52 protein-coding genes, 1 tRNA gene and 1 pseudogene (2 of these 54 cut by a window edge) are annotated in these 57,671 nt (G+C 52.2%); 48 read left to right on the forward strand and 6 right to left on the reverse strand.

What is annotated here, in order from left to right:
* Positions 1–430 carry the beginning of a histidinol-phosphate transaminase gene (locus tag KF749_01460; protein ID MBX2989815.1) on the reverse strand. 668 nt of this gene lie to the left of the window's left edge, so 430 of the gene's 1,098 nt are visible here — the first part of the coding sequence; the start codon lies at positions 428–430; its stop codon lies beyond the left edge, outside the window.
* 80 nt (positions 431–510) lie between these two features.
* Between KF749_01460 and KF749_01465 the strand changes: the two genes are divergently transcribed.
* From KF749_01465 to KF749_01515, 11 genes are all read left to right on the forward strand, one after another.
* Positions 511–687: a hypothetical protein gene (locus KF749_01465; protein MBX2989816.1), complete on the forward strand. Its 177-nt coding sequence runs from the start codon at positions 511–513 to the stop codon at positions 685–687.
* Complete coding sequence (locus tag KF749_01470) at positions 684–878, forward strand: hypothetical protein (GenBank protein MBX2989817.1); 195 nt, start codon at positions 684–686, stop codon at positions 876–878. The genes KF749_01465 and KF749_01470 overlap by 4 nt, the downstream gene beginning before the upstream one ends.
* 54 nt (positions 879–932) lie before the next feature.
* Positions 933–1,484, forward strand: a complete 552-nt coding sequence (locus KF749_01475) for a hypothetical protein (protein MBX2989818.1) — start codon at positions 933–935, stop codon at positions 1,482–1,484.
* A gap of 133 nt (positions 1,485–1,617) precedes the next feature.
* Positions 1,618–4,506: a S8 family serine peptidase gene (locus KF749_01480; GenBank protein ID MBX2989819.1), complete on the forward strand. Its 2,889-nt coding sequence runs from the start codon at positions 1,618–1,620 to the stop codon at positions 4,504–4,506.
* Between the two features lie 6 nt (positions 4,507–4,512).
* The gene (locus KF749_01485; protein MBX2989820.1) at positions 4,513–5,487 is read left to right on the forward strand and encodes a hypothetical protein; all 975 of its coding nucleotides are present in this window, start codon (positions 4,513–4,515) and stop codon (positions 5,485–5,487) included.
* Positions 5,488–5,493: 6 nt separating this feature from the next.
* Positions 5,494–5,688, forward strand: coding sequence for a PspC domain-containing protein (locus tag KF749_01490; GenBank protein MBX2989821.1), 195 nt, complete (start codon positions 5,494–5,496; stop codon positions 5,686–5,688).
* 52 nt (positions 5,689–5,740) lie between these two features.
* The gene (locus KF749_01495; protein ID MBX2989822.1) at positions 5,741–6,598 is read left to right on the forward strand and encodes a DUF2911 domain-containing protein; all 858 of its coding nucleotides are present in this window, start codon (positions 5,741–5,743) and stop codon (positions 6,596–6,598) included.
* A gap of 179 nt (positions 6,599–6,777) precedes the next feature.
* Complete coding sequence (locus tag KF749_01500) at positions 6,778–7,089, forward strand: hypothetical protein (GenBank protein ID MBX2989823.1); 312 nt, start codon at positions 6,778–6,780, stop codon at positions 7,087–7,089.
* Positions 7,090–8,157: 1,068 nt separating this feature from the next.
* Positions 8,158–8,412: a hypothetical protein gene (locus KF749_01505; protein ID MBX2989824.1), complete on the forward strand. Its 255-nt coding sequence runs from the start codon at positions 8,158–8,160 to the stop codon at positions 8,410–8,412.
* A 185-nt stretch (positions 8,413–8,597) separates the two neighbouring features.
* Positions 8,598–9,149 (forward strand): hypothetical protein, encoded by a 552-nt coding sequence (locus KF749_01510; protein MBX2989825.1) that lies wholly within the window; start codon positions 8,598–8,600, stop codon positions 9,147–9,149.
* Between the two features lie 57 nt (positions 9,150–9,206).
* Entirely contained in the window at positions 9,207–9,722 is a 516-nt protein-coding gene (locus KF749_01515; protein MBX2989826.1) for a hypothetical protein, read from the forward strand.
* Between the two features lie 136 nt (positions 9,723–9,858).
* On the opposite strand, the gene KF749_01520 is transcribed toward KF749_01515, so the two are convergent.
* On the reverse strand, positions 9,859–10,083 hold the full coding sequence (locus KF749_01520; protein ID MBX2989827.1) for a hypothetical protein: 225 nt from the start codon (positions 10,081–10,083) through the stop codon (positions 9,859–9,861).
* Between the two features lie 2 nt (positions 10,084–10,085).
* Here KF749_01520 and KF749_01525 point away from each other — a divergent pair, with 2 nt between their 5' ends.
* From KF749_01525 to KF749_01535, 3 genes are all read left to right on the forward strand, one after another.
* Positions 10,086–11,306 carry a T9SS type A sorting domain-containing protein gene (locus KF749_01525; protein MBX2989828.1) on the forward strand — a complete coding sequence of 407 codons (1,221 nt, stop codon included), beginning with the start codon at positions 10,086–10,088 and terminating at the stop codon, positions 11,304–11,306.
* A 217-nt stretch (positions 11,307–11,523) separates the two neighbouring features.
* Positions 11,524–12,225: a hypothetical protein gene (locus tag KF749_01530; protein MBX2989829.1), complete on the forward strand. Its 702-nt coding sequence runs from the start codon at positions 11,524–11,526 to the stop codon at positions 12,223–12,225.
* 99 nt (positions 12,226–12,324) lie between these two features.
* Positions 12,325–13,680, forward strand: coding sequence for a T9SS type A sorting domain-containing protein (locus KF749_01535; GenBank protein MBX2989830.1), 1,356 nt, complete (start codon positions 12,325–12,327; stop codon positions 13,678–13,680).
* On the opposite strand, the gene KF749_01540 is transcribed toward KF749_01535, so the two are convergent.
* On the reverse strand, positions 13,597–14,085 hold the full coding sequence (locus KF749_01540) for a DUF1670 domain-containing protein (GenBank protein ID MBX2989831.1): 489 nt from the start codon (positions 14,083–14,085) through the stop codon (positions 13,597–13,599). The genes KF749_01535 and KF749_01540 overlap by 84 nt on opposite strands.
* A 266-nt stretch (positions 14,086–14,351) precedes the next feature.
* Here KF749_01540 and KF749_01545 point away from each other — a divergent pair, with 266 nt between their 5' ends.
* The 18 genes and pseudogenes from KF749_01545 to KF749_01630 all read left to right on the forward strand — a co-directional run bounded on the left by KF749_01545 (position 14,352) and on the right by KF749_01630 (position 32,356).
* Positions 14,352–14,957, forward strand: coding sequence for a hypothetical protein (locus KF749_01545; protein ID MBX2989832.1), 606 nt, complete (start codon positions 14,352–14,354; stop codon positions 14,955–14,957).
* A gap of 1,420 nt (positions 14,958–16,377) precedes the next feature.
* Positions 16,378–16,695 carry a helix-turn-helix transcriptional regulator gene (locus KF749_01550; protein MBX2989833.1) on the forward strand — a complete coding sequence of 106 codons (318 nt, stop codon included), beginning with the start codon at positions 16,378–16,380 and terminating at the stop codon, positions 16,693–16,695.
* A 96-nt stretch (positions 16,696–16,791) separates the two neighbouring features.
* Positions 16,792–17,049 carry a TM0996/MTH895 family glutaredoxin-like protein gene (locus KF749_01555; protein MBX2989834.1) on the forward strand — a complete coding sequence of 86 codons (258 nt, stop codon included), beginning with the start codon at positions 16,792–16,794 and terminating at the stop codon, positions 17,047–17,049.
* Positions 17,046–18,164 (forward strand): permease, encoded by a 1,119-nt coding sequence (locus KF749_01560; GenBank protein ID MBX2989835.1) that lies wholly within the window; start codon positions 17,046–17,048, stop codon positions 18,162–18,164. The genes KF749_01555 and KF749_01560 overlap by 4 nt, the downstream gene beginning before the upstream one ends.
* Before the next feature lie 605 nt (positions 18,165–18,769).
* A complete protein-coding gene (locus KF749_01565) occupies positions 18,770–19,186 on the forward strand; it encodes a thioredoxin family protein (protein ID MBX2989836.1) in 417 nt (138 codons plus the stop codon).
* Between the two features lie 2 nt (positions 19,187–19,188).
* Positions 19,189–19,890: a cytochrome C biogenesis protein gene (locus tag KF749_01570; protein MBX2989837.1), complete on the forward strand. Its 702-nt coding sequence runs from the start codon at positions 19,189–19,191 to the stop codon at positions 19,888–19,890.
* A 185-nt stretch (positions 19,891–20,075) separates the two neighbouring features.
* Complete coding sequence (locus KF749_01575) at positions 20,076–20,480, forward strand: winged helix-turn-helix transcriptional regulator (GenBank protein MBX2989838.1); 405 nt, start codon at positions 20,076–20,078, stop codon at positions 20,478–20,480.
* 12 nt (positions 20,481–20,492) lie between these two features.
* Positions 20,493–21,611 (forward strand): C-GCAxxG-C-C family protein, encoded by a 1,119-nt coding sequence (locus tag KF749_01580; protein MBX2989839.1) that lies wholly within the window; start codon positions 20,493–20,495, stop codon positions 21,609–21,611.
* Between the two features lie 243 nt (positions 21,612–21,854).
* On the forward strand, positions 21,855–22,298 hold the full coding sequence (locus tag KF749_01585; GenBank protein ID MBX2989840.1) for a phage tail protein: 444 nt from the start codon (positions 21,855–21,857) through the stop codon (positions 22,296–22,298).
* A 78-nt stretch (positions 22,299–22,376) separates the two neighbouring features.
* Complete coding sequence (locus tag KF749_01590) at positions 22,377–22,529, forward strand: hypothetical protein (protein MBX2989841.1); 153 nt, start codon at positions 22,377–22,379, stop codon at positions 22,527–22,529.
* 820 nt (positions 22,530–23,349) lie between these two features.
* Positions 23,350–27,252 carry a response regulator gene (locus tag KF749_01595; GenBank protein ID MBX2989842.1) on the forward strand — a complete coding sequence of 1,301 codons (3,903 nt, stop codon included), beginning with the start codon at positions 23,350–23,352 and terminating at the stop codon, positions 27,250–27,252.
* Between the two features lie 251 nt (positions 27,253–27,503).
* Entirely contained in the window at positions 27,504–28,031 is a 528-nt protein-coding gene (locus KF749_01600; GenBank protein MBX2989843.1) for a hypothetical protein, read from the forward strand.
* A 57-nt stretch (positions 28,032–28,088) separates the two neighbouring features.
* Entirely contained in the window at positions 28,089–28,601 is a 513-nt protein-coding gene (locus KF749_01605; protein MBX2989844.1) for a hypothetical protein, read from the forward strand.
* 146 nt (positions 28,602–28,747) lie between these two features.
* On the forward strand, positions 28,748–29,227 hold the full coding sequence (locus tag KF749_01610) for a hypothetical protein (GenBank protein MBX2989845.1): 480 nt from the start codon (positions 28,748–28,750) through the stop codon (positions 29,225–29,227).
* 20 nt (positions 29,228–29,247) lie between these two features.
* Positions 29,248–29,622, forward strand: a complete 375-nt coding sequence (locus KF749_01615) for a hypothetical protein (protein MBX2989846.1) — start codon at positions 29,248–29,250, stop codon at positions 29,620–29,622.
* 214 nt (positions 29,623–29,836) lie between these two features.
* Positions 29,837–29,935, forward strand: a pseudogene (locus KF749_01620) (T9SS type A sorting domain-containing protein).
* Positions 29,936–30,125: 190 nt separating this feature from the next.
* A complete protein-coding gene (locus KF749_01625) occupies positions 30,126–31,661 on the forward strand; it encodes a T9SS type A sorting domain-containing protein (GenBank protein MBX2989847.1) in 1,536 nt (511 codons plus the stop codon).
* Between the two features lie 401 nt (positions 31,662–32,062).
* Positions 32,063–32,356 (forward strand): hypothetical protein, encoded by a 294-nt coding sequence (locus KF749_01630; protein MBX2989848.1) that lies wholly within the window; start codon positions 32,063–32,065, stop codon positions 32,354–32,356.
* A gap of 104 nt (positions 32,357–32,460) precedes the next feature.
* Here KF749_01630 and KF749_01635 read toward each other — a convergent pair whose 3' ends face one another.
* Positions 32,461–33,138: a hypothetical protein gene (locus KF749_01635; protein MBX2989849.1), complete on the reverse strand. Its 678-nt coding sequence runs from the start codon at positions 33,136–33,138 to the stop codon at positions 32,461–32,463.
* A gap of 284 nt (positions 33,139–33,422) precedes the next feature.
* Between KF749_01635 and KF749_01640 the strand changes: the two genes are divergently transcribed.
* The 4 genes from KF749_01640 to KF749_01655 all read left to right on the forward strand — a co-directional run bounded on the left by KF749_01640 (position 33,423) and on the right by KF749_01655 (position 38,102).
* Positions 33,423–34,760 carry a T9SS type A sorting domain-containing protein gene (locus tag KF749_01640; protein ID MBX2989850.1) on the forward strand — a complete coding sequence of 446 codons (1,338 nt, stop codon included), beginning with the start codon at positions 33,423–33,425 and terminating at the stop codon, positions 34,758–34,760.
* 107 nt (positions 34,761–34,867) lie between these two features.
* Positions 34,868–36,349, forward strand: a complete 1,482-nt coding sequence (locus tag KF749_01645) for a hypothetical protein (protein MBX2989851.1) — start codon at positions 34,868–34,870, stop codon at positions 36,347–36,349.
* A 1-nt stretch (position 36,350) separates the two neighbouring features.
* Positions 36,351–37,325, forward strand: a complete 975-nt coding sequence (locus tag KF749_01650; GenBank protein MBX2989852.1) for a hypothetical protein — start codon at positions 36,351–36,353, stop codon at positions 37,323–37,325.
* 24 nt (positions 37,326–37,349) lie between these two features.
* Positions 37,350–38,102, forward strand: a complete 753-nt coding sequence (locus KF749_01655; protein ID MBX2989853.1) for a DUF4412 domain-containing protein — start codon at positions 37,350–37,352, stop codon at positions 38,100–38,102.
* A gap of 110 nt (positions 38,103–38,212) precedes the next feature.
* Here KF749_01655 and KF749_01660 read toward each other — a convergent pair whose 3' ends face one another.
* On the reverse strand, positions 38,213–38,479 hold the full coding sequence (locus tag KF749_01660) for a GIY-YIG nuclease family protein (GenBank protein MBX2989854.1): 267 nt from the start codon (positions 38,477–38,479) through the stop codon (positions 38,213–38,215).
* Between the two features lie 79 nt (positions 38,480–38,558).
* Positions 38,559–38,644 (reverse strand) — tRNA-Leu (locus KF749_01665).
* A gap of 90 nt (positions 38,645–38,734) precedes the next feature.
* Between KF749_01665 and KF749_01670 the strand changes: the two genes are divergently transcribed.
* From KF749_01670 to KF749_01725, 12 genes are all read left to right on the forward strand, one after another.
* On the forward strand, positions 38,735–42,238 hold the full coding sequence (locus KF749_01670) for a hypothetical protein (GenBank protein MBX2989855.1): 3,504 nt from the start codon (positions 38,735–38,737) through the stop codon (positions 42,236–42,238).
* A 135-nt stretch (positions 42,239–42,373) separates the two neighbouring features.
* Entirely contained in the window at positions 42,374–42,877 is a 504-nt protein-coding gene (locus tag KF749_01675; protein ID MBX2989856.1) for a methylated-DNA--[protein]-cysteine S-methyltransferase, read from the forward strand.
* Positions 42,878–43,112: 235 nt separating this feature from the next.
* Positions 43,113–45,344 carry a UvrD-helicase domain-containing protein gene (locus KF749_01680; GenBank protein ID MBX2989857.1) on the forward strand — a complete coding sequence of 744 codons (2,232 nt, stop codon included), beginning with the start codon at positions 43,113–43,115 and terminating at the stop codon, positions 45,342–45,344.
* 31 nt (positions 45,345–45,375) lie between these two features.
* The gene (locus KF749_01685) at positions 45,376–46,308 is read left to right on the forward strand and encodes a YihY/virulence factor BrkB family protein (protein MBX2989858.1); all 933 of its coding nucleotides are present in this window, start codon (positions 45,376–45,378) and stop codon (positions 46,306–46,308) included.
* Between the two features lie 135 nt (positions 46,309–46,443).
* On the forward strand, positions 46,444–46,950 hold the full coding sequence (locus KF749_01690) for a TlpA family protein disulfide reductase (protein MBX2989859.1): 507 nt from the start codon (positions 46,444–46,446) through the stop codon (positions 46,948–46,950).
* A gap of 13 nt (positions 46,951–46,963) precedes the next feature.
* Positions 46,964–48,604, forward strand: a complete 1,641-nt coding sequence (locus tag KF749_01695) for a hypothetical protein (protein ID MBX2989860.1) — start codon at positions 46,964–46,966, stop codon at positions 48,602–48,604.
* Between the two features lie 36 nt (positions 48,605–48,640).
* Positions 48,641–49,720: an Omp28-related outer membrane protein gene (locus KF749_01700; GenBank protein MBX2989861.1), complete on the forward strand. Its 1,080-nt coding sequence runs from the start codon at positions 48,641–48,643 to the stop codon at positions 49,718–49,720.
* A gap of 173 nt (positions 49,721–49,893) precedes the next feature.
* A complete protein-coding gene (locus tag KF749_01705; protein MBX2989862.1) occupies positions 49,894–52,722 on the forward strand; it encodes a T9SS type A sorting domain-containing protein in 2,829 nt (942 codons plus the stop codon).
* Positions 52,723–52,936: 214 nt separating this feature from the next.
* Complete coding sequence (locus tag KF749_01710; protein ID MBX2989863.1) at positions 52,937–53,353, forward strand: hypothetical protein; 417 nt, start codon at positions 52,937–52,939, stop codon at positions 53,351–53,353.
* Positions 53,354–53,524: 171 nt separating this feature from the next.
* Positions 53,525–55,072 carry an acyl-CoA carboxylase subunit beta gene (locus tag KF749_01715; protein MBX2989864.1) on the forward strand — a complete coding sequence of 516 codons (1,548 nt, stop codon included), beginning with the start codon at positions 53,525–53,527 and terminating at the stop codon, positions 55,070–55,072.
* A gap of 146 nt (positions 55,073–55,218) precedes the next feature.
* Positions 55,219–57,429 carry a LysM peptidoglycan-binding domain-containing protein gene (locus KF749_01720; protein ID MBX2989865.1) on the forward strand — a complete coding sequence of 737 codons (2,211 nt, stop codon included), beginning with the start codon at positions 55,219–55,221 and terminating at the stop codon, positions 57,427–57,429.
* Between the two features lie 174 nt (positions 57,430–57,603).
* On the forward strand, positions 57,604–57,671 hold the start of the coding sequence (locus KF749_01725; GenBank protein ID MBX2989866.1) for a hypothetical protein. It continues 2,077 nt past the right edge of the window; 68 of the gene's 2,145 nt are visible here — the first part of the coding sequence; the start codon lies at positions 57,604–57,606; its stop codon lies beyond the right edge, outside the window.

A 57,671-nucleotide genomic window follows, 5' to 3' on the forward strand; every position in this document is an offset into this window, starting at 1 on the left:
TCGCCGGCAGGTTGAAATGATACTCCTTCAAGGGAACGGTAACAAGCTTCACGCCGCGTGACTTGACAAGAACATACAGCCCCACGAACGTTCCCTCTGAAGTCAGAACTTCATCATCATCACACAAGAACGTTCTGATGATGCTTGACATGATCCCCTCCGAGCCGGCATCGACAATCACATTTCCCAACTGCACATCGAACCGTCCCGCAAGTACTTCGCGCAAGTCCAATCCGCCATTCGGATAGTAATGCAGATCATTCAGTACGTTCTTCATTTCCTCGAGAGCAAGGGGAGAAGGGCCGAGCGGGTTCTCGTTCGAAGCGAGCTTGATGATATCGGTAAGGCCGAGTTCTCGCTGTAATTCGGAAATCGGTTTGCCCGCTTTGTAAGGCTCTAACGTCTCAATATAGGGAGGTACAAGTGACATTTTCTGTGCTTTCATGATCGACGACAGACCGGAAGAAAGATAGGAAAGCCCTGTCTGAAAGGCAACGAGTTGAAAAAATCGTGAAGGTTTTAGATTGTCCTTCGATCAGGATCAGACAATTCGCCGGGTACGTCTTTCTTTCTGCGGGCATCTATGGGATTCTCCTGCTAACCCCGGTGTATTTCATGGAGAAGCAAGTCGGCATTGACTATCCGCCGCCGATAACACATCCCGAGATTCCGTACGATACCGCATGATGCTGCTGCCTTCCGTTCTGGAGAAATTCGGCTTTGCGATTGCCGTTTTGTGGCTGTTTGCGCAGAATCGGGTTCCGGCACCGCCAGCGGGGTTCGGATTTGTTGATGCTGTTCCCGGAGTTCTGTTCATCGTGGCATTTCTGAAACGAAGGGGGTGGAAGCAACAAATCAGGTTGAAGCGTCGTAACTGAAGGCACATGTTCCGCTGAATGTTGGGTCTCATTGCATATAGAGGAGGTAGTGTTATGAAGCAGATTGTATTTCTTGCGTTCCTGTTTGTTGCCGCATCTTCCTACTCCCAAGAAGCAGCCCCTTATCCGCCCGCCCCTGACAATGTGTTATCTGTGACAACGCTGGTAGCGAAGGATGAACCCGGCGCAAAGCTCGTTATTACCGGCACAGCCTACAAAGCGGACGGCAAAACTGTGTACCCCGATTTAGTGATCTACCTGTATCAAACCGATGCGACAGGCGTGTACAATACGGCAGATGGCAACTGGCAACGCCCGCGCATTCGAGGCTGGGTGAAAACAGATGATAAGGGGAGATATGAAATCCGGACAATCAAGCCCGGCTCATATCCCCGCAGCCGGAATCCGGCACACATTCACGCCATCGTCCGGCTTCCGGACGAAAAGCCGAAGTGGATAGACGATTTTCTTTTTGAAGGAGATGAATTCTTGTCCGAGAGGGACGTGCAGCGAGCGGCGAAATCGGGGACATTTTCCAACATCATGAAAGCGACAATTGATAACGACGGAACGCTTCGATGCACGCGTAGTATTGTGATACAGTAACTTCAGCCTTCCTCCTTTAGCTCAAGATGTGCCGGAACTCCGGCACATCTTGCTTCTCTTAAGCATACAGCGTACTTTCAAACACCTCATCCGGCTGTATCACCATTCGTATCATACAATGAAAGGGGCGTTCATGGCTCGTCGTGTCAGTACATTCTTCCTCATGTTGCTTGCAGCAAGCATTGCTGTTTCAGCGGTAAAACCGAATCGCCAACAAAGAGTGTTCAATCCGGAAGATGAGGTGATTCCGGGTGTTCTCATCATCAAGTTTCTCCCGGGCGTGGAAGTAGTTGAAGGATCGAATCGAACCACGTCATCCGACATCAACCTTCATCTCATCGAAGAGGGCGTTCTTTCGCTCAAGAAAACAGCCGGCTTTGTTCCGCAAATCGACGCATTGCGCATCGCCGAAGGCTGGGTTGATGTGTCGAGAATCTACACCGCGGAAATTTCTTCTGCTGCCGATCCCCGTCTCATTGCGAGCCGTCTCGGCGCTATCGAAGGCATTGAATACGCCGAGCCGAAGTTCATGAACTACATCAACGACACGCCGAACGATCCACTCCTTTCCAATCAAAGCAATATGTTCACGCGTATGAACGCCTACAACGGGTGGACGATTGCCAAGGGAGATACCGGCGTTTACATTGCTGTTGTGGACGGTGGTACGTACTGGCTGCATGAAGATTTACAGCCCAACTACCGCTTCGGTTGGAATTTTGCAAACAACACGAACAATCCTCAAGGACTTCCGAACACACCCAACAGTGCGGCACACGGTACGGCTACCGCAAGTCATTTCGGCGCACGCACCAACAACGCAATTGGCATGGCGGGTTCAAGCTGGAACTGCAGCATCATCGCGATCAACGCCGCCTCGCCGACGAATGATAATGGCATCGCATTCGGGTATGAGGGAATTGCCTACGCATACGCCAACGGCGCAAAGGTGATCAATTGCAGTTGGGGGAGAACGGGAGGCTATTCACAGTTTGAGCAGGACTTGATTACCGCCGCCACACAGGCGGGCGCGCTGGTTGTGTGTGCAGCAGGAAACGGCACAAACAACAACGGCGTCGGCAAACTGAACGACTCGAATCCCGACTTCCCGCCGAGTTACAGGAACGTTCTTGCCGTCGGTGCGACAAATTCTACATCCGATGCGCGGGCAAGCTTCTCAAACTACGGCCGGACTGTCCCTGTCTACGCGCCGGGTGTGAGCATCTTCAGCGCGTTTCACGGCGGCGGGTACGGCAATGGCGGAAACGGGACGTCGTATTCGAGTCCGCTGGTTGCGGGACTCGCGGGCATCATCAAATCACTTCATCCGACTTGGACTCCGCGCCAGATTGCGCTGCAAATCAAAACAACATGCGATTCAATTGACGGCGCGAACCCGGCGTTGGCGGGCAACCTTGGCCGGGGCCGCGTGAACTTTGCCCGGGCACTTACGGAATCGCATGCAGGAATTGAAATCCTCTCAGCCAACATTCGAACGCCCGGCGGCAGAACTCTTTTTCTCCAAAATGACACGATCCTCATGACGCTGTCGGTGCAGAATATTCTCTTCGCTCCGGCAAACAACCTCGTGTTTACGGCAACATCATCCAGCGGGTCGGTGACGGTTCTGCAGGGGACAGGAAATGCCGGAACTGTAGCACCGGGACAAACGGTGGAAGTTCCGACATTTCAATTCAGAGTAGGAACATTAACTGCTTCGCAGGATGTCGTGTTGCGTGTTGACTGGGTTTCGAACACGAACGAACGCGATAGTTGGGCGTACAAGGTAACCGTCTTTCCTGCAATACCGCAATGGGAAACTCAGGCAAGTCCGACAACCCTCAGCTTATACAGCGTCAAAGTTGTGAATCAGGAGGTTGTATGGGCCTCCGGCGGCAACGGAAGCGGAACAGCCCCGGTCGTGATCCGGACATCGAACGCCGGCACGAACTGGCAAAACGCTACAGGCAATCTCACCGGAGTGGATCTGTATTGCATAACGGCAATCGACGCGGACCGTGCCTGGGTCGGAACCGGTAACGGCAGAATTTATGCGACAACAGATGGCGGTACAAGCTGGAATCAACAAACATATCCGGGCACGCAATCGCCCTTTATCAATGCGGTGTGGATGTTCAGCAACGGTACAGGATATTCACAAGGCGATCCGGCAAGCGGCGGCAGATTTGTTGTGCTGAAAACAACCGACTACGGCGCAACGTGGGCGCATCTTGTGAATGAACCCGTTGGCGGAGCCAGCGAAGCGGGCTGGAACAATTCCTTCGCAATGACCGATGAGAATACTATCTGGTTCGGGACGAATGCGAGCAGAGTGTGGCGCTCGACCGACGGCGGCGGTTCGTGGACTTCAGCCGCATCGGGCGCAACGAACAGCTATGCCGTATCGTTCAAAGATAATCTCAACGGCATTGTTGCGCATTCGACAGGCGTCATCAGAGTAACGGTGAACGGCGGCGAAACGTGGACAGCGGCAACGAGTCCGACAACTGCCGCTATTCTCGGTCTGTCATTCCCTGCAAGCGCAAACTTCGCCTGGACGATCGCAGGGGCAATCCCGTACCGTTCAACCAACAACGGATCCAACTGGTCGGCCCAGACCGTGTATCCGATTAGCGGGACCTTGAATCATATCTCATTCATCGATACCAGCAACGGGTGGGGCGTAACATCGAGCGGCGAGGTGATCAGGTACAGGCCTCCCGGAACCACCGGCGTTGCCGGACAAGCCGGTTTGCCGGAGGGATTGATGTTGGAACAGAATTATCCGAACCCGTTCAATCCGGCAACGGAAATCAGATTTCATACATCGGAAGTCCGTCATGTTGCACTGACGGTGTATGACGTTCTCGGGCGGAAAGTTGCAACACTGGTGAACGATGTGAAGCCCGCCGGAACGCATTCTGTATTATTCAATGCGGAAGGAGTTTCGAGCGGCGTTTATTACTACACGATGAAAGCGGGCAATTTCACGGTAACGAAGAAAATGGTGCTTCTGCGCTGAAAGCGGATGAACACACCTGACTCTTCGGAACGCGTTACGGCGCAGCGGGCATTTCGGACGCTCTTCGTCATGCTCGCATTACTTGTTGTTTCCGCGACGCTCACCCTGATCACCGTCGAGCATCCGGGGAGTGTTGTCGTTGCATCAGAGAACCCGACGCCGTTCGGCTACACTGTAAGCCTGCTTCTGTTTATCATGCCGTTGAGTGTTCTCGCGTGGTGGTTCTTGCGAAATCCGGCCTTACAGTTTCCGAGAACAGCATTCTGGTGGACGATCGGCGTGCTTGTTCCGAGCGGACTCGTTCTCGACATTCTGTTCGGAACCACCTTCTTCACATTTGAAAACGGCGGCGCCCATCTCGGTATTCTGATTCCTGCGCTCGGCGGATCGGTTCCGGTGGAGGAGTTCGTTTTCTACGTCGCCGGCTTTGCCCTCGTTCTTCTGATGTATGTCTGGTGTGATGAGTATTGGCTGAAGGCCTACAATATTCCCTCGTACGAGGAAGAAGCAAAGAGCATAACACGAATCGTCCGCTTCCATCCGGGATCGCTGGTTCTTGGCGGAGTGTTGCTTGCGGCCGCGTTCGCCTACAAGAAACTTTTCAGCGCTTCTCCCGAAGGCATGCCGTGGTATTTCACATACCTCGTGCTTGTAGCGATTGTTCCGGCGGCGGGATTTTTCGAGACGACGAAACCGTTCATTAACTGGAGGGCATTCGGCTTCACCGTCTTTCCGATTCTGCTGATCAGTCTTTTGTGGGAGGTCACGCTCGCCATTCCGTATCAATGGTGGGGATACAGGGAGGAGGCTCTCATCGGCCTGAGCATCGGAGCATGGTCACGTCTCCCCGTCGAGGCCGTTTGTGTGTGGCTCGCCGTAACGTTCACGACGGTGATCATCTACGAAGTGATGAAGGTGTGGAAAGCCACAGGCAAGCGGGCACGTGAAGCGTTTTTTGGAACCCGCATGAACCGACCCTGATTGACCATGTCCGATCGTAAACGCCTTCGTCGTTCAACGCGCAACAAGATGATTGCAGGAGTCTGTGCAGGGTTGGCTTCATGGCTTGGTTGGGATGTGACTGTTGTGCGCGTTCTCTTTGTCGTCGGGTCGTTCATTCCTGTGATACCGGGCTTTCTTGTATATCTTGTGCTCTGGATTGCTGTGCCCTCTGAGAGGTAGTTCATCTTGCTGTATCGAGTTCTTTCTCAATCATTCATATAGGAGGTGTGTCATGTTTCACTCGTTGCTCAAATATATCGCGGCTGCAATCATCGCTGGCTTTACAGCGCAGGAGGCGGCAGCCCAACTGGAAACACCGCAACCGAGCCCGAAAGGGAAGATCGAACAAAAAGTCGGAGTCATGAATGTCTCCGTCTCGTATTCGCGTCCCGGCGTGAAAGGGCGGAAGATCTTCGGCGATCTTGTGCCCTTCGGACAGGAATGGCGGACAGGCGCCAACGAACCCACAACCATCACATTCAGCGATCCTGTCAAGATTGAAGGACAGGATTTACCCGCGGGAACATATTCCCTCTACTCCATTCCGCAAGAACAAGAGTGGACAGTCATCCTCAACAAGAAAACATCCGGCCCGCCGCGTGATACGAAAGAAGATGCCATCACCCTCAAAATACAGCCCTCGCGTACGGCAAATCTTGTCGAAACCTTCACCATCAACATCACTGATATCACAACGAACGCCGCCAACCTCGAACTGGCTTGGGAGAACACCGTGGTGAAGTTCCGGATGGAGTTCGACGTCGATACGAAAGTGATGGCCGCAATCAAGCGTACAATGGAAAACCCGCTTGCCGCTGCCGCGAACAACTACTATCAATCAGCATCGTACTACTATTCGACAAACAGGGAACTGAAAACCGCGCTCGAATGGGTGGACAAATCCCTCGACATCAACAAAAATCCCTACTGGGTATGGCGGCTGAAGTCGCAAATCCAGGCGGCACTCAAGGACTACAAAGGCGCAATCGTTTCGGCGGAGATGAGTAAAGAACGCGCAAAAGCCGCGGGCAACGAACAGTTTGTGAAGATCAACGAAGCCGCTATTGCGGAGTGGAAGGGAATGAAGTAGCAGGAGATGTTGAACGAATTGATTGATGGACATACGCCGTTTCAAGTACGAACGACGTAGCTGCCGGGGATGCATCGGGTGCGAAGCAGGTACGAAGCGGGAGCGAACGAGCTGCGAACCGGCGGCGGCGGACGGCAATTCAACAGCGTACGCTGTGTTGCGTAAACAGTGGAGGGGTCGTGACCGGGCGGAAGCACGTGTATATCATCACGCAAGCAATTGTTCTTCCGGATTTCGGGAGATGTGCAGAAGCGGGACGGAGTCCCGCGCTACAGCGTGTAGCGCGATTCCCCGAATCGCCCCTTGCGCAAGTTCAGCCCAAACGGGGCGGGATATTACAGCCGGGGACGAAGTCCTCGGAATTCATCATCACAGAAGTTCACACAACCCTGAAGGGGTTGGATATCATCAGCGGTATCTCACCCTTTCAGGGTGATGTGGGGTTCTCGTATTTTCTGGCTTGGGACTTCGTCCCAAGCTGTAGTATCTGACCCCCGCCAAAAGGTAAGGCACGGCGGGCAAGCCGGTGGGGTCGGGTGCGGACGGCCTCGTGGCTTTGCAATGCTTGATGCGGGACGGAGTCCCGCGCTACAGCTTGTAGCGAGACTCTCTGAATCGCCCAGCCTCGTTGCTTTGCATGGCCTGATGCGGGACTGAGGCCCGTGCTAAGCTTGTAGCGCGATTCTCCGAATCGCCCCTTGCGCAAGTTCAGCCCCAACGGGGCGGGATATTATAGCCGGGGACGAAGTCCCCGGAATTCATCATCACAGAAATTCACACAACCCTGAAGGGGTTGGATATTATCAGCGGTATCTCACCCTTTCAGGGTGATGTGGGGTTCTCGTATTTTCTGTCTTGGGACTTCGTCCCAAGCTATAGTATCTGACCCCTTCGGGGTCATGCCGGCAAAGGGCTGGAACGATACCCAGGTCATCGTGGACCATGACGACAACACGAGAACATCCGGCAGACAAGATAGTGTTACTGAATGTCTGCCCGCCTGCGGTGGGGTGCGAGTAAACGGCAGGCGGACGTGACGCCCGGTTTTATATCTGCTGAAATTGTATCATGCAAATGCCCCGTTGCGCTACGGGGCATTTTTGTTTCTGTGACTCATTCGAATAGGTTAGCTCGGCTGTTACGGGCAAGTCGGCTACTAAAGGGAAAATCCAGCCAATTTTGTGCTATTGACTTCGCACAACATATGTACTATATTGCGCCGTCAAAAAAAAGCCAGGTCGTAAACCCAAATGCCACGGATGTATCTGTGACTTACTGGTTCAGACCTGAGAGCGCTCTCCCCGCATTCCGGGCCTAACGCCCTCACTTCTCCACCTCTCAGCCACACATCAGAGTAACAACGAAGTGCAACTATTTCGTTTTCTACAATGCCGTTATTCTGTTCTCTCTATATCTCAGACGGTTTAACGTAGCAGTTTTCCCGGTTCCATCCATACTCACACAAGGAAGGAGGCATTATCAAAGTTCTCCTCATTGTCGTGCCGGCACTTGCGGCCTTCTGCAGCGTCGTAGTCTACCTTGCCCAGGATCATCCTGCAATGGGTGTCCTCTCTTCACTGGTGATCGGGTTTGCTCCGCTCATCGGTCTGGGTGTCCTCATCATCCTTGATGCGCTTATTATCTCGTTTTTCATCTGTGCTGCCGAGAAGATCTTCGTCGATGTTGATGACGACGTTGTGCCAGAGCGACATCTCAAAAGTAGATGGCATCGTGTCGAACACCCCCTGCCTGATCAGCTTTCCGATCGTATTTCTCTCAAAGAACACAGCCCGCCCGGATTCCTTTTTTCATAAGACGTTGTGAACACGGGTCCTTCGGATTCTTGTGCAGTACCGAACCCGGACTCAATACCAAATCGAGAGCACAGAGTGTCACGTACCCGGACGGTACTGTTTCTATACAGTCTCGCTTGGTTGTGATGCTGCCAGTTGCCGTCCAATGAAATTATTTGACCTGGGACAATGGAAGGGTGAAGAATATGAATGCAACCAGTATGTCTGCGTTCCGGATTGCTGTCGTCGCGACAGTGATAGGATTGTTTTTCGTTACCGCCGGATATGGACAAACGGAGAAGGGCGATTTTGAGGTAGGCATCGAAGTAGGGCCGTCTTTAGTCATTGCAACCGGCGGTCATGAAGCGATTGGCGCTTTGCTTTTGGCGGTCGAGCCCCATGCCGGCTATTTTCTCACCGACGCTCTCGCTGTGGGAGCCACGGTTTTTCTGTTTCGTCCATTCGATAGCGATCCTTCACAGTCTGCCATTTCCTTCGGAGCGGCGTACGCTTATGTGAACTACCATTTCAATGCGGGCGGTACCTGGTCTCCGTACGTTGGTGGCAGACTCGGTGTGTTCAATGCAAATTCAGCCGCGCTCTTTGCGGCGAGTGCCCAGGCCGGCCTGCAGTTCTTTGCTGCCCGTCAGTTTTCGATCAACTTGCAGCTCGAGGTCGGAACAATTGCGGGATCGGCAGGATCCGGGTCTGTCTTCCTGTCAACCCTGGGTATTGGCATGTCGTATCATATCAAGTAATGGTCTTCGACGGCGGATGGTAGGTGTAACTGTTAACAACCCAAAGGAGCAACACAAATGAAACTCGCTCACAGAATCGGCTCATATTTTTGTCTTTTGGGAATAACCATATTTGTGTTGGATGGATGTGGTACTTCGTATGAGGTTACCCCACCACCGGGAAGAGGAGATTACTCTTACAACGATCTCAATACCGAGTTTTTGGAGAAGGAAGTGGTTATCGAACTCAACGACGGGAGAGAAATGCATGCCAGGCAAATTCATGTCATCGCCGACTCTCTGTCATGGAACGAGTCTCTCACCGGAGCACACTATACGGTTGCAGTCAGCGATCTGAAAAGAATCAGTCGGAGGAATCATCTGTTGGGAGGCCTTGAAGGGCTCGGGTTTGGCGTACTTGTCGATGTGGCCGCGCTTGTGGCAATCTCCTCCGCCTCTTCGCGCGAGTTTCCTATCGGCGGGTTCTTCGTTCTAATGGGGGTCCCACCCGTGGTTGCAGGGCTCGGCGCCGTCATGGGACATCGATACGAATACAACTTCCCGGTGGATTCAACGAATGCAAAGCAGAAGTAGAGTTTGGGCTGTGAAAATATAAATCGGCCATTCTTTGTTACGGGCACTGCACAGAACTACGCAATTACGAATCGCCAACGTTATATGTCATTTGTCTGCAACCTTCAGACGAAAAATGCTCTTGTCCCGTACCCTTTCACGAAAGGAGATACACATGAACAACAATATCATATTCCTCTTGGTGGTGTCTTGCCTCTTCACCATCACGAATCCAGTACATTCCCAATGGATTCAAACCAACGGCCCGTATGGCAGCACTGTCAAGTGCCTTGCCGTCTCCGGCATTGATCTCTTTGCCGGGATTAGTGATGACCGTGTTGTCCCCACCACCGGCGTCCATTTCCAATATTCGAGGAGGCACTCATGAATACAAGAATGGTTTTCTTCATGCTCGTGTGCGCAGGAACGTTACACGCCCAAGATTTTTGGGAGCCTGTGCTTCCATCGGGCTTTGCTCTTTCGTTTGCCGCAAATTCACAGGGCTACATTTACACGACAGGTTTTTACCGTTCGACTAACGGAGGAACAACCTGGGCGCTGATAAATTCCGGTCTTCAATCGGGTGGCATCTTCGTTGCCGTAAATCCGTTGAACGATGATTTGTTCGGTTCCGTGGGAAGCAAGATCTTCCGGTCAACAAACAATGGAGACTCATGGACTCTGCAGGATTCGGTGACGTTTCACGCGGATGGAGTGCGATTAACTTTGAACAACCAAGGGATTCTGTTTGGATACGCAGATACCCTACGCAGGTCGACTGATAACGGAATTACATGGACTGTTATCCACAGCGGATTGCCGTTCGGCCAGATACCTGACCTTCGGGTTCACCCGAACGGAAATCTCCTTTTGGCACGCAAGGGTGATTGGTTGTTTCGCTCTACTGATAATGGCAACAATTGGATAGCAGTTACGCTCCCGCCCATACCGCCCCCGCCGGGGCCTGATGCCGATGCGATTGCATTTGGTTCCGGAGATAAAGTCTACGTGGGAGATGACGGGCTGGGATTTTTGGGATCGACAAATGGTGGTTCCTCATGGACACAATTGAACAACGGACTGCCGAATACATTCGTGTGGGCATTAGCGGTAACTAATGGAGGAGATATTTTTGCAGGGATGGCAAATGGCGGGGTGTACCGTTCCACCAATGGCGGAGCCCAATGGGATAGTATCAATACAGGTTTGAATTCGCAATCGAGAAGAATCTACTCACTGTTCATAGCACCGAGCGGTCATATCTTTGCAGGAACCACCGGGGGAATATACCGCAGCGCGCAGCGCGTGTCGTATGTGGGAGAAGGTGGAAAGAGTTTCGCCACTCAATATTCTCTCTCTCAAAATTACCCGAATCCATGTAATCCGAACACGACCATACGTTATCAGCTACCCCAAACGGCAGTTGTGGTGTTACGGATTTATGATATTCTCGGTCAAGAGGTCGCAACACTGGTGAATAGGGAGATACAGGCGGGAAACTATGACATCACGTGGAACGCCGGCGGGATGGCAAGCGGAGTCTATTTCTATCAAATCCATGCCGGTGATTTTGTTCAAACCAGAAAGTTGATTCTTATCAGATGATCAGGCACAACGGAACCGGTTTTCATCACGGTTGGCAATGATTGGCAAGACGATGTCGCATTACAAGATTCTTAAGAAGCTTGGAGAAGGAGGAATGGGCGTGGTGTTGGATGTGGAGCCGGATCGGGAATTGGTATTGCGGTGGCCCCCGAAGGAAAAGAGAGAATGAAGAACGCCAGATGCCCAAAACGCAATGACTAAACTCTTTGGAGGAAACATGATTTCACGGACAAACATACGATTGATGCTTTGCTTCACGGTTTTCTGCTGTCTGTTTTGTACAACGGTTGCCTCCGGGTCCGGCAAGGTTGGCATCTACGCCATCCGTATGGTTCCATACGGAGCAGACGCGGAGAAATATACACGACCCAGCTGGGGAGCGGGACTCCACGCTGTGTTTCCATTGCCGGTTGTTTCGCAACTGTTTGCCATCACCTGCGGATTGGAATTGGTGAATTTTCTCGAAAAGGAGATCGATCTCAGGGAACCGGTCACGGGACTGCGCGTTCAACAAAAGACAAGTCAGGATTTCATTCGTCTCTTTGTGGGCGGACAGATCGGAGGACACGGGAACGGTTTCCTTCGGCCTCACGCGGGCATCTCCCTGGCTCTTATTCACAACCAGTTCACCATCGATAATGTCGTCCCAAACGACAACGATCCCAACAATCCAATCTCCCAAAACGTGAAGGATGTGAGCAGCACTGTATTTGGATACGATCTGACACTCGGACTGGATTTGAATTTCTCAAACACCGTTGCGCTTGATGGCGGCGTGAAGTATGTCAAGAGCTTTTCTGTTCCCCAACAACTCGGTGCAGATGCCGCCAAGATCTATCCACAATATTTCCAGATATACCTCGGCGTTGGCGTCTCATTTGACATATTCAAGAAAGCAGAGGATCGCCTGCACGAGTGATCACAGCTCCGCCTTCATTGAGCGGTTCCGTCCCATACAGTTGTTGGAATGAGCCAATAGTGTCGATGGTTACCACGCACTTATTTCAAAGGAGGAACGATGAAAGCAACTTTGCCCGTACTCATATGCGCTGCAATTCTGGTGCACAATGTTTTACCTGCACAATTCGCCCAGCAGGGAAATAAACTTGTCGGCACGGGTGCTGTAGGCAATGCATACCAAGGCCGGTCTGTCGCACTCTCGGCGGACGGAAATACGGCGATCGTCGGGGGAGATCTTGATAGTAACAACGCAGGCGCAGCGTGGGTGTACACACGCACTGGTGGCATGTGGACACAGCAAGGAAACAAACTTGTCGGGACGGGCGCAGTGTTCAATGCAGGTCAAGGCATCTCAGTTTCCCTCTCCTCGGATGGGAATACCGCCATCATAGGTGCATATCTTGATAATCTATCTGCCGGTGCAGCATGGGTGTTTACGCGGAGTGGCGGTGTGTGGACTCAGCAAGGAAATAAACTTGTCGGCACAGGGGCGGTGAACGGAACCTTTGGTGCAGCGCAAGGCGCCTCTGTCTCCGTCTCCGCGGACGGCAATACGGCTATCGTGGGTGGTTGGGGTGACAATAACCAGGCAGGAGCAGCGTGGGTGTTCACACGAAGTGGCGGTGTGTGGACTCAGCAAGGAAATAAACTTGTCGGTGCAGGAGCTGTAGGCAATGCAGACCAAGGACAATGTGTTTCCCTCTCCTCGGATGGGAATACGGCCATCGTTGGGGGTCTTCAGGATAATCTTAATGCGGGCGCGGCCTGGGTGTACACTCGGAGCGGCGGTGTTTGGACTCAGCAGGGAGCAAAACTTGTCGGCACAGGTGCTGTAGGCAATGCTCAGCAAGGCACTTCTGTGTCCATCTCTTGGGACGGGAATACGGCCATCGTCGGGGGGTATGGTGACAATAGCAATGCAGGAGCAATGTGGGTGTACATACGAAGTAGCGGTGTGTGGAGTCAGGAAGGGTTAAAACTTGTCGGCACAGGCGCTGTAGGCAGTCCACGTCAGGGCTATTCTGTTTCGCTCTCTTTGGACGGAAATACAGCCATCGTGGGTGGGTTTGGTGACAGTGGCAATGCAGGTGCAGCATGGGTGTACACGCGTGGCGCGTCCGGCGTTTGGGGCCAGAGCGAAGAGGTACCACAGCGATTCAGTTTGAGGCAGAATTATCCCAATCCATTCAACCCGAACACGGTAATCACATACGATGTTGCAGTGAGTTCACGCGTCCTCATGAGTCTCTATGACGCCCTCGGCCGTGAAGTGAGAACGCTTTTAGATGAAGAGAAGACCGCCGGATCATATCAAATCCAATTTGATGCGTCAGACTTGTCCACCGGAGTGTACTACTATCAATTGCGAGCTGGTGAATTTGTTGAAACAAGGAAGCTCATCTTCCTCAAATAGTATCAAATGATACCACGTGTCGGCCCGTTTAGTGGGCTGGCACGTGAGTGTCAGTCGTCGGGCCTCGTTGGTGATGCGGACGATCCTGTGCTGCCTGAGGGCGCGCAGGCCAGACTTCCGGTAGAGGGCGAGATCTTCCTCCGGTTGGTGAAGGGAGAGCTTGACAGAAATCTTCTTGCATAAGGCAACAGGTTTGCCGGCAGGTTCATTCTCGTCAATGGCCAGGTAATGCAGTTGCCCTGTGGCCAAGTCGATCTGGCCGTGAGCGAGGAAGTACTCTTGGACCTGATTAAAGTACGCTTCAGCGAGGATCGGGGTGAGGTTGAAATCGCGTCCAAGCTTCATGATGATCGACTGTCGCACGGACTTGGACGAGAGACGCTTGTGTAACTGCTCGTGATTCATACATGATACCTTCGGAAACGTGGATGATGAAAATACACATTTTTACCTCGGTATCATTTGATACTAACTATAAATGACGTGCAACTGGAAATAGCAGCGCCAAGCACTTCGTTCGATTTATTTGTAAAGGTAACGCACTTGCCAACGCTAGCCGGACAGTTGAACTCACTCCATGCCGCCGTCTACGCTTTCTATATATTGACGGCGGCACGGCGTGCTTGGCGCAACGTTAACTGCAATTGCCCAGACATTAACACAAGGAGAACATGATGACCAAGACTAACCTGTTTCTGATTGGAGCGATGGTCTTTTTCGTTTCGTGTAGCAAGGACACGGAACCGACTGCTACTGGCACGAATGGAACCGATGTCATTCTTCCGCTAAAAGTCGGTAACCAATGGATATACCAATTGACGTACTCCGATACTACCCGTCCCAGCTACGATACAATAGCCGTTACCAGAGATACGCTGATTGGGACCGAGCAATGGTTTCTCGTTCGGGATCTTCGTTTCTTCAGCTTTGGTGTCGGACCAAGGGAAACGTGGTGGACAAACCGTTCAACGGGCCTTTGGGGACGGGACAGTGGGGTTTCATGGCTTGAGTGGAAATTTCCTGCATCCGTTGGTGATTCCTATCTTCGCCCGGATGGAGATACGGTTCGCATTCTTGCCACGAATGTGCCAATCAGTGTTCCAGCTGGTCGGTTTCCTTCGTATCAGTACGGTATCTACAGAGGGTTCCGCTCCGATTATTTCCTCTGTCCCCATGTAGGATATCCGACATTCGGTGAATTCGCTGTCACGGATTCCACTGGCCCTGGGATCATAAGGTTCGTTCGGGTGGAACTCTCAAGGGCGATTCTCAATTGAAACAACTCACATTACCGAGTTCCATCATAGACTCTGGACTGGACCATTGCAGGTATGCAGAAACATCATCTCGTGCGATGAACGGGCAACGGCAGTAGATAGTGTGGAACATCTGCGACACCGAAACGTCGGCTGTGAGCGGAGGGAGGAATGAACCGAAGGGGTTTCCCCCGGCCGTCACGGTTAACATGATGAATATCGCACCGTGACAGCGACATGCCTCCCAGATAATTGTGTCCATCACGGTACATAGTAATTCCGGGAAACCCCCGCCTAATTAATAGCGGGGCAGGCGTGACGGCCGAGCTAACCAGTAAGTATCTCACCCCTTCAGGGTGATGTGGTGGTGCTCGTATTTCCTGTCTTGGGACTTCGTCCCAAGCTATAGTATCTGACCCCCGCTAAAAGGTAAGGCACGGCGGGCAAGCCGTTGGGGTCGGATAAGGCAGCGGGTTTTGGATGACCAGCCTGTTGTGGGACGGAGTCCCGAGCTACAGCTTGTAGCGCGATTCTCCTGAATCGCCCCTTGCGCAAGTTCAGCCCCAACGGGGCGGGATATTATAGCCGGGGACGAAGTCCCCGGACAACATCATAAGAGAAACATTCCCACAACCCTGAAGGGGTTGGATACCATCAGCGGTATCTCACCCTTTCGGGGTGATGAGATCGTTCTTCTGTTTTACTGTCTTGGGACTTCGTCCCAAGCTATAGTATCTGACCCCCGCCAAACCGCCAAAAAAGATCGGCGGTCAGGAAGGTAAGGCACGGCGGGCAAGCCGTTGGGGTCGGGCGCGGATGGCCTCGTGGCTTTGCAATGCCTGATGGGGGACGGAGTCCCGCGCTACAGGTTGAAACGCGGATGGCGGCAGAACCCTCATCTGCACATCATCGGTAGAGACGACCCGGCGGGTCGCCTCTACGCATTACCGGAAAGGCGATGTTGGTGTCACGAAATGCCTGCCCGCCTCCGGCGGGGTACCTGCACAGGGCAGGCGGGCGTAACACCCGGGTTAAAGAATTCAAGGGTTCTTACCTAACGAGAGGACACGCCGGAGGCGTGTCCCTACCAACCCATTTTTTGTAGGGACACGGCTCCGCTGTGTCCGACGGTTTTCTTGGTCGTCATGGAACATTCCATGACGACAAACTGCGCAATGCTGAGTTGTCTCGGAGAAGCGCTTTCGGTGTCACGGAATGGATCGTGACACCGGGTTAAACAACAAGTGGCCGCCCAATGCGGTGGTTTGTTCACAGGTTGCCATAGGCTTCTGTCGCTCCCCCTCATTCTCCTGCCGTAAGATTCCGATTCGCAAAACCCGGAAAATGGAGCAGTCAACAGTCAGTAAATCTGATAGTCGGCCTGATTTTCTCTGGCATCGTATATGAGTACATACTCATATAGTTGATAACTCAGGAAGGAATGATGAAAACCTCAGCAGATTTGAAAGCCGATATTCTCCTCGCTCTTGCACACCCGAACCGTATCCGCATTATTGAATACCTTCGAAAGGATGTACGCTGCAACTGCGAGTTAGCTCCTGCTCTCGAGCTCGAACAATCAAACCTCTCACGACACTTGAAGATTCTGGTTCAGGCAGGCATTCTGAAATCGTGGAAAGATGGGCTCCGCGTCAATTTCAAGGTTACTGATGAGAGGGTTTTCAAGATTCTTGATATCTCACGTGAGATTGCACGAAAAGACGTGGAGAAGAAGGTTGAAGCACTTGAAGAAGGGTAAAGGAGGAAATCCCAATAACCAAGCTCCAAGTTCCAAACAATTTGAAAAGCGCTGTGCAAGTCAACCTCAGTGTTGGATGATGAAAGGAATAAAGCAATGACTATCAAAGTACTCGGACCCGGATGTATGAACTGCAAGACTCTTGAACGACGAACGCTCGAAGCGTTGGAGAAATCCGGCATTCAGGCTACAGTCGAAAAGGTTGTTGATCTCGACGGAATTATTGCATACGGCGTGATGCGAACACCGGGACTGGTGATCAACGAGAGGGTGGTTGTGCAGGGGCGAGTCCCGACAGTTGATCAAATTCATGAGCTGATTGCAGCAGAAGCACGTAAGGTTGCGGCTCAATGAAAGAGTGGATGAAGTTCAGCATCCTTGCCGCGGCGTTCGCCCTTTTCTACTTTGCTCCGATTGATGCGCCTGTTGTGCTCACCGCTCTCGGGGCAGGACTGACGTTGTTGCAGGAATACGCAAGACTTCATGTTCTGACCTGCCTCGTTCCCGCCTTCTTCATTGCCGGAACGATTGCAGTCTACGTCAAGAAGGATGCGGTACTCAAGCTGCTCGGCCCGACAACGAAAAAGTACATCGCGTATCCCATCGCAAGCGTATCGGGAGGCATTCTTGCCGTATGTTCGTGCACGATTCTTCCCTTGTTTACAGGCATCTACAAACGCGGCGCAGGTATCGGGCCGGCGGTGGCGTTTCTCTTCACCGGGCCGGCAATCAACGTCACGGCTATTCTTCTGACGAGCAGCGTGCTTGGCTGGGATTTCGCCATCGGCAGATTGATCGCATCCATGATCATCTCCGTGATTGCGGGTTTGATAATGGCATACGTGTTTCGTGATCATGATTCAAGAAACAGCGCCAACGGCTTTGCATCAGGAATGTCGGGGGATCTCCCTTACTCCAACACTGTTGTCGTTCTCTTTCTTCTCCTTCAGTTGGCAGTATTGGTGGTCTTCGGACTTGCAATTGACCCGACTATGAAAGCTATGATCCTAGTATTGACGATTGCCGCGGCACTGTCCATCGTTTTCCTCAAGTTCCAGAAAGAACACAATGTAGAATGGATCGGCGAGACGTGGGGACTTACAAAGAAGATTCTCCCTTACCTCTTCGTTGGCGTGTTCATTGCGGGAATTATCGAAGTGATTGTGCCGCAGGAGATTGTAACCGGACTTGTCGGGGAGAATACGCTGCTCTCCAATGCCATCGCCTCGACCTTCGGGGCGTTCATGTACTTCGCAACGTTGACCGAGGTTCCCATCATTCAGAAGCTGATGGGACTTGGGATGGGTCGCGGCCCTGCACTGACGTTGTTCCTGACGGGAAATGCGTTGAGTCTGCCAAGCATGATTGTGCTGTTCAACGTGATGGGAAGGAAGCAAGCGGCTACATATATCATCACCATCATGATACTGTCGGTGTTTGCGGGATGGATGTTCGGGGAATTTGTGTGATGGCTGGTCTTCCTGATCCCTGTCGCAGGGGGATCTCACCCTTTCAGGGTGTCGTATTGTTTTAGTGCATGAAGTCTTGGGACTTTGTCCCAAGCTATAGTATCTGACCTCTGCTGGGTCGGTAAGGCAGCGGGTTCTAGATGACCGGTCTGTTGCGGGACGGAGTCCCGCGTTACGGCGTGTTGTTCGGCGATTCAGCCCCAACTGGGCGGGATATTATAGCCGGGGACGAAGTCCCCGGACAACATCATAAGAGAAACATTCCCACAACCCTGAAGGGGTTGGATATCACCAGCGGTATCTCACCCCTTCAGGGTGATGAGATCGTTCCTGTGTTTTTCTGTCTTGGGACTTCGTCCCAAGCTGTAGTATCTGACTCCTTCGGAGTCAACACGGGATGAAGCATTCGCCGGCACTGTCCGACCCCAATGGGGTTAGATGGTAAAGCAGGGGACGAGGTCCTCAGAAAAAGACACACCAACAATCCCGACAAGCAACCCTGAAAGGATTGGACACACGCAGCAGTAATCGAAGAGAAATTGCCTCACTGCTTATAGGTCAGTTATATACGCGACAATGAACATCAACGAATCAGGAACATCATCATGAACTGTATTCACCACTTCATTCTTATTGGAATGCTTCTTCTTGCGGGATTAGACAATCTGACCGCTCAATCAACATCCAACACATCACATACAAACCCTAAAGACAAGCCGCAGACGCCTCTCGTTACCTTTGTTGAGCTTGGCTCCGTGAAGTGTATCCCTTGCCGCCAGATGCAACCGGTGATGAAAGCCATCGAGGAAAAGTATGGCGAGCAGATACGTGTTGTGTTCTATGACGTCTTGAAAGACGACCAGGTACAGTATGCAGACAAGTATCGCATCAGGGTCATTCCCACACAAGTCTTTCTCGACAAAGATGGCAAGGAGTTTTTCCGGCATGAGGGATTTTATCCGGAGGCAGAAATCGACAAACTTCTTCAGAAGCGCGGTCTGAAGATCCTCAAGGGGAAATGAACATGCTTGACGAACTGTTTATCTGGCTCAGCACGGCAATCGGCGGGACGTTCGGCGTTGCCTTGCTTGCAGCATTCGGCTGGGGCGTCATCAGCATTATTCTCAGTCCGTGCCATCTCTCCAGCATTCCTCTTGTGGTCGGATATATCAGCAGTCAGGGAAAAGACGGAATCCGGCGCGCATATTCCATCGCTTTCGTATTTGCTATCGGGATTCTGATCACCATCGGATTGATTGGAGCAATCACTGCCTCAGCCGGAAGGATGATGGGGGATGTCGGGGTATGGGGAAATGTACTTGTGGCCGGAGTGTTTTTCGTTGTGGGTCTCTACCTGATGGATGTCATTAGTGTATCGTGGAACGGATTCATGCCGCAAACATCGTTTGCCCGCGGATGGAAGAGAGCGTTGCTGTTGGGACTTATCTTCGGCATTGGACTCGGTCCGTGCACATTTGCATACATGGCGCCGGTGTTGGGCGTTGCGTTCAGCGTGGCAACAACAAACATGCTGGAGGCACTCTCCCTTATTACTGCGTTCGGTATCGGTCATTGCGCCGTGATTGTCGCAGCGGGAGGAACTGCCGGAACCGTGCAGAAATACCTCAACTGGACCGAGCGATCGAAGGGTGCAACCTGGCTGAAGCGAAGCGCAGGTGTGTTGGTAATGTTGGGGGGAGTGTATTACATCTCTACCGCATTCTGAGGATTCTCAGCAGTCCGACTTCTTGTAGCTCTATTCAACACTGCAGTAACATTCTTCAACACTTCATAGCACGCTCCCTCCATATTATTCTTGCCATTCGGCAAGTATTGCCTTGGAATAATATTTGCCATTATTGAAGTGTCATTTCCCAAACGACTATGGATGCTTGCCGGGCCGAAGGCCTGTTGCGACTTACCCAAGTAACCCAGAAGATCGCCCGTTGTCTGGCAGACGATGCCGGGTTGCAGGTGGGTGAATTCAACTGTTTGCTGCACCTGTATCTCGAAAAGCCGTGCTGCGTGCGCAAACTCACCGAGATGCTCGGCATCGGATCCAGTTCCACGTCGAAGCTTCTTCGCTCATTGGACAGACGGGGATGGTTGACCCGCGAGTTGGATCCTGTCGATCGACGCATGGAGCGCGTTGCCCTGACGGAACAAGGGGTAGAGGCGGCAAGGCAGATACTCCTCGCCGCGGATTGCATTGCGGTTATGCTTCTTGGAAAACTTCCGGATGACCGTCGTGTGCCTTTCACAGAATGTATCAACACCGTAACCCAACACATCAAGACGATATCCAACCACAAATAGAGAGGTTCTCCCATGGATCAATCCATTACCAGAAAAGACTTCCTGAGGAACGGCACCAAGGTTGCCGCCGGTGCGGCACTCGGCGTCGGCACGCTCCACATGCTCACCGGTTCCCAGGCTCACGCGGACAAGATGGTCACCCCGTGGCCGTGGCCATATCAGGCTGTTGACGTTGAAGCTGTGCGTATTCTCGGTCATGATGCATTTTGGGAAGGAAAAGGATGCTCATACGGCGCGTTCCATGCAATCGCTGCAAAACTGCGTCTTGTGCTTCCCGATCCATGGAATCAACTCCCGTCAGAAGTCATGATCTACGGACACGGCGGCGGCGTGGGCTGGGGGGCAACATGCGGCGCGCTGAACGGACCGGCTGCTTTGATTTCCCTCGCTCTCACGAAGGCGCGTTCCGATATTCTCATCAGTGATATGTACGGCTGGTATACGCAAACGTTGTTCCCGACCGATATCAGCAACCAGTATGCGGTCAACCACGTTTTCAACGACAACCGATGCGATATCCTCCTCCCGCAGAATGCAGCAGGGTCACCATTATGCCATCCTTCGGTAACGGAGTGGTGCAAAACTTCGAGCTATCTTTCCGATTCCCTCCAGCGAAAAGAGCGTTGTGCCCGCATTACAGGTGATGTCGCCGCGTTTGCAGCGCAGATCCTCAACGAAGAGTTGGGAGGAACATTCGTTCCCCGCTATGTTCCACCCGCAATCATTGCAGCCTGCATGAGCTGTCACGGAACGGGTCCGACCAATATAGTTGCGGCAAAAATGGAATGTACACAATGCCATGGCACGAATCCGCACGTTTCGGCAGTGCAACATGTCGGTGATCCCGTCCCGACCTACAAGCTTGGCCAGAACTACCCGAACCCCTTCAACCCGTCCACGAATCTTGAGTTCTCGATTCCGAAATCGGAAACGGTGAGCTTGTCGGTGTATGACGTGCATGGCCGCCTTGTGAGGAACCTCGTTACCAACGAGACATTCTCACAGGGAACATTCAAGACTCAGTGGGATGGAACAAATGATGCCGGAATGCGCGTCGCAACCGGCATCTACTTCGCCCGTTTGTCAGCAGGAACGTTCAATGCCGTTCAGAAGATGAATCTGATAAAATAGAGACGGCGAAATCGCCCCGTTTACGTGCTAACCCACAGGCTGTTCTTCGGCTTGTGGGTTTTTTGCGGGTCGTCATGGACCATTCCATAACGACAACATGCGTTGATCGTGTCACGGAAATGCCTGCCGACCCTGCGGCGGGTAACAGGCAGGGAGGACGTGACGACCGGGTTACTGATAGCAAGTTGCAGTTGTTCCGGAATATTGACAGCTTGAGCCATCAATCATATCAGGAGATTGCGCATGACAGCCGAAACCTGGCCTCTTCCAAAGTTTTATTTTTTGGTAAACATTAACGGAACAGATTATCCTTTTCAGGAGGTATCCGGACTGGATGCTGAAGGTCAGGCAATTGAGTACAGGCACGGCGACAGCAAGCAGTTCTCCACAATCAAGATGCCGGGTATTGCAAAGACAGGAAATGTGACGCTGAAGAAAGGGGTCTTTGTCCAGGACAATAATTTCTGGCAATGGTATTCAGCAATCAAGATGAACAGTGTCAAGCGCTCCACGATAATCATCAAACTGCTCGATGAGTCGGGGAATCCAACGATGACATGGACTCTGAACAATGCGTTTCCGACAAAGATCACAGGAACTGATTTGAAGTCGGTAGGTAACGAAGTAGCAATCGAGACGATAGAACTGGCCCACGAAGGACTGAAAATCAGTACATTACCACTTTGAACCGGGTGGTCACCCCGGTTAAAGGTGATGGCGGAGTGATCCTGCGGTCGTTGGTTTCAACACACTTCGGCGGGCTCAGTGAAGGTGCTCAACCAACGGCCAAGTCCGGCGGGCAAGGCAGACAATATAGTCCCCGAGATGCGGCTGCGCCAAATCACAACGCTGACAGTTGAAGCGACGGCAACGGGTCGTCCCGGCAACAAGGGCACGAAGACGGAGACGGTGCAGTAGGTTCAGCGCGGCGTATCACCAGTGCACAACGCCGCCATAGCTGAGTCCAAAACACACCAACCATAAGAAAAGCAACACAATGAAAGAGGCGCCATGAAGTGCCCCGCATTCCAGCGGGGCATTTCTATTGTTGTGGGAAGAGGTGTGTTTGAACCAATTGTAAGTCTATATAAAATAAGCAGTTAGACAAATATGTCTTAGCCAAGGAATAGGTGTCTGCCATTGCGTGGTGTCGTGTAAGGAAATTCGAAGCCCCGTGTAAGGAATTTCGAAGTCAAAATCAGGAATCTCCCTACAGACAAGCATGAGGGGATTCTGTATCTTGGGGGCAGTTGTGCGCTCGCTGCGAGACGTGAACGGGAAAAATACCTGTGCCCGACAATCGCCTGTCACCCATCAATCACTTTGTACAACGCACCCAATTGATGAATCGGGATCCCGTTCGCGTCTCTTGCGCAGTTTCCCTGCCTCGTAGAATACCCTTCCCCGTTTTTATGTTGAGTTATTCTACAGAGGTCTCACGTCGCCGGAGAAATCAAACGAGGAGGTTGGTATTTTCAATTTGAAAAAAGGGAGAATATGTAGTACCTTCACGGGTGAGTGAAGGCGCTCGCTGTCCTTTGAGCGTTGAAGGTGAGGCGTTGTCGACCACGTGTGGATGAGAAAGAGTTCCTCTGTGGTCCAGACGACTGCTCGCAGTGACATCACGAACAGCCAACTTTGGCAAGACCTCTTTTCTCTTTCCACACTGGTGTGATGGGGAGAAGAGGTTTTTCTGTTTCTTGAGAGTGCGGCTCTCCGTGTTCGCGATTTCACATTCATGAATCTGAAGCTCACGATATATACGTCGCCACGTGTGGCGATGTTTCTCTGTCTCATCGCTTCACGCGCGATGGGAGTGAATCAGCCGCTCTTCGAAGACTGGCGTGTGGTTGAATTTACCACCTTGTCGGGTCTTCCCTCCAATCATATACACATAATCACGGAAACAGAAGACGGGACCCCGTGGGTTGTTACCTCGGGCGGGCTTGCCTGGTTTGACGGCTACCGATGGATTCCTGTTCCATTCCATGTGATGCCTGAGGCCACACGTCCCATCCTGATTGGGCCGACCGGCAGCGGAAGCCTGGCAGTGATCGTGAACTCCATTCTCTACGTCGGCAACCAGACTGGTTTCTACCCTCTTCCGATGGATAATGTGCGGGCTGCAGTACAGCTTGACAGTGACTCGCTAATTGTGTTATGCGATTCATCTCTTTACGTCTATCATGTGAATCGTCTGTACGCAGAGCCGGCGAGTCAGGCTTCCGATATCAAGGGTGTGTATGAATTGGTGAGAACGCGCGGCGGAAGCGTGTGGATCAAAACCACAATGGGACTGTACCGACTTGAGGGAGGACAGTGGATAAAGAAGTTGCATTCAATTCCGAACGACTATCCTTTGAACTGCAGTGTGATTGCTGAGAACGAGGCGGGATCGGGATTGCTATCGATTGTCTTCCCATTTTCAATGCGGGGAATATGGGAATGGAACAATGACGGGCCGTTGCTGATGAACACTTCCGAGAAAGGTGAGAATGTCAGGACGGCTGACATCGCCAATGACGGAGCGAAGATACTCGTCTATGAATCCGGATACATCTCGTTTCTCGAATCGGGAAGGTGGTCGCAACTGGAGTTCGAAAAGCCATCCCCTCGCCGCGTGGGGATGGTACGTTTCAGAAAGAACGGCGATCTCTGGCTCTGTTCAGATGGCGGATTATTCCTCTTTAAACGATCATCTCAGCGATGGCGAATTTTCGGACACGAACAGCCCACTCCAAGGAATTACATCAACGACATCCTGCTCGCCAAAGACAGCACACTCTGGGTTGCAACCGGCAATGGCGTTGAAGTACACGAGAGGAACGGGACGATAAGACACATCGAATACATCAACGGTTTCCCTTTGTACGTCGTGACGGGATTGATGCAGGAGGAATCGGGCCCCATCTGGATCAGCAGCGGGTCGGCGTTTGACGGAGCATTTCGGTGGGATGGCAAGCGGTGGCAACGGTTCGCGGCAGGAACGCCGCTTGCCGGTTGCCGCATTCACAGAATCCGCAAAGACCGGAAGGGCAGGCTGTGGTTTCTTGCAATCTCAGGAACAAAGGAACATCCCGACCCACGCAATCCCGGCGCGTATGTGTATGACAACGGATCGTTTGGACGATACAGCAAGGAATCGGGTCTTCTCAGCGGTTACGTCTATACGTTCGATGAAGGTCCTGATGGCGCGTTCTGGTTTGGCACACTCGATGGCCTGAGCAGACTACGAAACGGAACGTGGACGCACTGGACACTCCGGAACGGACTTCATGAATCGAGAATTTTCTCTCTTGCTGTTGACCGTGGGAACCAAGTGTGGTTTGCAGACAGAGAAAGCGGGCTTGGGTTTGTCGACACGAACGACAATGTTCACTATATCGGTGTCAAGGAGGGTTTGCCGAGCGGGAAAGTGTGGGAAGTGAAGCTTGACCCGGAGGGGAGGGTGTGGTGCACAACCCCTGCCGGGCTGGGAGTGATGCACAACGGCACGTGGTCAACTATTGACAGACACCTGGGCCTCGCCAGTGAGCATCTGTGGCCCGTTTTGCCTCTGAAAAACAGGGTCTATATCGGCTCGCGGAAAGGGCTTGCAATTCTCGACCTCAGCCAGATCAGTACGATCCGCACGCGCCTTTTTGCCGAGGAGCCGCTTGTGAGCAATAGAAGTGTTCTTCTTCGTTGGACAACATCATCCTTCTGGGGTGAAATTCCTTCTGAACGTATCAGGACACGCTACAGGATCAACGATGGGCGCTGGTCTCCGTGGAGTGTGTACGAGGACGTAATGCTCAGCAACGTGGAGCCGGGTACGTATGCATACGAGGTTCAATCAGTCGGGCTGCTCGGCGAGATAACGCCGCACGGGATTACGGGAACGTTCCGCGTTGCGGTTCCATGGTACCTGCATCCCCTGTTCGTTTTTCCTGTAGGAACTCTCGTGCTGGCATTCTTATCACTCAGCGGATATGTGTTTATCCGGAGAAAACAACAGGCCCGCTTAACCGAGGAATTGAGACGGGAACACGAGCATGCACAGAAGCTGGCAGAACTCGAGACAATGAAATCCCGTTTCTTTGCCAACATTTCGCATGAATTCAGAACACCGCTCACACTCATTCTCGGCCCGCTCGACCAGTTGCGGACGGGTCATTTTACAGAAGAGAAGGCACGGCACATTGCTGACATGGCGCATCGCAATGCCCAGAAGCTGTTGGGTCTTATCAACCAACTGCTCGACCTCTCGAAGCTCGAAGCGGGCGGCATGACGTTGAATGCGAGCAGGGGGGATCTTGTGCATTTTCTTCGTGGACTTGTGATGGCATACCAATCGATGGCTGAAAACGGGAACATTCATCTCGGATTTGTTTCCGAGCCTGAGCATGTTGACATGTACTTCGACAAAGAGAAGCTGGAAACAGTATTCAACAATCTCTTATTGAACTCCTTCAAGGTCACATCGGACGGCGGCAAGATCACCGTATCCGTACATCTCTGCTCTGACATCCGATTCGGCTTTCCCTCGGATCAAGGAAGCGTCGAGGTGGTTGTTCGTGACACGGGCATCGGAATCTCCGAAGAGAATCTCTCTTACATTTTCAATCGATTTTACCAGATTCACCACCCCGGAGTACAGGCGTCAGGGGGCACAGGAATAGGTCTTGCGCTGGCGAAGGAACTCGTGGAGTTGCATCACGGGAATATCGGCGTCACGAGCAGCGTCGGCAAGGGGACTGAATTTGTAGTGAGCCTCCCACTCGGAAGGAGCCATTTGAAAGCGGAAGAGATAGTCGAACCTGCTGAAATATCTCATCACCCTGAGGCAGTGGAACCACGGGTCGGGTCCTGCCACGAAGCGTTGGAACATGCTCACGACCTTGGAAAGACAATCGTCCTCATTGTTGAAGACAACGCTGATGCGCGGCAGTATATCAAAGAGAATCTCCCCCCGGCATTTCATGTTGTCGAAGCAGCAGACGGCGAAGAAGGTGTTGAAAAGGCGCGGGAAGCAATCCCCGACCTTATCATCAGCGATATCATGATGCCGAAGAAGGATGGCTACGAGATGTGCACCATCCTGAAGAACGATGAGAAAACCAGTCATATTCCCGTCATCCTTCTTACGGCAAAAGCGGGTCAACAAGACAAAATCGACGGCCTGGAAACCGGCGCGGACGATTTCATCATAAAACCGTTCGACGCGAAGGAGCTTCAGGTTCGTGTGAAGAATCTGATTGAAATACGACGGAGGCTGAGAGACCGTTTCAGCAAGACGATTCCCTTGAAACCGGGAGAGATCGCCGTAACCTCCCTTGACGATGCATTTCTGAAGCGCGTTATGCAGGTTGTTGAAGAGAAGATGAGTGATGACAAATTCAGCCTGGAGGATTTCAGTCGCAACGTAGGGATGAGCAGGGCACAACTTCACCGAAAGCTCACCGCTCTGACGAACCACTCTCCCGGCGAATTCGTCCGATACCTTCGCCTCCACAGGGCAATGGAAAAACTGAAGTGCGGGGCGGGGTCGGTTTCTGAAATCGCCTACAGCGTCGGGTTTGCCACGCCTGCCTATTTTGCCAAGTGTTTCCACGAACAATTCGGCGTTTCGCCGAGTGAGGTTCGAAGGGATTCGGGATGAGATAGTGCCTGCCTTGAATTCCGCCTGTACCTGCCAATTCTGTGCCACTCCTACCGGATGAAACAATCGTTGTCAACTTTGCAACAAATGTGACAGCCTCTGCCACGCACCGCCCGGCGATGCAACTATTGTTATCAAGTTTGCAACGCACGTGATAGGTACTCCCCCGGATGATTTTTTTAATTGGCGGCGACTGGCGTACACATCGAATGGCGTAGTCAGTGGAGAAGTATTCACACGAGGAGGTAGCTATGAAACCCATATTGTTTATTCTCGCTGTCGTGATTGCGGCAATGGTCGTCGGCTGTCAGGAGAATGGCTCGATGAATCCTGCCGCAAATCAGGAACCTGCGGTACAGGTTGTGGATAAGCCAAGCCCGGATATCAGATTGCCTCTGCAGGGCATCCTGAAAGACCCCGACCATCGTTACAGTTACACACAGATTCTCGGCACAGCCGCTGTTCACTTTGAAGGCTCAGGCCGGTTGGTCAACTTGACCTTGAGTGTCGATGCCGAACTGTGGCCACCGGAATACCCTGATGACATTCGGTGGATCGTTTCCAGCGTCACGACGGAACGGGTCAAACTCCCGGCGGAAGGAGGCTCGCTTACTATCACAAGGAACTACCCGATTTCAGGGAGATCCAGAAGCATCCTGCTGACATTGGATTTCCAGATTACTCATCAACCGGGTTTCCGTATTCAAGTGACCTGCCTTGATGATATGCGCCTCACATTGGTGCAGAGGCATGTTGATACGGCAGCGATCCATTGGTGACCTCCAATCGCTGCCGGACTATCAACCAACATTAACCATAGAAGCAAGGAGGTACAGATGAATTTTGCAATGCGCGTTCTTTGCATCGTCCTTGTCGTGATCCTAATATCGGGGTGTCAGGACGATCCGATAACGAACCCAGTGACAGATCTCTCGAATCCAACTGTTGGTTGTTCGAAACGTTCGCCTGAAACCGTCATCCCATACGATCTCGTTCTGAGAGACCCGACTCAAATGTTCAACGGATGGATCGAGGTACACGGAACGATCACGTATTCATTGACAGTATTGCCCATCATTCGTGAGACGCGTGTATCCGTGGTCGGAGTAAATGAAGCGCGGCTGTGGCCGATGGGAGAAGAGGGACTGGTCTGGACCATCTCGTGCAAATCGGGATACTCGTGCTGTATTCCCGCGGGAGGCATGGGCGAGTTGCACTGTGCTTTCCCTGTGGAGGGAAGAAGAGACGGCTTGGTGCTTCGAGCAACAATGCGCGTGTCGACGGACAGGATGGAGGTTGATCGTATGTGGCTTGATGCGCCGAAGCCGCCGTTACCTGACGATTTCTAAAAACATGCTGGTGGGATGGGGTCCTGGAACGGCTATGTTGAAGCAGAGTGTGTTGTGGGTCGGCACGCAGGGCGCTACTATCCGGGGCCCCAGAATGTGAGGTTCGGGGAAGTTCATTCACTAACTCTTAGCAGGAGAAAACGAAAATGCAACTCAAAGTATTGGTGTGTGCATGCTTGATTGTGGCAATGGTGTGCGGTTGCGAGTCCCCTGTCGATTCCGAGTTGGCGATGGGAGATAGTCACTCTATTGATGCTGAAAAAGCCCGGACCTCCGGTGGAAGAATCCCGCTGGTTGGCATTTTGCCGGAGCCCGGATCACAAACGCAATACAGCATGGACGGTTTCGTCGACTATGGGATCGCACGCGTGCCTGAAGCATGCAGCCTTGTTGAACTTGATTTGGGAACTGCTGTGTGCCTCAGAGCGCTGGAATGTGACAAGCCGATGTGCACCATCCAGGAGAAATCGACACACATGGTCTGCGTCTCGGAAGAAGGCGTCGCGCTTCTGGAAATCCGCTATCTGATTCAGGAAAGAAACGACAGGCTCGCGCTGATTGTGCAGTTTCAGGTTACGCAGGATAATCTGGAAATCGACGCAGTGTCGCTTGACTACATAGAATGACATTCGACCTAAGGGATGCAATGAAATCACGTGCTTTCATTTATATAATTCTCATCTGTATGCCATGGTCGGCACGCGCACAAAGGGAGAAAGCGGAATACAGCGGTGTCCAATTCATTGCCGTTCACTGGATCGTTTCAGTGGAGGATCGAGGAAAAACCGTTATTCTTGAGGACGAGTCACAGTGGAGAATCTGCCCCCGTTGTTCACCCTCTGTATGCAGAATATGGCCGGGTGCCACAGTTGCGATTGTGAAGCGTGACGATTCATATCGCTATCCGTACCGCCTGTGGATAACGGGCAACGGCCCGCACGCCTTTCCGGTTGATGCAACATGTATAGCGGACAAATCACAGCAAGTTGCGCAGAAGGGACAACTGACGGTAATAGAGTAGTATTACGTGGGAGCAAGGGAGTTTTTTTTGAGTGCGGCGAACTCCAACGAGCTTACGATAGAACAGACCATCCCGGCCCACTCAATCCAACAACAACCATCCGTTATACAATTCCTGCAGAGACGTATGGCCATACGTTCCTACGAGTGTATGATGTTCTCGGTCGCGAGGTGGCAACACTGGTGGATGAGGTTCAGGAGGCGGGTTACAAGTCGGTGACGTTGACGCTTCGGGACTCTCGAGCGGAGTGTACCTGTATCGGTTGAATGCCGGTAGTTTCAGCGAAACCAAGAAGCTTGTGGTTCTACGGTAAGATGGGTAACAAAGTGCCTCAATTGACAGAAAATATCACAACGTACGGAGTTCACCATATGTGACCAGCCCAATAGCTTCTCGATGAACTATTGAATATACTGGCGTGAGTTCATTCTCATAGGCCATTCATCCAGCAGGATGTGTGGCCTTTTTGTTTTCAGGGCATACCGACAAGGAAGAGCATTTATATGAAGACGACATTCTTAGCGTTGCTGTTTTGTGTAACAAACGTAGTCTACTCCCAGTGGGAGCAGATCAACAACGGATTGCCAAGCTTAGGCGTTGCTGCCCTTGCTGTGGGCCCGAATGGGGGTGGAGGGACTCACCTTTACTCCTGCGGCTACCGTGTTTGTCTTTCAACAAACAATGGCATGGACTGGACAATAGTGAACACAGGATTGCCGAGCAATCCGCAACATGCTATTGTCATTGCCGGCTCGACTGTCTTTGTCGGAACCGGAGGTGGCGTGTACCGTTCGACGGACAACGGGGGGAGTTGGACTATTGCTAACTCAGGACTGGAAGGCAGTTACGTATACAATTTTTCCGTGAGCGGGTCGCTTGTCTTTGCCGGGACAAACGGCAACGGTGTTTTTCGTTCTTCAAACAACGGCGCGAATTGGACTGCGGTGAATTCCGGATTGACAAACAAAGTAATTTTAGGCACTGCTGTCGGCCAAAACGGTACAGAGGGAATAAACCTCTTTGCAGCAACTTCCGGCGGTGTCTTCTTTTCTGCCGATAGCGGTGCGAGCTGGACGGCAGTGAACACGGGATTGACCACTCCCTATTTCAGATCAATCGCGGTTTCCGGGACCAATCTGTTTGCAGGGAGTGACGGCAATGGTATCTTCCTCTCTACGAACAACGGCACAAGTTGGTCGGAGGTGAATACGGGATTGCCTGCATCCGCCAGGGTTTTTTCACTGACAGTCTGCCCCAGCGGGGTCTTTGCCGGGCTGTACCAGGCTGGAGTCTACTTCACCGTAGACAATGGAGCCAACTGGACTGCCTGCAATACGGGTCTTGGAGGGACTCCGGGAAAACTCATCAATTGCGGAACATATCTTTATCTCGCTGACCAAGGCGCTTTTCCCACGGGCGTTTGGCGCAGGCTGATAACCGATGCGCTTCCTGTCCAGCTCTCGATGTTTGCAGCGTATCCGGTTCTGCCGCATGGGGTTCGATTGGAGTGGACGACGCTGTCTGAGATCAACAACTATGGATTCGAGGTACAGAAATCTTCTTCAGCGCACGAGGGATACTCTACACTGCCCAACAGTTTCATTCCGGGACATGGCACAACGAACGAACCGCGCCACTACACATGGACAGATTCAACCGCCATCGCGGGGTCATTGTATTACCGGCTGAAACAAATCGATCTTGACGGTACTGTGCATTATAGTGACGGCATCAGGGTTGACGTGCTTACAGGCGTCAAGGAGGGTGATCTTCCCGCTGCATTTCGTCTTTTTCAGAACTACCCGAACCCGTTCAACCCAACGACAGCAATCAGCTATCAGCTTCCGGCAGTCAGCCACGTCACGCTCAAGGTGTTTGATCTTCTCGGTCGCGAAGTAGCAACGCTGGTAGATGGCGTGCAAGAGGCGGGCAAGTATTCTGTTCGGTTTGAAGCTGGCAACCTGCCCGGCGGTGTATATTTCTACCAGTTGAACTCCGGCACTGTTGTTCAAACACGAAAACTCATTCTGATGAAGTAAGTGTCATCGTAGGGCGACCTGAAGGGTCGCCCTACCCGTCTTTCCCCGTTGCTGCTTGCGCATTCACCCCCTATTCTGTATCTTTCTCGCAGCTTTGAACCATATCCCGACCGGCAGAAGAAGCGGAAACAGCCAACCAACCCCGCTCGAATCGCCGGTTATGCTTCACATACACACATTGGTGGTTTTGGTCGCAACGGCAGATCGAACCTGCCGGCAATCCGTTTCAACGTTCTCACACTCATAGTCACCGCACGTGCGGATGATTCGTTCATCTCAAACCGATTTATGGAAGGAGGTGGAGCTATTAACTGCTGCATAGCACGTTGACTGTTATGAGCACGTCAGCGTTGCACGTTTGAACATCCAACAACTATACACAAACAGAATTGGAGTATGTTATGGAAGGAATTCTCCCCTTGGTTATTCAGTTGGTCAGCGGTGCAATCGGCGGCAATGTCGCCGGGAACATGATGAAGAAAAGCTCGCTGGGCATGATCGGCAATTCGATTGCGGGTCTTGTGGGCGGCGGATTGGGAGGTCAACTCATAGGAATGTTGACAGGTGGCGCCGCCCCCGAGGCAAGTACTTTGGATCTCGGTGGCATTATCAGCAGCATCGCCGGCGGCGGTGTTGGCGGTGGCGTTCTGATGGCAATTATCGGTGTCATCAAGCAGGCAATGGCGAAGAAATAGGAAACTGTACAAATCCATCCGCCTGTCCGTTACATACGGGCAGGCGGATTTGTGTTATAGATACTCACCGAACGAACTATCAACCACCAACCAACAACCACCAACTAATCGGGACGTCCGTTCCGGTCGTTATCCTTGAAGCCTGCCGAGAACGAGGCCTTGATGGCATCATCAATTGTCTGTGCATTGCCCGGCACAGTCGGGTCGAGCGCCTGACCGTTGCGAACAAACCACGATTCCGGATCAACAACGAGCGTGACATTCACGATTTCATCATTCGTGACGGAAAGAGGCGTGGTAAGCCTGATTTCCTGACTTGCATTCTGCCGGGATTTGAATACGAAGGACTGTCCGTTATACGTGCCGCGCACAATGACTGAGTAGCGGAGTTGTCCGCTTTCGCCCTCACGAAATTCCTGGTCGGGAATCGGCTCGAAATCTTCGGGTTTGTGCAAGCGAAAGCGGATGCGGTCGTACTTTCCAACGGGCACGTTCGAGGCTGCGACTTGGTGAACCGGGCCGTTCAGATTCAATGTAACCGCAAACGGGCCCACCTTCACATCAACTCCATTGTCAGACGGGAATTGATGGAACTTGATGTTCTTCACAAGAATCTTTGCAGACTCAATGGTAAGTGCGCCGCCCGTTTTTTGGACAGAAGACGGGCTTGCTATACTGAGCGAGAAGTTCTCCCCGTCTGTCGGTGACGTAATACTCTCCTTGCTGCAACCTGTGAGCGTAACTGCCGCAAGCACGAGGGCTGAAACGATCTGCTTTTTCATGAGATGCTCCTTTGTGTTATGTAATGATGGTTGATTTGGATTGGCTGTGCTCATCCTATGTCTAAAGTCATGCCAGCAGATACCTCTGAAAATGGCGCAGAATTGCAGGATTTGAGTGTTGAGAAATTCGACTGTGGGGCGGCGAAAGGACGTTCTCCATTGCCGCACACACTACGGCTGATGCGGTGCCGCCACATCAATGTTTTCTGTGGCTTTCGTATCAGTGGTTTCGTATTCTGTCATAGTCAGGGTTCTACAACGAAACAATCCCGGAGGGTAGAACGATGAAACCCGCGTACATTATTTTTCTCCTCGTATTCTTCATCCCATCCTTACACGCTCAGTCATGGCAATATATCGGTCCGGACTCCCTCTCCTGGAGAAGCGTTCGCCAGATGGATGTGTTGTTTTTGCCCGGGCAGATGCCACGAATCGGCGTTGGGACAAATAGGGGCGTCGCCGGACAACTGAACGGTATCTGGAAATACTTGCCCGACCGGCATCTGCGTCCGGTGTCGAATGACGAATTCTACCGCTCGATGTATTTCGCCTCTTGGAATGATTCGCTTGCTTTTATAGGGGCTGATGTGATTGAGCTGGCGTTTGGTGAGCCGGGTTCGGGGCGCGGAACATTATTCAATGTGTATTCACAGCATTGGAATGTGTACATCGAGGGAGGGGGTTGGGTGGGACATACGCCGTCCCTCACGATTGCCATTTCGCCGCATGTTGCTGGCAAAGCCTACGAGTGGATTCTTTACATGAACCGAACCACGTCTGGCGGGCAAGAATGGGAGACTCTGTCGTTTGAATCCTATGGAAGTTTCTTTTTGGTGACTGATCAGAGACGGGATTCCGTGCTGTACGCAGGTTCCCGCCCGCCGGCTGGGATGGGTATCTATCGGAGTACGGATGACGGTTCGACGTGGAATCTTGTCAGATCGATGTCCTTTCCCTGGATTTATCCTCACACATACTCAGATTTTTACGCGCACGGCGATACGTTGATTCTGTCAACCAGTCTTTTCCCTAATTCGGCAGATTCGAGTTGTGGAATTTCCATCAGCACAGACTACGGAGTCTCGTGGAACCGCGTTCTCAGCAACACTAATGTCCAGAAGTTGATACGGGATTCGGTATCGCCGCAGCACTTCTACGCCGCAGCTCAAGGAGGAATCTACCGAAGTGCAACTTCGGGATTGAGCTGGCATCTGTACGCGGCGTCATTGCCTTCATCAAAACTTGTCGATATTCGAAAGCATCCTGCGGCTGATACGTTCTATGTTGCCTTCTCCGACTCAGGAGTGTACAAAGTATATGATATCTCGACTTCTCTTCGGAGTAGCGGGGATGTGCCGCTTGAGTTTTCGCTCGGTCAAAACTATCCGAATCCGTTCAACCCTTCCACAACAATTATCTTCTCACTTCCACATGAAGCACACGTGAATCTTTCGCTTTTTGATCTTCTTGGTAGAACTCAAGCAGTTCTTGTGAACGGGAACAGAGAGGCGGGGATCCACCGGATCAATGTCGACGGAAGCTTTCTCGCGAGCGGTGTGTACTTCTATCGCATGGTATCCGACGCCTTCGTGGCGACGAGGCGAATGATATTGCTGAAATAGCTCGCAGAGCGACAGGCCGGTATCGCTCAAGCCTTCCATCGTACAAGATTGAATGTTGACTCATCAGAGGGATGTTTGTACCTTTTGATACAAAATGGAGATTCCTGATGAGGTATGCTGTTCTTTGTGTGTGCTTAGCTCTTGCAGTAGCCGGATGTACAGTCAACCACAACGAGGTCATCGTCGATCCTTCCTCGCTTCCAAGCGGCGAGTATTCGGCGACAATTCAACCGATCTTCGACCGCGAGTGTGGCGGGTCGAGTTGTCACGGCGGCGGGCCGAGAGGATTTGCGGCAGGACTCGATCTGACATCGTATGAGGGACTCATGCGTGGTTCACGTTTCGGGGCCGTCGTCATTTCAGGGATGCCGTACATGAGCCATCTTGTGCAGACGATCAATCCCAACGATACTGTACTAAGTCCCGTCTCTTCCGTTCAAATGCCCGCAAGCCGGAATCCGCTCCCGCACAGCGATGTTCAGACGATTGTCCGTTGGATCCGGAATGGGGCAAGAAATGACAGGGGTGAGTTCCCCTTTGCCGATCCCCGCCCCAGAGGTAAAGTCTTCTTCACAAGCCAGTTTGTTGACCTTTTAGGCGTGCTCGATCGGGAAACACACCTCGTTACCCGCTACGTTTCTGTCGGCAGAACGCTTCCGATAACGGGTGTGTTGGAAGCCCCTCACAACGTCGCGGTAGATGAGCAGGGAGTGTACTACTACGTGACGATGATTCAGAGCGGAAAGCTCAAGAAGTTCGAGGTTGCAACCAACCGGTTTGTGGGTGAGGCAAACGTTCCTGTGGCCCCGGCGCATATCGTCCTGACGTCGGATGGAGCGAAGGCATACGTAACAGATTTTGATGTGTCGCAGGCTTCGGTCGGGCAGGTGTACGTTGTTAATCCAGTCACGATGGCGGTGACGAAGGTAATCCGCGGCGGAACAACGATGAAATCCACGCATGCAGCCCGCCTTTCACACGACGAAAAGTACCTGTACGTTGCAAGTAACGGGCGCGATATGTTCCACGTTATCAGCGTGGAACGGGATTCCGTTGTAGCCGATATCCCGATTGCGTCGGATGTGCCGCCGTTCGGCTCGAACGTACACAGACCCTACCAGATTGCCGTTCGCAACGACGACCAGTTCATTTATACAACGCTCAACGGAACAGGAAGAGTGAGCATTATCCGCAGAACGGGGGATACATTTTCGTTGATTAGTGACACGATTCGAGTCGGAACAAATCCCCTTCAATGTGAAGTGACGAGAGATCAGCGATATCTGTACGTCTGCAACCGGGGATCGGGCACCGTTTCTGTTATTGACGCACAGACGAACCAGTTCTTCACAACAATAGTCGATGTTGGCCCGCAACCTCACGGAATCGACATTTCCGAAGACAGCCGGACGGTGTATGTGACATGCGAGAATATCATAGCGTCAGAACCGCCTCATCATCCCGTTACAGGAAGCACGGCACCCGGATTCATAACAATTATTGACGTGGGTCTGCAATCGGTTGTTAAGAGAGTAGAAGTCGGAGGATTTGCCGCCGGTGTTGCAGTCTATCCGGGGAAGGGGAATTGAGATGAAAAAGATTGCATTCTTTGCTGCGTGTTTGTTTGCTATTTCCTGCAACGAAACGAACCACGTCGTTGCCCCGTTTGTCGCACGTGTGTCGCTGACTGTGCAAAACCTTCCGCCAGTTGAAAACGCCCACTATGCCTTGTGGGGAACATTCTACAACTTCAGCAAATCAAACGGAGGCGATGGCCCGCAACACGAGGGTGAATTCGAGTTGTTCGGGGAGTTTACCGTAATGCCCGACGGCAGCTTGCGAAACTGGAATACCGGCAACGTACTGTTCGCTGTGCCCGAAGGACGGGATCCGCAACTATTGAAAGACATTGTTGTTACGATTCAAAGCGGCCACCATCATACACTTGCCAAAGCAAATGATGACGAGCCCGGCCCTGTTATCATGGGAGGGGCATTCTACGGAACGGAATCCCATGCCTACGCCGACCTGTCAATGTCGTATGCCGATGCTTTCAAATCCAATTTCTCTTTAGTGACGGGAAGGACCACCATCGTCTGCCCGACATCGCCGTTGGATTCCAACTCCGGAGTCTGGTTTGTAGAGCCGGGTCCGCCGTACACAGCAGGAATCAGAAGTCTTCCGGCATTGCCGTCCAGTTGGCGATACCAGGGTTGGGTAGTGCGTCCTGACATCGTTACGGGCATTTTCACGTATTGGTCGACAGGCAGGTTCTCCCGAGCCGACAGCGCTGATTTCGACGGTGCCGGGCCGAATAGCGGACTGGCACCGCCGCTGAATTTCCCCGGTCAGGACTTCGTGCAAGGCTCGACAGTCTTCACGAACCTTCGATCAGGCGAATACTCGTTCATGGTGACCATTGAGCCCGTGCCCGATAATTCGCATGATCCGTTTTTCCTGAAGCTTCTCACGTCGGGCGCAAATGCCCCTGTCGGGCGAACGTACACGATGCAGAATGTCATCGCCACGAGCGCGCCGACAGGAAGAGTCGTTATCATCAGATAAATGAATGCAGGTTGCACAATCTATATGAAGAACATCTTGAGTTACGGATTCTTCCTTCAACGTCAGCACTTTCCCATTCATCACAAAGCAAAGATGCTCGTGGGGGCAGTCTTTGCAGCTTTTGTTATTGCGGCAAGGGCTAACGCCCAATTTGAGGGAGTGGTGGAAAGCAAGAATACATCAACGAATGAATTCGGCCAGCCTCATGAATTTGTGATGACGATGTGGATCAAGAAAGATATGGTGAAGATTGAAACCCGAAGCGAAACGTTCGGCTCGACGATGATCTATCGGACGGACAAGCGACGAATCTGGATGCTCAATGCCGATGACAAGTCGTATTTTGAGATTTCACAAGATGAGAAGCCTCAGGAAATGATCGCACCAGGAGGCACAACGGCGAAGTATTCGATCAAGCGAACAGGCAAAACCAAAACAATAGCCGGATACAAGAGCGAGCAATTTATCATCAAACGTGAAACCGAGCAGACGGAATTGTGGGGGACGAAGAGTCTGAGCCAGCTCGTCACTACTCTTTCGAAAGCGCTGGGTCAGGAGCACGCCGAGGCTACCGAAGGCGCTACCGCAGAAGTTATGAAAATGGGAATCTACCCTCTCGCGTCGGCCACGAAAATCGACGGCGTTCTGGCCGAATCGCAGGAAGTGACCAGAATTGAACAGAAGAAACTCGACCCGCTAATCTTTGAGTTGCCTGCCGGCTACAAGAAGCAGAAATCCGTTGAGTTTTTCGATCCGGCAGGAGGGGAGAAGAAATAGAAAAGGCTAACACGACTGTTAGCCTTTCTGTACCAAAGGAGGGACTCCCCGAACGCAGAGCGTTCGGGGTAAACGAACCTTTACCCCGACACAGTCGGGGCTCACCCGGTTTAGGCTGTCTTTGATGCGATGACCTGTTCCAAAAACCTATGGCCGGGACCGCTTTTGAGGAACTGTTCTCTTCGTCTGGCTTCGGAACCTGATGGCACTTGTTCAGAGTAGACAAGTACAAAAGGGCGGCGGTGACGGGTTGAAAATGTTTTGCCGGAATTGTGCTCATTAATCCGCCGCTCGAAATCAGATGTCATGCCAATGTAGAGCTTATGGTCTTTGAGCGACCGAAGAACGTAAACCGTATATGAGGTACTTTTCTGCAGGTTGGTGGGGAATACTGATTCTTCATCCACGCCGAGGCCCGCCCCGATTTTGGTTCGGGCGGGCCTGTCGGAGCGTACGTACCAAAGGAGGGACTCGAACCCTCACCCGGTTTAGGCCGGACTGGATTTTGAGTCCAGCGCGTCTACCAATTCCGCCACTTTGGCATTGAGTTGAACACAATATAAACTTTTCGGCCGGGAAAAACAATTTGCTCGCCTTTGCTACGAAACCCCTTTCATGTATATTTCTTCACGATGAGCAAACGGTTTCTCATAATTCCGGCGGCAATCTTCCTCGCTGCAGCATCGTTTGCTCAAGAGTTAGCTGTACCGGCACTTCCAACTGCTGTACACTCGTTTAATCTTACATCCAGTAACAGAGATTCCGTCTTTCAGCTTCCACACCAGTTCATCACAACATTTGGCGACAGCGTTGTGCTGGATTCAGTCCGGACGCTTGTCAGAGATGTTGAGTATAGAATTGATTATCGATTCGGACGGATTACGTTCGATTCCACACTTGTCAACTCCCTTGAACCGGATTCTTCCTACACGATCACGGTGTATTACGGCTATTTGCCATTCCGATTTCAGGATTCGTACTACCGACGGAAGTTGGTTGTGCTGAAGGATTCTGTTGGAAGGGACACATTGCGGATTTCCCGACCGCGTTCGTCGTTCGGACTTGACGATATTTTCGGGCAGAATTTACAGAAAAGCGGGAGCATTGTGCGGGGATTTACGGTTGGCTCGAATCGTGATTTCTCGCTGAATAGCGGGCTCCGCCTTCAGCTCGCAGGCAAACTCACCGACGATATCGAAGTCGTGGCGGCCCTGACGGACGAGAACACGCCAATTCAGCCCGAAGGAACTACGCAAACGCTGCAGGAATTCGACAAAGTATTTGTTGAATTGCGAAGCACAGATGGATCTGCTACACTCGGAGATTTCAACCTCGAACTTGCCGGAACGGAATTCGCCCGCCTGAATCGGAAGCTGCAGGGTGCCAAGGTGGGTGCAAACTACCGCCTCGGATTTGCCGGAGGTACGTCACTTCTTACCGCCGCAACAACACGCGGCAAATTCAATACAAATCAATTTCAGGGACTTGAAGCGGTTCAGGGTCCGTACCGGTTGGTGGGAAAGAACAACGAACGGCAAATCATCATAATAGCCGGAACCGAGCGTGTGTACATCAACGGCGAGTTGCAAACCCGGGGGGAAACCAATGATTACACAATCGACTATTCCAACGGTGAAGTTACGTTCACCCCTCGCCGTCTCATCACTTCCGCCTCACGCATAACAATTGACTTTGAGTATTCCGACAGGCAGTTTTCCCGATCTCTTCTTGCCGGACAAAATTCATCCCGGTTCTTCAATGACAAGGCAACGTTCACATTCTCCTACCTGCGTGAAGCAGATGATCCTGATTCTCCGATTGACTTCTCGCTGACTGACAGTTCCCGCGCGATTCTTCAAGCCGCAGGTGATGATCAATCAAAGGCTGTTCTCAGCGGCGTTACACGGGTCGATTCCAACGGATACTATGTTCCTGACAGTACGCTCATCGGTGGCACGCTGTATCATCATTTCAGATACGCACCAGGACGCGATGCGCAGTACGTGATAACCTTCTCTCGTGTCGGAGCAGGGCAGGGAGAATACGTCAGACAGTCAGTCGGTGTATTCGAATGGCGGGGTCCGGGACTTGGCGATTATGTTCCGGTCAGATTTCTTGCGTTGCCGACTTCGTCCCAAGTAATCGATTTTCAGCTTGACGTAGCGCCAACATCAGATTTGCGGGTCTCCGGGGAATACGGGGCAAGCAGCTATGATGCGAATCGGCTCTCGACTCTCGGCGACGGTGATAATGCGGGTCATGCCCTCAAAGTCGAAGCGGCATATACTCCAAAAGAGGTGACCATCGGCGGGGCAAACATTGGCTCGTTTGACATGAGGATTCGTGAACGGTATGTCAACAAAAGATTCGTTCCTGTTGACAGGGCAAACGATATTGAGTTCAACAGGAAATGGGGGATCGAATCTCTCACTCAATCCAATGAGGAGATTCAGGAAGGATCCTTTCGCTATGCTCCAACAAATGCCATTTCTGTCGGAACAGGGTACGGAAAGATCGTGAGGGGCGAAGCGTTGCGAACAGTTCGAAACGATGCCACCTTTTCGATGAAGGGGGATTCGCTGCCGGCTGTTCACTATTTCTTCGAGAGTGTGCGGACACGGGAAACACCATCAGACAACTACAGTTCCTGGTTGAGACAAAACGGAAGTTTCGAGTACACGTGGAACGACATCATTCCCACATTTAAGTATGAGAATGAGAACAGGAAAATCAGGTACTTGTCAAAGGACTCGCTGAAAGCGGGGAGTTTTGCATTCAACGTGTTTGCGCCCGGCTTTCGTATACCGGATTTCTGGAAGATGTCTCTCTCGACCCAGCTTGAATGGCGGAATGAGGATGCGTTCAGTGCCGGCAGCCTGATTCGGGAATCGAGAGCATTTACACATTCGTATGCGTGGAAGCTGTCGGAATGGAACTCGCTCTCGTCTTCGCTCGACGTGACATTCAGAAACAAGAAATACACTCCAACCTTTAAGTCGTTGGGAAACAAAGACATAAGTACCGTCCTCGTCCGCAACCAGAGCCGTTTCACGCCATTCAACAGAGGAATCGAAACCGACCTCTTTTATGAAGTGGCAACCCAGCGCTCATCACGCCTTGAGCGGGTGTTCGTCAGGGTTGCGTTAGGCACAGGAAACTACAAGTATCTCGGTGATCTCAACAACAACGGCGTTGCGGATGAAAGCGAGTTTGTGCTCACACGATTCGATGGCGACTACATAGCCGTTACGGTCCCTTCCGACCAGCTCTATCCGGTCATTGATTTGAAGACAAGCGTCAGGCTTCGCATCACTCCCTCCCGACTCTTTTCATCTTCGGGAACAGTGTGGGGGGATATCCTGAATGCTGTTACAAGTGAGACATACGTACGTGTTGAAGAAAAAAGCAGTGAACCCGATCTCAAGAAGATTTACCTGTTGCACTTCAGCAGATTCCAGTCCGATTCCACAATTGCGGGATCGACATATTTTACCGAGGATGTGAACTTCTTCGAAGGACGTCCCGAGTTTAATGCGCGTCTTCGATTCTCGCAACGTAAAGGCTTGGCGAAGTTTGCTTCAAGCAGTTCAAGCGGAATACAAGAACGTAGTTTTACACGAGAGCGCTCGTTGCGTCTGCGATGGCAACTTGTTACAGAAATTGCCAATCAGATCGACCTTGTGAACCGCATTGATCGGGTAAGCAGTACGGAAATGAACAGCAGATTGCGGGATATCGAATCGAATACGCTCGCGTTCGATCTTTCCTATCGCCCGTATCAACATATTGAAACGGGAATGAAGTTTGAAGTCGGCAAATCCACGGATCAATACAGTATACCTGCAGTCAAGGCGGATCTCAATACGCAATCGGTGAGATTCGTGTACGCATTTCAGGGAGCGGGGCAAGCACGCGTTGAAGCGTCGCGTGAAGAAATTCTCCTAAGCAGAACAAGCGATATACTCCCGTTTGAACTGACGGGCGGGCGAGTTCCCGGGAAGACATATCTGTGGCGGGCGGCGTTCGACTATCGCGTCACGCATTTCATTCAGGCGACGTTGAACTACGACGGCCGGACGGAAGGAGGGAGACCTCCCGTTCACACGGCGCGTGCCGAAGTACGCGCCTTCTTCTGAGTCAGATTTTTTTTGAGCAAGCAAAAAGAAACAGAATTTCTTCTTGCATTTTTTGAAAGCCTTCGTTATACTCAATTCGCATCTTCTGAACCCGGTGCCCTCACGTTCCCCAACAATTCAACACTGCTGCTCCTCATGGTTTATTGCACGTCCTTCGAATCCAAAATTGGACTCATCTACGTCGCTTCGACGGAGAAGGGGACGTGCAAGATCAGTGTGCCGCGGCAGAACAGGAAGGACTTCTTCGGATGGTTGCACGACAATTTCGACAATAATGAAGTGTTGGATAACAAGTCGCGCAACAAGGAAACCATCGACCAACTGAACCGTTACTTCAACGGGAAACTCGCAAAGTTCACATTGCCCGTCGACTTGATCGGTTCCCCTTTTCAACTCCGTGTGTGGAAGGAACTCAACAAAATACCGTACGGAACAACCATTTCGTACAGACAATTGGCGAAGCGTATCGGCACAAGCCGCGGATTCCAGGCCGTGGGCCGGGCGAATGCGGCGAACCCGTTGCCCATCGTGATTCCGTGTCATCGCGTTCTCGGAGCAGACGGATCTCTCGTCGGTTACTCGGCAGGAGTGAAGACCAAAGAATTCCTTCTGAAGCTTGAGGGCGCCCTCATGATCTGATCGGGCGACACGCCTCGCAGTTGATTGACAAAGGGAACTGAACACGCGGAAGTTCCCTTTTCGTTTTCTTGCGCGTGGTGTCTTTTATTGATTACCGCGTTGATTTTCGTTATCATCACGTATGCCGAAGTGAAATATGCATGAAGTGAAGTGGAGGTTGCCGCAGTTTCACGGAAGCACGGAGGTGTTGCTGTGATGTGTCGTTGTGCAGAGTGTATGTACTGAATTCTTATTGATGCAAGCATTTCTCGAATCTCTCAACCCCGTTCAACGCGAAGCCGCCGCCGCCATCGACGGTCCGGTGATGATTGTTGCCGGTGCCGGCAGCGGTAAGACACGGGTTCTCACATACCGTACGGCGTATATTCTTGCGCAAGGGAAACGCCCCGAGTCCATACTCGCGCTTACGTTCACCAACAAAGCCGCGAAGGAAATGAAGGAACGTATCATCGCGTTGGTGGGTCCGGACAGCCGCGGCATTTGGATGGGAACATTCCATTCGATTTTTGCGCGCATTCTTCGCTTCGAAGCCGAACATCTCGGGTACGAGCGCAATTTCTCGATTTATGATACGGACGACTCGCAGCAGATGGTGAGAAGCATCATGCAATCTCTCAACATCTCGCAACAACAATACCCGGCGAACGGCGTTCGTTCACGCATCAGCCAGGCGAAGAATCAAATGATGTCGGCCAGGCAATTCAAAGCGGCGGCGGCAGATCCGTTGATGGAAAAGACGGCGTTTGTGTACGAGGAATATGAGAAGCGACTGCGGCACAACAACGCGATGGATTTTGATGATCTGTTGCTGAAGCCCCTCGAGTTGTTCCAGAAACACAAGGAAATCCTCCAACGCTACCAGTGGCGATTCCGGTACCTGATGGTGGATGAATACCAGGATACCAACCGTGTGCAGTACAAGCTCATCAACGAATTGGCGAGTCTCGGCAGAAACATTTGTGTTGTTGGAGATGATGCGCAGAGCATCTATGCATTCAGGGGTGCCGATATCAGGAACATTCTGGATTTCGAAAAAGACTATCCGGAGGCAAAGGTCTTCAGGCTTGAACAGAATTACCGCTCGACGAAAACGATTCTCGCGGCGGCGGATTCCGTCATCAAAAGAAATGTGGATCAGATCGAGAAAACCCTCTGGACTGATAATGATGAAGGCGAGCCTGTCACGCTTATCATTGCTGATGATGACAGGGAAGAGGGGTTCAAGGTTGTACAAAAGATTGAAGAGGAAACCCGCAAACGCAAGCTCGATTTGAAGGATTTTGCCGTTTTGTACCGCACAAATGCGCAATCCCGCTCTATCGAAGATGCCTTGCGGCGCAACGGCATTCCGTACATAATAGTGGGGGGAGTGGCTTTCTACAAACGCAAGGAAATAAAGGATGTTCTTGCGTATCTGAGGGTTATCGCCAACCCCAAAGATGCCGAAAGCATGCTGCGCATTATCAACTATCCCGGCCGCGGAATCGGCGAGACAACAGTGGAAAGGATCCAAACGTTTTGCCGCGAACAGTCGCTCCCGTTGTTTGACGGACTGGCGTCGGAACAACTTGGCGACGCGATCCCTGAGCGGGCCCTGAAATCCGTCCGCAAGTTCTCCGCACTGTTGAAGAAGTACATTGCATTGAAGGATGAACTCAGTGTAGGTGAGTTGGCTCGCATGCTTGTGGATGAACTCGGCATCCTCCAAGATTTCAAAGAGGAAAACACGATGGAATCGCTTGCACGACGGGAGAACGTGCTGGAACTTCTTTCCGCGTTGACCGAGTTCAACGATTTGCGGCCAGATGCCGGACTGGATGGTTTCTTGGAGGAAGTCTCGCTTGTATCAGATGTCGATCAGGCTGAATTCGGGCGGAATGCAGTGACCATTATGACGCTGCATGCGGCAAAGGGATTGGAGTTTCCCGTTGTGTTCGTTACCGGATTGGAAGAAGGATTGTTTCCGCTTTCCAATTCGATGCTCGATAAGAAGGAGTTGGAAGAAGAACGCAGATTATTCTACGTCGGCATCACCCGCTCGATGAAGAAACTGTATCTCCTGTACGCGTTGACTCGTTACCGGTTCGGCGAGTTCAGTTATTCCGTCCGGTCGAGGTTTCTGGATGAGATTGATGAGTCCCTGGTGGTCACGGAAGGGAATTCACGGCTTGCCGCGTTCTCGCCTCCGGCGCCGCGTGAAGTACGCAAGCCGTTCGCGCAATTCAAAAAGAACAACGATGACGTGAACAAGTACTTCACCGACATAATGCCGGATTATGAGAACGAGTCCCAAATAGGCCCGGTGCCAAAACATAAGGTCGGGTCCCGCGTCATCCATGAAGCATTCGGGCGAGGCCGGATTATTGCTATCGACGGACGCGGTGACAATGCGCGTGCCGTCGTTGATTTCGAGTCTGTGGGGAAAAAGAACCTGATGCTGAAGTTCGCAAACCTGCGCTCTGCGTGAGACCGGCTTCTCTCGCGATGAGGAGAACACCATGGTAGAATCCGTCATCAAGGTTGTCAAATTCTTCCTGCGCTATCTTGAAACCGTCTGGTTTTATACGCGGCGTATCGGGAAGAAGTTGTTCGGCGAAGACATTCTCTTCCTTGCTTCCGGACTCGCGTTCAACGGCATTCTCACCATGATTCCGCTGATGCTGCTGACTGCCTCCGCGCTCGGTATGTTCCTGAATTCCTCCCAAGCAGCAATCGGACAGCTTAACGATATTCTCGATGCGATCTTTCCGCCTCAACCGTTTGCCATCAGCATCAAGCAATCCATTCTCGCGGTTGTAGAAGATATTGTCGCGTACAGGCGTTCGATTGGAATTTTCGGCGCTATCGTATTGCTGTGGACAGCCACGTCGCTGTTTGATGCGTTGCGGAGTGTTCTGCATCGCATATTTCATTTAAAGCGGACTCGGGGTCTCCTTGTCAGTCTTCTGCACGATGTCGTGTTTGTGTTTCTGGTGTTTCTCCTGTTTGTAACGTCGAACGTGTTCATCTGGATGCTCTCGTTTCTCAAGACTATCGGAGAAACGGTGCCCGCCCTTCACACACTGACCCGGATAGATCTTGGTACCACGCTGCCGACGATTGTTGTTGTGCTGCTCACGGCGGTGATGTTCTACATCGTCTATCGCTACATACCAGACACAAAGCCCCCCCGGCTAACGGGCATCATCGCAACGATCACCACGACTGTGCTGTGGGTTGTGTCGGGCAAAGTGTTTGCCCTGTATCTCTCCCAATTCTCTGCCATCGGCACAATCTACGGTCCGTACGCCTTCATTCTGGTGCTACTGATCTGGATCTACTATTCAAGTATAATTTTCGTCATCGGGGCCATTGTCGGGCAGGCGTATTGGGAGAGGGCGAAGCTGAAGGAGGCCGGAAAACTTCGCCGCTGGGTGGACATTGAGGAATAGCTGTTCGCCCGGTTCTTGTTGACATTCTGCGCAGTCTTCTTTATATTCGTCACAGGTTCCAGTGGTTGTTAAAACTGGAACTTCCAGTTCTCAGATTCCCACTTCCATACATAAAACGCATCTGCAATGAAGACTATGAGTCGTTGTCAGATAGTTTACCTTCTGTTGTTTGTCGTACTTGTTCTCTCATCAAAGGCCTACTCGCAATCGAGTTCCATTACTCAACTTAAACTCGACGGATTGGATGGAACGCGCTCGGTGCTTTCAGAATATCTGAAGAAGGGGCCTGTGTACATGAACTTCTGGGCTTTGTGGTGCGAACCGTGCAAACTTGAGCTCCGGGCGTTGAAGTCCTTTGCCAAGGAGCATGAAGACGGTGCGTTCACGATTCTTGCCGTGAATCTCGACAGTCCGAAGAGTATTGCAAAAGTGAAATCATATGTTCGGTCGCAGAGTTATCCCTTTCCGGTGATGCTCGACCCGAACTCACAGGTGTTTCAGGCGCTGAACGGCCAGAATCTCCCGTTCGCCGTCTTGATCGACAAGTCGGGGAAGGTTGTTTCAGCACGCACCGGTTTTCTGCCCGGTGATGAAAAGGAAATTGCAGACGAGATTCTAAAACTCAGTATGATGAAAGAATAAACGGAGCCATTTATTGCGTAAACTGGTACTACTGCTTTGTATTCCGGCTTCACTGACAGCACAATCACATCTCAACTATTCGGTAAGTAACTATCTCCGCTACGGAAGCGGTGATGAACGTGTGGGCACTGTTTCGCAGCGGCGTGACTATTTCGAGAATCTGACCGAGGCAAAGATTTCGATGTCCGATTTCCTGATCGGTTTCCGGTTGCTGCACGATGCGCCGCCCGAGTTCGGGGCCGAGTTCTCGGGTATCAAGAAACGCTATCTCGAATTCAGAAAGGACGATTTCTACATCCGCGCCGGTGATTCATACACTCTGTACGGACGGGGTCTCGCGTTGAATTTGTTCGAAAGCAGGGCGCTTGCCTATGATACAGGACTTGACGGCGTGAAGATGGAGTATTCCAATGACAAGGTAAGAGTCGGCATCACTGCGGGTGATGTCCGCTATCTCGACATTCTCGACCTGAGTCGCGTTGAAGAGTATCGCTTGCGGGCGGGGACAGTTGAGGTAAATCCTTTTCCGTATTTCGGATTCGGGTTTACTGTTGCATCAGGAAAATCGAGATTTCCGCCCCCGGCGTTCCCCGATATGTACGCGCAGTTTGACATACCCGAATACTCGGTGAAAGGCTCGTATGCAGGATTCGATTTCTATGCTTCGTACGCCGAGAAGCGAACCACCGTGTATGGCGACACGAACGGTACGCATCGGGGGACGGGGTTCTACGGGTCATTGTCGTATTCTGAAGAATCATTCGGCGTGACAGTGGAGTACAAAGACTACAGGTTCGGCATTACCGACCCGTTGAATCGGGACAATCGCAACAGGGCACACAAAGCCCTTGCGTTTCAGAATGCGCCGATCGTTCACAAGGAGCATACATTCACGCTGCTCTCCCGCTATCCTCACGTTATTGATTTCAATGACGAAGTCGGATTTCAGGTGGATGTATTCTACACAGCCCTTGAGCGGTTCACCGGTTCGTTGAATTTCTCCGCTTCAAGCAGGCATTACAGTTTTGATTCAGTCGGTGTCCGGAGTATTTTCGGTGCTCCGTTTCCCGTATTTGGTTCAATGCCGCGGAACACATCATTCCTGCCGAGCTTTGACAGGCAGTTTTCACCTTTCTGGGAAGTGTACACTGACGTTCAGTACTATTTTGATGACGGAGGAACTGATTACGTGCTGGTTGGATTGAACAGGAGGTCCGAGGATTTGGCAGAACTGTATCCTCTGCCTGGAAACCGGAAGGGGGTCATCGAATCCCGGCGGCTGACGGCAATTCCCGTTTCGGTACAGTACACCGTTGCGGATGAATGGGTGTTGAAGTTCGTCTCCGAGCGGCAATGGGTGTACGACGATGCAAACCCGTCGAAACGGAGGTTCTACAACCATTTACTCTCGCTCGGCGTTGCCCGCTCTCCCGATTTTGCCGTGACGCTTCGCTACGAATTCACAACGGACGAAAAGACGAACGACGGACGAAAGAACTGGACAGCTATTGACGCATCGTACAGATACAGCAACAATCACACACTAACACTTACTGTAGGAGGAGACCGGGGAGGGCAAATCTGTGCAAACGGAGTATGCCGTGTTGTAAACCCGTTCTTAGGAGTTCGGGCAAGTATTCTCAGTTATCTGTAGCTCGCTTTTCCATCAACCAAACAATAAGGAGGAGTTATGAAAAAACTCTCACTACTTCTGGCCGTTGTGATCCTGCTGAGCGGATTCACCGCTACCGGCGACGCAGCCGCGCGGAAGGTGTTGTTCGAGATGATCACCAGCACAACGTGCGCTCCGTGCTATCCCGCCGATGTGTTTTACTTCCAGAACTGGCTTCCGAATTATGGCGGTGCTGCAAGCGTCGTTACCCTTGCCTATCATGTCTGGTGGCCCACGCCGGGGAATGATCCGATGTATCTTGCCAATACTGCGCCTGTTCAGACGAGGATGAACTACTATGCACCCAGTGGCAACTTCGCTCCGCGTGCCTTTATCGACGGATTTATTGATGGCGGAAGCGGATACAGTTCATGGCCGGGAGCAATCGAGGGACGTTGGCTGGATTTCAGCCCCATCAACATCGTTGTGACCGGAACACGAAACGGCAACACATTGGAGATGAATGCCGCGATCACTGCCGAGCAAAACGTCAATTCTGCAAACTGGCGGGTTCATTGGGCTGTTGTGGAATCTGAGATTCCCGAACCGCAAAACTCGGGCAGCGGGTACGTTCCGTTCATCCATCATTTCGTCCACCGGAACATGTACCCCGATGCCAACGGCTCACCCATTTCCATTTCTCAGGGACAAACGGTCAACGTTCCCCGTACCATCACCCTTAACTCGAACTGGAATGCCACGCATTGCCGCGTGATCGTATTTGTTCAGGATAACGCGAACAAGAAAGTCCAGAACGTCGAGTACATGGAAGTCCCTGACATTCCGACCAGCGTCGGCAATCCGTCAAACGACATTCCCACAACATTCGCCATCTCCCAAAACTACCCCAATCCCTTCAACCCGACGACGCAGTTCGACTATGCGGTGAGCAGCCGTTCATTCATCTCGATAACAGTGTATGACCTGCTCGGCCGTGAAGTGAAATCACTTGTGTCAGACGAGAAGGCTGCCGGTGTCTATAAAGCGGAATGGGACGGGACGGATAATGCAGGCACAGTATTGCCCAGCGGCATGTATCTCTATCGCATGACGGCAGGCAATTTCTCTGAAACCAGGAAAATGATTCTCATGAAGTAACGGAAGTTGTTCCTGCCGGAACAATGAACACGATGGCAACAGGGGCCTGTGCGTGCACGGGCCCTTGCCGGCGAGGTTGAACCATTCGTGTTGTTTCTTGTCATGCTTTGGCTGTACCATTCACATCACACAAATCACACTCACAAACCACATACACTACTAAAGGAGGTTGTATGATGCGTATCATTACTGTTGCGGCGTTTCTGGTGCTGGCGCTGCCTGCATTGCTGTTGGGTGGAGTAGGTGGGCAGACTTTGCAGCCGGTGCCTGCAAGCCCGGACACCGTTGGTCCCGATGCATGGGGATATACGGCAGTCCGGCATAACGAGCCCGGAGGCCCCGTGTTCAATTGGGTTGATATTACAACCCGGGGAACTCTGGTAACGGGCCTCGGCGACGATAACTTCGTCGGGCCGTTCCCGATGCAACTCCAGTTCCCCTATTACTGGTACAATGTCGACAGGTTCTATGTCGGCTCGAACGGGTACATCAACTTCTCGGCGCCCGGCAACTTTGCCCCCCCGTTTGCTGCGCTGCCGAACACAGCCAACCCGAATGACATGCTCGCCATCTGCGTCGGCGATCTCGTTCTCAGCGGACAGGCGGGAGCAGGAGGCCAGGTGTATTACTGGACGAATGCAGTCGATTCGGTTGTTGTCAGTTTTATCAACGTGACGGAATGGGAGCAGACGATCAACCCCAATACACGCCACACGTTCCAGGTTATTCTGAGAAAAGCAGACAGCTCGATCACTTACCAGTACGGACGGCAGGAGGGACGTTACAATTCTACCAATAATACCCGTCTGTGTATTGGTATTGAGAACGCCACGGGACAGATCGGCGTAAACTATGTTTACTCTACCGCGCCTCCGCATGCTGCATTGCCCGATAGCGGCCACGCCATCCGGTTCAAGAGAACAGTCAACACGGGCCTGCAGATTACCGATGCGGGTATTGTTGGCGGACTGAACGCGGGGAACATAGGAAAGATCATTAATGTGAATGTTCCTGACACTGTGAAGTGTGTTGCGAAGAATTTCGGCACGGCGGCACTTTCCAATGTTCGGATTACGTATCAGATTTCACGTGCGCTCGAAACCTACAGGGATACAGTGTTTATTGCATCGATGGCACCGAGTTCCGAGCAGACCGTCGTATTCCCCCGACTCTTTACACCAACAGTCACGGGTTCATACACCGCGCGCTTTGATGCGTTTGTTGCAGGCGACGTCGGGCCAGGCAACAACACAAAAACTGCAGAGATAGTCTCGGCATCGTTTGCGCTTGGTCAGCGTACGACGATTCAATTCGAAAGCGGAACTGCATCGACAACAACTGGTTGGATTGGCGGCGGAGGTTACGGCGTGATGATTGACCTTCCTGCATCGGCCTATCCGGTACGCGTGGAATCCGTGTATGTTCGCATTGGCGCGGTAACGGCGCAGCCCTTGACGGTAGAGATTCTGGACGGTTCAAGCGGAGCGCCGGGGGCTGTTCTCGCAACGAGGACACTGGATGGTGTAGCCAACACGTTCAACGGTATCGACTTCAGAAGCGATAGTGTGAGAATCACTGGGGGCAGATTCTTCGTCGGTGCGAAAGGCAATATCGCGTTCTCGCGTGAAACCACTGCGCCGATATCGTACCGTACTTGGGAATTCACAGGAGGCTGGGCACCCTACAGGTCACAGGACATTGAGGATGCGCTGATACGGGCTACGGTTGTGCCGGTAACGCCGTCGATTGCACCGAATCCCGATGAAGCTTGCTACGCTGGTCCGATTCCTGCCTATCCAACAGGTATGTTCGGTCACGCCTCGGCAGCATTGGGTGACACGCTATACATCGTAGGCGGTTCGGCGACGGGTGTGCCATCGACAGCGGTGTACACATACTCGATTTCAACAAAGACGTGGGGAACAGGCGTTTCGCTGCCCACCGCGAAATCAGGCGGTGACCTTGTAGCACTTGGCGGCAGCCTCTACTACATCGGCGGCGGCTTGACTGCAATTACCGCAGGCGATGCGGCCCAGTACAAGTACACTCCGGGAGCCGGTTGGACGGCAATCGCTGACATCCCAACACCTGTTACAGGAAATACCGCAGAAGCATGGGGTGATAGCGTGATTATCAATGTTGCAGGCGGATGGACTACCTATCTCACGACAGTCCAGGTCTATCGTCCCGCATCGAATACATGGTCTACCTCTACACCGCTTCCCGTCGGTCGCAGAACGCATGCAATGGGCTTGTGGGGCAACCAGATTCTTGTTGCGGCAGGCTTCAGCGGGGCGTACCGCAACGACTTCTACATCGGGACGATTGGTGCCAACGCCAATACGATTACATGGGCAGCCGGACCCGCGGTGCCTATGAGAGGAGGATCATCCCGCCCGGGCGGCCATGCCGTAAACGGCCGATTCTACTTCGTGACAGGCGAAACTTCACCGGCTCCTGCACAGCAGGATAGTATCTATATCTGGGATATAAATGGTGCCGCATGGTTGCCGCAGATCATTACCGGCCGCGGCGGCGGTGCTGGCTCGAACTACTGGGGTGTCGTGTCGTCAACAGTCACTCCGAACAATGTCCGCATCTGGATTCCGGGCGGTTCGGTTCCCGGTGCAACCCAGTGGGGCTTGTATGTTCTGACGGATGATTGCAGAATTGTTGACGTTGAGGAGATTCCTGCGTCTGTCCCGACTGAGTTCGGTCTGAGCCAGAATTACCCGAATCCGTTCAACCCGACAACAACAATCCAATACTCCCTGCCTCGTGCATCATCCGTGAATCTACAAGTCTTCAATATTCTCGGACAGCAGGTGATGCAGCTTCAAAATGAGGTTGTTTCGCCGGGCGTTCACAATATCGTTTGGAATGGCCAGAACCGATTCGGCCAGCCCGTTGCCAGCGGCGTGTATTTCTATCGCCTCGAAGCAAAGCCGGTTGATGGAAGCTCGCCGTTCAGCGATATCAGAAAGATGCTGCTCCTCAAGTAACATCAAGATTTGCAAGGAAATGCACTATGAACTCCAGCAAACGCTGGAGTTCATTTTTTCTGCTGATTCCCAAAATGTACACAGCTATTGATTTTAGCTTTGCTTGTCCTTACGTTTTCGACGTCGACGCGTGTTCGAGGGGAATACCAGTAGTTTGACTGACGCAGACCAATCCGGTTCCCCATTCTAATCACAAATCCAAAGGAGGTGCACCGTGAAGTATCCAACTAAAGTTCTTATTCTCTGCTTTATAGTTTTCATGGGTGGCCATCTCAGTGCAGGCGTCGGGTGGAACCTAATCTGGGAGACTAATCCAAGCTTTCCATTGGCGGCCGGGCAAGACTCTGGCCCTATCAGCTTCAATCCTGGGAAATCTGCTTATGAATTGAGGTTCGAGTTTCTGAGAGACGTGATTACTGGAGGTGATGAAGACCCAATTACTTATGCTCGCGTTGTGGTGAAGGATGGAAATGGCGCAACATTGCTCGACAAGAATTATGACTTGCCGAACATTGGTCAAACTTATGCTTTTCAGGAGGTCATTTCCAGTTCAAGTGGCACACAGACCATTACTGTTTACTGTCCAACTGGATTCTACCAGTATCTAAGAGCAAAGACATATTGGACATAGTTCTGTAGGTTGACAAACGCGTCGACAAGCTAGACGGGCATGGCTCCGGCGTCACTGCCGGGGCTTCTGTTTTTTTGATCTCCCGTAGTGCGCTTTGTTGATTCACCCATCCCTCTTTGATATATTTCACCTGCAAACCGGAATCTCACCTTCATTCTACCCAGCACGATTATGTCAAAGAACAGTGTCGAGTATCTCAAGAAATTGGAAGCACAGGCTCTTCTCGGCGGCGGCGAAAAGCGCATCGACGATCAGCACGCGAAAGGCAAACTCACAGCACGCGAGCGTGTCAACGTCCTGCTTGACGAAGGGAGCTTTCAGGAAGTGGATATGCTCGTCGAGCATCGTTCGAGTGATTTCGGATTGGAGAAGCAGAAGTTTTTGGGCGACGGCGTTGTAACAGGAACCGGAACAATCGGGGGCAGAACCGTATGCGTCTTCAGCCAGGATTTCACGGTATTCGGCGGCTCACTTTCCGAGGCGCACGGACAAAAGATCTGCAAGATTATGGATCTTGCAATGAAAATCGGATGCCCAGTTATCGGGCTGAATGATTCTGGCGGGGCGCGCATTCAGGAAGGCGTTGTGAGTTTAGGCGCGTACGCGGATATTTTTCTGAGGAATACGCTGGCGTCGGGCGTCGTTCCGCAAATCTCCGCCGTCATGGGGCCATGTGCGGGCGGGGCAGTCTATTCGCCCGCGATCACCGATTTCACGTTGATGGTGAAGAACACGAGCTACATGTTCGTGACAGGCCCGAACGTCGTAAAAACAGTAACGCACGAAGAAGTAACGTCGGAGGAACTCGGCGGCGCGGTAACGCATGCCTCGAAAAGCGGCGTTGCACATTTTGCGTGCGAGAATGAGGTGGAATGTCTCGAAAACGTCCGGCGGCTCGTCAGCTTCATCCCTCCGAACAATCGTGAGGATCCCCCGCGGGTACAGCCTCGTGACAATCCGAACAGAAAAGACGCGGCGCTCGACTCCATCATTCCCGCCAATCCCAATAAACCCTACGACATCAAGGACGTGATTCACCGTGTTGTTGACGACGGGGATTTCTTTGAGGTTCATGCGTTGTACGCCGAAAATATCGTCGTGGGATTTGCCCGACTCGATGGCATGCCCGTCGGCATTATTGCCAACCAGCCGAATGTGCTTGCCGGCGTTCTCGATATCGACTCATCAAAAAAGGGGGCACGCTTTGTCCGCTTTTGCGATGCGTTCAATATTCCGCTTGTCGTGTTTGAAGACGTGCCCGGCTTTCTCCCCGGCACGGATCAGGAGTGGCGCGGCATCATTACCAACGGCGCAAAGCTATTGTATGCCTTCTGCGAAGCGACCGTCCCGAAGATCACCGTCATCACACGAAAAGCATACGGCGGCGCTTATGATGTGATGAACTCGAAACACATCCGCGGCGATTTCAATTTCGCCTGGCCTTCAGCCGAAATAGCCGTGATGGGACCGAAAGGTGCCGCCGAGATTATCTTCAAGAAGGAAATTGACAAAGCAGCCGACAAAGACGCGGCCCTCGCCCAACGTGAGAAAGAGTACAGGGAGAAATTTGCGAATCCCTATCTTGCCGCCAGTCGCGGCTACATCGACGCGGTGATTGTGCCAAGCGACACGCGGCCCCGCCTGATTTCCGCGCTGAAGACGCTGGAGAACAAAGTCGATTACAACCCGAAGAAGAAACACGGGAACATTCCGCTGTGACGGGGAGCGGAAGGAACAACGGTGTACGGCAGCATTAAAATTCTTCAATTGCTCCGGCAACGCCTTGATTGTTCGCGCCGCATCGCGTATTTTGAAGCCACCATTTCCCAGCAGTGCTGCCCTGATGTTCACTTTAGAGAGGATGCATGAGAAAAACTGTTCTTGTCTTGACATCGTTCGCGTTCCTGCTTCTTGCAGGATGTTCCACCGACGAAACCACCCGGAACCTCTCTTCTGCTACGAATTCCGCCGACACTTCAACTTCACCAATAACCGAACACGTACCGGAACCCGTGGAATCGCAGGGCATGCCGGACAATCTCCTGATCAGCAACGACTCGCTGACGGCGGTTCAACTCGAACGCGCACGGCAGCATTATCTCTCGGCCATGCGCGCCGAGGAAACAGGCGATTCGGGCAGGGCGAGCCGCCAGTTTGAACGGGCGATCGAAATCCTCGATGAACTTAGTTACTATCCCGAAATAGAATCAAACCAGGATTTCACTGATCTCAGCAAGACCATAGTCGAGGACTACGAGAAGTTTCTGAGCAAGTCGGGTGTTGTCGATTCGACACTCTCGGTATTTGCTCTGCGCGAGAAACTCAATCTCCTCTCCGATCAGCTCGATACTGCGTCCGTTCAACCGGAACGCATCATCGTCGGTACATCGGTGCCACTCGTCGTGAACAATCTTGTGCAGAAGCATATTCAATTCTTCACGAACCGGGGACGCCATCATATGGAACGCTGGCTCGAGCGCTCCGGCAAGTATTTCCCGATGATTCACAAAATTTTCAGGGAAGAGGGCGTTCCCGAAGAAATGGCCTATCTCGCCATGATCGAAAGCGGCCTGAATCCGGTGGCACGTTCGTGGGCGAAAGCGCTAGGCATGTGGCAGTTCATCAAAGGAACGGGAGTACGGTACGGATTAACAGGCAACTTCTGGTACGACGATCGCCGCGATTTCGAGAAAGCGACGCGGGCGGCGGCGCAACACTTGCGCGACCTCTATGCCGATTTCGATGACTGGTATCTCGTGATGTCGGCGTACAACGCGGGCGCCGGACGAGTGTACCGGGCGATGCGCCGGAGCGGCTCGAAGGATTTTTGGGAGATGAGAAGATTTCTCCCCCGCGAAACGAGAAGCTATGTGCCGTCGTACATCGCCGTTTCGCTGATCGCCATGAATCACAAAGAGTACGGCTTCGACGTCACGCCGGCGGATCCGCTGGAGTACCACTATGTAACCGTCGATGAATGTGTTGATTTGGAGGTGCTTGCAGAATGTGCGGGTACGGATTTCGACATCCTGCGTGAGTTGAACCCCGGACTCATCCATCGTTCCACGCCGCCGACATCCAAGGGATTCCAGTTGCGCGTACCGGGTTCGGTCGACAAGGAGATGTTCCAACAGAACTATGCGGCGCTACCGGAAAGCAAGAAGATGTCCTGGGTGACACACAGGGTGAAGAAGGGTGAAACCATTCAAAGCGTAGCGCGGCATTATGGCGTGTCGCATCAGGTTCTTGCAGAAGCGAACGGACTGAAAGCACGCAGCAGATTGAAGGTTGGCGGAAATGTCATGATCCCGGTCTCCAAAGAGCGAACCGATATCGCGTCGAACATACCATCGTCCATGATGTATGATCCCGAGCCGAAAGAGAGTGTCCGCAGTCAGGCACGCACGATTCGTTCGGCTCCTGCTGCTCCGGAAATCCCGGCGGACAAAACGAGATTGACGTACCGCGTAAAAAGCGGAGATACCATCGGGCATATCGCGGAATGGTACGGGGTTCGGGCAACAGACATTCGAACGTGGAATAATCTTCCGTACAACCGGCCGATTCAAGTGGGGCAGAGAATCGTTGTCTGGGTTGACAAGTCTGCCGCCCCGGCACTTGCCTCGATTGATGCGATGACGCCGACTCAGAAGAAGTCCCAACCCGGAAAATCCGTTCCGGTCACCGAATCTGCCGCCGACGCTTCGGGCGTGTACGTGGTGAAGTCGGGCGACTCGCTGGACAAGATTGCACGCGAGCATGGCGTGACTGTTCAGCAGATTCAGCGTTGGAACAGCCTGCGTTCGTCGCGCATCATGCCGGGCGACGAGCTGGTCGTCTATCCGGTTGTGAAGGAAGTCGAATCGGCCCGTGCCAAATCACTCGCCGATGCCCGCGCAACCTCCGCGGGGAAGTCGAAGCATATCATCTACGTTGTCCGGAAAGGCGATACCGTGTGGCAGATTGCGCAACAGTATGATGTTCAGGAGTCGCAAATCAGAGAATGGAATTCTTTGAACCGCAACGGCCGGATCTATGCCGGTCAAGAATTGATTATCAAGAAGGAAACAAACTGACCGTTCGGTTAGTTGCCGGTTGGAAAGGGATGTGCTTGGCTGCACATCCTTTTTGTTTTATGCGAATGTGAATTCTCTGTAAACCTCCCGCGTATTCTTGACTTTCGGAGCGAATAGCAATAAATTGGCTTCACAAGATTCTGTTCATCTCAACCCAAGATTTCCCCCGAATTGATGCAGCTTCGATACAAATTCTTGCTTGCCGTCCTTTCGCTGTCGCTGTTTGGCTTTCTCACCAACAT

It is taken from the genome of Bacteroidota bacterium, from assembly GCA_019637975.1.
Taxonomy (GTDB): domain Bacteria; phylum Bacteroidota; class Ignavibacteria; order UBA10030; family UBA6906; genus CAADGV01.

Coding starts and splice junctions, on each gene's coding strand:
- KF749_01700 (MBX2989861.1), top strand. CDS start 48,641: ATGAAAAAACTCTCACTACTTCTGGCCGTTGTGATCCTGCTGAGCGGA.
- KF749_01595 (MBX2989842.1), top strand. CDS start 23,350: ATGAATCTGAAGCTCACGATATATACGTCGCCACGTGTGGCGATGTTT.
- KF749_01485 (MBX2989820.1), top strand. CDS start 4,513: ATGAACACACCTGACTCTTCGGAACGCGTTACGGCGCAGCGGGCATTT.
- KF749_01510 (MBX2989825.1), top strand. CDS start 8,598: ATGAATGCAACCAGTATGTCTGCGTTCCGGATTGCTGTCGTCGCGACA.
- KF749_01475 (MBX2989818.1), top strand. CDS start 933: ATGAAGCAGATTGTATTTCTTGCGTTCCTGTTTGTTGCCGCATCTTCC.
- KF749_01570 (MBX2989837.1), top strand. CDS start 19,189: ATGCTTGACGAACTGTTTATCTGGCTCAGCACGGCAATCGGCGGGACG.
- KF749_01480 (MBX2989819.1), top strand. CDS start 1,618: ATGGCTCGTCGTGTCAGTACATTCTTCCTCATGTTGCTTGCAGCAAGC.
- KF749_01580 (MBX2989839.1), top strand. CDS start 20,493: ATGGATCAATCCATTACCAGAAAAGACTTCCTGAGGAACGGCACCAAG.
- KF749_01705 (MBX2989862.1), top strand. CDS start 49,894: ATGATGCGTATCATTACTGTTGCGGCGTTTCTGGTGCTGGCGCTGCCT.
- KF749_01625 (MBX2989847.1), top strand. CDS start 30,126: ATGAAGACGACATTCTTAGCGTTGCTGTTTTGTGTAACAAACGTAGTC.
- KF749_01630 (MBX2989848.1), top strand. CDS start 32,063: ATGGAAGGAATTCTCCCCTTGGTTATTCAGTTGGTCAGCGGTGCAATC.
- KF749_01560 (MBX2989835.1), top strand. CDS start 17,046: ATGAAAGAGTGGATGAAGTTCAGCATCCTTGCCGCGGCGTTCGCCCTT.
- KF749_01530 (MBX2989829.1), top strand. CDS start 11,524: ATGATTTCACGGACAAACATACGATTGATGCTTTGCTTCACGGTTTTC.
- KF749_01610 (MBX2989845.1), top strand. CDS start 28,748: ATGCAACTCAAAGTATTGGTGTGTGCATGCTTGATTGTGGCAATGGTG.
- KF749_01550 (MBX2989833.1), top strand. CDS start 16,378: ATGATGAAAACCTCAGCAGATTTGAAAGCCGATATTCTCCTCGCTCTT.
- KF749_01680 (MBX2989857.1), top strand. CDS start 43,113: ATGCAAGCATTTCTCGAATCTCTCAACCCCGTTCAACGCGAAGCCGCC.
- KF749_01490 (MBX2989821.1), top strand. CDS start 5,494: ATGTCCGATCGTAAACGCCTTCGTCGTTCAACGCGCAACAAGATGATT.
- KF749_01525 (MBX2989828.1), top strand. CDS start 10,086: ATGAATACAAGAATGGTTTTCTTCATGCTCGTGTGCGCAGGAACGTTA.
- KF749_01555 (MBX2989834.1), top strand. CDS start 16,792: ATGACTATCAAAGTACTCGGACCCGGATGTATGAACTGCAAGACTCTT.
- KF749_01600 (MBX2989843.1), top strand. CDS start 27,504: ATGAAACCCATATTGTTTATTCTCGCTGTCGTGATTGCGGCAATGGTC.
- KF749_01635 (MBX2989849.1), bottom strand. CDS start 33,138: ATGAAAAAGCAGATCGTTTCAGCCCTCGTGCTTGCGGCAGTTACGCTC.
- KF749_01535 (MBX2989830.1), top strand. CDS start 12,325: ATGAAAGCAACTTTGCCCGTACTCATATGCGCTGCAATTCTGGTGCAC.
- KF749_01540 (MBX2989831.1), bottom strand. CDS start 14,085: ATGAATCACGAGCAGTTACACAAGCGTCTCTCGTCCAAGTCCGTGCGA.
- KF749_01470 (MBX2989817.1), top strand. CDS start 684: ATGATGCTGCTGCCTTCCGTTCTGGAGAAATTCGGCTTTGCGATTGCC.
- KF749_01515 (MBX2989826.1), top strand. CDS start 9,207: ATGAAACTCGCTCACAGAATCGGCTCATATTTTTGTCTTTTGGGAATA.
- KF749_01675 (MBX2989856.1), top strand. CDS start 42,374: ATGGTTTATTGCACGTCCTTCGAATCCAAAATTGGACTCATCTACGTC.
- KF749_01495 (MBX2989822.1), top strand. CDS start 5,741: ATGTTTCACTCGTTGCTCAAATATATCGCGGCTGCAATCATCGCTGGC.
- KF749_01670 (MBX2989855.1), top strand. CDS start 38,735: ATGAGCAAACGGTTTCTCATAATTCCGGCGGCAATCTTCCTCGCTGCA.
- KF749_01640 (MBX2989850.1), top strand. CDS start 33,423: ATGAAACCCGCGTACATTATTTTTCTCCTCGTATTCTTCATCCCATCC.
- KF749_01505 (MBX2989824.1), top strand. CDS start 8,158: ATGGGTGTCCTCTCTTCACTGGTGATCGGGTTTGCTCCGCTCATCGGT.
- KF749_01645 (MBX2989851.1), top strand. CDS start 34,868: ATGAGGTATGCTGTTCTTTGTGTGTGCTTAGCTCTTGCAGTAGCCGGA.
- KF749_01585 (MBX2989840.1), top strand. CDS start 21,855: ATGACAGCCGAAACCTGGCCTCTTCCAAAGTTTTATTTTTTGGTAAAC.
- KF749_01715 (MBX2989864.1), top strand. CDS start 53,525: ATGTCAAAGAACAGTGTCGAGTATCTCAAGAAATTGGAAGCACAGGCT.
- KF749_01685 (MBX2989858.1), top strand. CDS start 45,376: ATGGTAGAATCCGTCATCAAGGTTGTCAAATTCTTCCTGCGCTATCTT.
- KF749_01690 (MBX2989859.1), top strand. CDS start 46,444: ATGAGTCGTTGTCAGATAGTTTACCTTCTGTTGTTTGTCGTACTTGTT.
- KF749_01565 (MBX2989836.1), top strand. CDS start 18,770: ATGAACTGTATTCACCACTTCATTCTTATTGGAATGCTTCTTCTTGCG.
- KF749_01720 (MBX2989865.1), top strand. CDS start 55,219: ATGAGAAAAACTGTTCTTGTCTTGACATCGTTCGCGTTCCTGCTTCTT.
- KF749_01655 (MBX2989853.1), top strand. CDS start 37,350: ATGAAGAACATCTTGAGTTACGGATTCTTCCTTCAACGTCAGCACTTT.
- KF749_01605 (MBX2989844.1), top strand. CDS start 28,089: ATGAATTTTGCAATGCGCGTTCTTTGCATCGTCCTTGTCGTGATCCTA.
- KF749_01615 (MBX2989846.1), top strand. CDS start 29,248: ATGAAATCACGTGCTTTCATTTATATAATTCTCATCTGTATGCCATGG.
- KF749_01545 (MBX2989832.1), top strand. CDS start 14,352: ATGATGACCAAGACTAACCTGTTTCTGATTGGAGCGATGGTCTTTTTC.
- KF749_01650 (MBX2989852.1), top strand. CDS start 36,351: ATGAAAAAGATTGCATTCTTTGCTGCGTGTTTGTTTGCTATTTCCTGC.